This is a genomic window from Sphingomonas sp. CFBP 8765, assembly GCF_014841445.1.
Lineage (GTDB): Bacteria > Pseudomonadota > Alphaproteobacteria > Sphingomonadales > Sphingomonadaceae > Sphingomonas > Sphingomonas aerolata.
Map to the genome: position 1 here is coordinate 566,056 of NZ_JACYTY010000003.1, position 41,214 is coordinate 607,269.

A 41,214-nucleotide genomic window follows, 5' to 3' on the forward strand; every position below is an offset into this window, starting at 1 on the left:
GGGCCTGCGGACGTTCCTGAAGCTCTATGCCGCCAACTGGGGCGCGACCGGACCGCTGGTGAAGCGCGGCCTGATCGCCGCACCGCCCGCGGTCCAGGCCCGGTCGGCGGCGATCATCGCCAACGAGACGATTCTCGACCCGGCGGTACTGTCGTGATGCACTACTGGAACACGACCGCCGCCCCGAAACCGGTGGAGACGGCCTGATGTCGGCGCTCGCCCTCTTCTTCCTCGTTCTCGGGCTCGGCCTGATCGCGTGGCTGAGCGCACGAATGCGCGCCGCGCGGTTCCGGGTCGGCAACACCGCGCGGTTCAGCTCGCTGCCCGCGCATCACGGCTGGTATGTCGCGCTGTGGACCGCGATCCCGCCGCTGCTCTTCCTGGTCGGCTGGTCGATGGTCGCACCCGCACTCGTGACCGACACCGTGCTGGCCAGCCCCGCCGCGGTGCAGCTGCCCCCGCCCGGCTTCGACCGTGCCTCGATCCTGTCCGAGGCGCGCAGCCTGGCGGAGGGACGAAGCTTCGGCGCGTTCCACGAGCTCGCGCGCGTCCTGTCGCCGGTCTATGCCGCCGCGCAGTCGCGCTACGACTGGATCGCGACCGCGCTCGCGCTGTTGCTCACCTTTGCCGGCGGTGCGTTCGCGTTCCTGCGCGTGCGGCCGGGCTTCGGCGCGCGGACGCGGGTCGAGCGGATCGTGATGATCCTGCTGCTCGGCGCGTCGCTGATCGCGATCCTGACCACGGTCGGCATCGTCGCCTCGCTGCTCTACGAATCCGCGCGCTTCTTCTCGATCGTGCCGATCACCGACTTCCTGTTCGGCACGCACTGGAGCCCGCAGGTCGTCGACGCGCGCGATCCCGGCGCATCGCTCGGCGCGGTGCCGCTGTTCTGGGGGACGTTCTTCATCGGCGCGGTGATCGCGATGATCGTCGCGATCCCGTTCGGGCTGATGAGCGCGATCTACCTCACGCAATATGCCGCCCCGACCACGCGCAAATGGATGAAGCCGATCCTCGAGGTGCTCGCGGGTGTGCCGACCGTCGTCTACGGCTATTTCGCCGCGCTGACGGTGGCGCCGGCGGTGCGCGATTTCGCGGTGTGGATCGGGATCAGCTGGGCCTCGTCGGAGAGCGCGCTCGCCGCCGGGCTCGTGATGGGGATCATGATCATCCCGTTCGTGTCGTCGATGGCCGATGATTCGATCGCCGCGGTCCCCTCGTCGATGCGCGACGGCAGCCTGGCGATGGGTGCAACCTCGTCCGAGACGATCCGCCGCGTACTGCTCCCCGCCGCGCTGCCCGGCGTGGTCGGCGGCGTCCTCCTCGCGGTCAGCCGCGCGATCGGTGAGACGATGATCGTCGTGATGGCCGCGAGCGGTGTCGCGACGCTGACGCTCAACCCGTTCGCCAGCACGACGACGGTCACCAAGCAGATCGTCGACCTGCTGACCGGCGAGGCCGAGTTCGACAGCGCCAAGACGCTCGCCGCCTTCGCGCTGGGGCTGACCCTGTTCGTCGTCACCCTGCTCCTCAACATCGTCGCGCTGACGGTCGTGAAACGGTACCGCGAAGCCTATGAATAGCGTCACCCCCTTCATCGGTACGCCAGACGCTACGGCCTCGGCGAAGCCCGCCACGGCGCGCGTGCCGACCGACTGGACCACGAAGGCGATGCAGAGCCGCATCCGCCGCCGCTATGCCGCCGAGCGCCGGTTCCGCCTCGCCGGGCTGGCCGCGGTCTGGCTCTCCGCGGGCTTCCTCGCCTTCCTGCTGTCGTCGATGCTGTGGCAGGGCGCGAGCGGGTTCGTCGAGACGCGCGTCGCGCTGCCGATCGATTTCGCCACCGCCGCGCTGCCGATCGAACCCGCACGGCTGACAAGCCGCGGCGCCGATCTCGCGCTCGCCAGCGCCGGTCTCGAGGGTGCGGTCGACAGCGCGGCGACGCGCGCGTTCGGCAAGGATGGCGAAGGCCTGTTGTCGGACGGCGCGTGGGTGACGGTACGCGATGCGCTCAAGGCTGATCCCGGTCTGCTTTCGCGCAAGACGGTGATCGCGGTGCCCGTCGCCAGCCCGGTCGACATGGCCGCCAAGGGCGATGGCCCGCCCGAAGCGGAGGCGGTCGTCGCCCGGCTCAAGGCGCGCGGCGTGCTGACGCGCGGGCTGAGCATGACGTTCCTGACCACCGCCGATTCGACCGATGCGACGCGCGTCGGCATCTGGGGGGCGTTCAAGGGCTCGCTGCTGACGATGATCGTCACGCTGCTGCTCGCCTTCCCGATCGGTGTCCTGTCCGCGCTGTATCTCGAGGAATATGCCCCGAAGAACCGCTGGACCGACCTGATCGAGGTGTCGATCAACAACCTTGCCGCGGTGCCCTCGATCATCTTCGGGCTGCTCGGGCTCGCGGTGTTCCTTGGCACCTTCGGCATGCCGCGATCGGCGCCGCTGGTCGGCGGGCTGACGCTCGCGCTGATGACGATGCCGGTGATCGTGATCGCCGGGCGCAACGCGATCAAGGCGGTGCCGCCATCGATCCGCGACGCAGCGCTCGGGATCGGCGCGTCGCCGGTGCAGGTCGTGTTCCACCATGTCCTGCCGCTCGCGCTGCCCGGCATCCTCACCGGCACGATCATCGGCATGGCGCGCGCACTCGGCGAAACAGCACCGCTGCTGATGATCGGCATGCGTGCGTTCATCGCCGCGCCGCCATCGGGACTGCGCGATCCCGCGACAGTACTACCCGTCCAGATCTTCCTCTGGTCCGACCAGGTCAGCCGCGGCTTCATCGAGAAGACCTCGGCCGCGATCATCGTCCTGCTCGTCTTCCTGCTCGCGATGAACGGCGTCGCGATCTACCTCCGCAACAAATTCGAGACCCGCTGGTGATGACCAACCACAAGATGACCGCGCGCGACGTCAGCGTCTATTACGGGCAGAAACGCGCGATCGACAATGTGTCGATCGACGTCGACATGGACAATGTCACCGCGTTCATCGGCCCGTCGGGCTGCGGCAAGTCGACCTTCCTGCGCACGCTCAACCGCATGAACGACACCGTCGCCAGCGCGCGGGTCGAGGGGAAGATCGAGCTCGACGGCCACGACATCTATTCCCCCGACATGGACGTGGTCCAGCTGCGCGCACGCGTCGGCATGGTGTTCCAGAAGCCGAACCCCTTCCCCAAGTCGATCTACGAGAACGTCGCCTACGGCCCGCGCATCCACGGGCTCGCGGGTGCCAAGAGTGACCTCGACCAGATCGTCGAGAAGTCGCTGCGGCGTGCGGGTCTCTGGGACGAGGTGAAGGATCGCCTGACCGACAGCGGTACCGCCTTGTCGGGCGGACAGCAGCAGCGGCTGTGCATCGCGCGCGCCATCGCGGTCGATCCCGAGGTGATCCTGATGGACGAGCCGTGCAGCGCGCTCGATCCGATCGCGACCGCCAAGATCGAGGAGCTGATCCACGAGCTGCGCGGCCGCTATGCGATCGTGATCGTCACGCACAACATGCAGCAGGCGGCCCGCGTCAGCCAGCGCACCGCCTTCTTCCACCTCGGCACCTTGGTCGAATATGGCGACACCTCCGCCATCTTCACCAATCCGCGCGAGGAACGCACCAAGGATTACATCACCGGCCGCTACGGCTGATGGGGACGGGATCGATGAACACGCACACCGTAAAGGTCTTCGACGACGAGATCGGCCGCCTGCGCGGCCTCATCTCGCAGATGGGTGGCCTCGCCGAGGACGCGATCGCCAATGCGATGAAGGCGCTCCAGCGCAACGACGTCGCGCTCGCACGCGAGGTCCGCGCGGCGGACAAGCAGATCGACGCGATCGAGGCGGAGGTCGAGCGGCTGGCGGTGCAGATCATCGCACTGCGCGCACCGATGGCGATCGACCTGCGCGAGGTCGTCGCCGCGCTGAAGATCGCGGGCGTCGTCGAGCGGATCGGCGATTATGCCAAGAACATCGCCAAGCGCGTGCCGATGATCGAAAGCGAGCACCGGATCGACCCGATCTCGATCCTGCCCGCCATGGGCCGGATGGCGAGCGAGATGGTCCATGACGTGCTCGACGCCTTTGCCGCACGCGATTTCGAGGCGGCGATGCTCGTCGTCGAAAGCGACGCCGCGCTCGACGATTTCTACGACAGCATCTTTCGCACGCTGGTGACCTACATGGTCGAAAATCCCAAGACGATCAGCCAGGTCGCGCACCTGCTGTTCGTCGCGAAGAATCTCGAACGGATCGGCGACCACGCGACCAACGTCGCCGAGATGGTCTATTTTGCCGCGACCGGCACCCAGATGGCCGACCGCGACCGCGGCGGCATACAGGAGTAATCGACATGGCCCGTGCAAGGATGCTGCTGGTCGAGGACGACGCGGCGCTCGCCGAACTGCTGGTCTGGCATTTCAAGCGCGAGGATTTCGAGATCGCGCACACCCCCGATGGCGAAGAGGCGCTGCTCCTCGCGCGTGAGAAGGTGCCCGACATCGTCCTGCTCGACTGGATGGTCGAAGGCCTGTCGGGGATCGAGGTGTGCCGCCGCCTGCGTCGCGCGCCCGAGACGCAGAACGTGCCGATCATCATGCTGACCGCGCGTGGGGAAGAGGAAGACCGTGTCCGCGGGCTCGAGACCGGCGCCGACGATTACGTCACCAAGCCCTTCTCGCCGCGCGAGCTGGTCGCGCGCGTCGGCGCGGTGCTGCGCCGCGTCCGCCCCGCGCTTGCCGGCGAAGCGCTGAGCTATGCCGACATCGAGATGGACACGGTCGGCCACAAGGTCCGCCGCTCGGGCGAGGTTGTCGCACTCGGGCCGACCGAGTTCCGGCTGCTCAAGCATTTCCTCGAACATCCCGGCTGGGTCTTCTCGCGCGAACGGCTGCTCGATGCGGTGTGGGGCCATGATTCGGACATCGAATCGCGCACCGTCGACGTGCATATCCGGCGGCTGCGGAAAGCGATCAACACCGGCGAACGTCCCGATATTATCCGGACGGTGCGCTCGGCTGGCTATTCGCTTGATACTGGCGGGTGAAAGTCGGGGTCCCGCAAGCGGTCGCCGACCGCGTCATTAGTGCAGGACCAAGACAAGCCGGTTAGAATCGGACGCGAAACGAAGGACCCAAGCGGGTTTTAGTGCGTTCAACCGTGGCGCTAACGAATTTGCGCTCCAAGTATTCAGGAGATTCGCATGAAGTCCATTCTTCTCGCCGCTGCAGCGTTGCTCGCCTCGCCCGTGCTCGCGCAGACCGCGCCGCAGACGATGCCGCCAGCAGACCCGGCCGCCCAGACCGCGCCCGCCGATCCGGCAATGGCACCGCCAGCCGCAGATCCCGCCGCTCCCGCCGATCCGGCGATGGCAGCCGATCCTGCAGCCCCTGCCGATCCAGCGATGGCACCGCCGCCGCCCGCAGCGCCCCAGGCCCCGATGGCTGCACCCGGTGGTGCGAACATCGTCTTCGGTCAGCCGACGGTGACGCCGCCGACCCCGGCTCCTGCCGAGTATCCAACCTGCTCGCGCACCGTCAAGGATGGCTGCAAGAACCGCGGCGGTAAGTAAGCGATTCGCATCGGTGCGAGCTGTGGCTAACGCCGCGGCTTGCGCCGACTGCTTTACGTTCTAGGAAAGGCGCTCCACGATAAGAGAGGGGCGCCTTTTTCCATGTCCGACAGCTTTGGATCCTTCGGTTTTGCTGGCCGCGTTGCGATCGTCACCGGCGCAGGCGGCGGGCTCGGCCGCGAATATGCGCTCGAGCTCGCCCGGCGCGGTGCAAAGGTTGTCGTCAACGATCTGGGCGCCTCGCGCGACGGTACGGGACAGTCTGACGCAGCGCTGAAGGTCGTCGAGAAGATCGAGGGCGCGGGCGGCGAGGCAATCGCCAACGGGGGCAGCGTCACCGACTATGACCAGATGGTCGAGATGGTGGCGCGTGCGTCCGAAAAATGGGGCGGCGTCCATATCCTCATCAACAATGCCGGCGTGCTGCGCGACAAAAGCTTCGCCAAGATGGACCCCGCCGATTTCGCCTTCGTCGTCGACGTCCATCTGAACGGATCGGCCAACGCGACCAAGGCGGTCTGGGACGGGATGCGCGCGCAGAATTACGGTCGCATCCTGATGACCGCGTCGTCGACCGGACTGTACGGCAATTTCGGCCAGGCCAATTACGGCGCCGCCAAGCTCGGGCTTGCCGGCCTGACCAAGACGCTCGCGATCGAAGGGGCGAAGAACAACATCCGCGTCAACACGATCGCGCCGACCGCAGGCACGCGGATGACGCAGGACATCTTTCCCGAAGAGGCGTTCAAGGCCTTCTCCCCCGACAAGGTCGCGCCGGGCGCGGTCTTCCTGGTGTCGGAGGATGCCCCGACCAACATGATCCTCGGCGCCGGCGCGGGCGTGTTCCAAGCCGCCTATGTCACGCTGACGCCGGGCGCGTCGCTGTCGGGCGACGATCTGTCGGTCGAAGGGGTGGCCGCCAACTGGGCGGCGATCACCGACCGCAACGGCGAGATCGTTCCGCAATCGGGCGCCGACCAGGCGATGACGATCTTGGCGAAGCTCCAGCGCGGCTGACCACCGCGCCGGCGGGCTCAGCTTTCGACGAGCTTCATCAGCCGTCGTTCGACCGGGGCGAGGATCGGGCCGAGGTCATGGCCCCGCTTGATCACCGCCCCGCCTTCGCCGACCAAGGCCCACATGCCCTGGCGGTTGCGAAGCGCGGGGCGTTTCTCGATCCGGAATTCGGGGCGCTCGGCCGCGCGGCGGAAACAGGCGAACACCGCTGCCTCGCGGCCGAGATCGATTGCATAGTCCCGCCAATGCCCCGCCGCGACCATGCGTCCGTAGAGGTCGAGGATCCGCATCAGTTCGAGCCGATCGAAGCCGATCTGGGTGGGGGCGGTATTGCGGGTCGGGAAGGGCGTGACGTTGTTCATCAGGACGGATCAGGCCCGATCGCGCAGATCCTGTTCGACCGGGCCGCGGCGGAGCCCGTCGCGATCGGTCGACAGGTCCTGATCGGCGAGCAGCGAATCCAGACGCTTGCGCATCATCTCCAGCTCACAGCGCATGATCTCCATCTTCTGCGTGGCCGGGTCGAAGGCCTCGGTGCACGGCGTGCCATAGGGCACGAAGCGCGGGGCCTCGGGTGCGGCGCCGCCCTCTACCGTCGTCGCGCGCGCCGGGATGCCGACGACGGTCGTGCCCTCGGGGACGTCGCGCGTCACGACCGCATTCGCGCCGACTCGCGAGCGGCGGCCGAGCGTGATCGGCCCGAGAACCTGCGCGCCCGATCCGATGATCGCGCCGTCCGAAATGGTCGGGTGGCGCTTGCCCGCAACGCCATTGTCAGGGCTCGTCCCGCCCAGCGTCACGCATTGATAGATCGTCACGTCGTCGCCGATCAGCGAAGTCTCGCCGATCACGACGAAGCCGTGATCGATGAAAAAATTGCGCCCGATCGTCGCGCCGGGATGGATGTCGATCGCGGTCAGGAAGCGCGACAAATGATTGACGCACCGCGCGAGGAAGAAATTCTGCCCGCTATACAGCCGATGTGCGATGCGGTGCATCCCCAGCGCCCAGACGCCGGGGTAGAGCATGATCTCCGCGCGAGAATGCGGCGCCGGGTCACGCGCCCGGATCGAGTCGAGATAAGCCCCTAACCGGCTGAACATGCGCATTCCCCTTGGCGGTCCGCTCATTTAGGCGTTCACAGGGGCGATTTCCAGCGGGCGGGGGCAACACCGTGGCGGACGCCCGCGCTGACGGTCTCATTATTGACCCGGCATGGACAAACGGGGGTGCACGATCGATATGGGCGATCAATGGCTGCAACCTATCTCCCCACGCTCAAGCAACTCCAATATCTCGTCGCATTGAAGGATCATGGCCATTTCGGCCGTGCTGCCGAGGCCTGTTTCGTGACCCAGTCGACGCTGTCGGCAGGGCTGCGCGAGCTCGAGACGCTGATCGGGGTAGTACTCGTCGAGCGAACGCGCCGCGTCGTCCGCTTTACCCCGTTGGGGGATCGGATCGCGGACAAGGCGCGCCGCGTGCTGCGCGAGGCGGAGGAACTGGGCGACATGGCGCGCGCCGCCGGCCGGCCGCTGTCGGGCGACATGCGGATGAGCGTGATCCCGACGATCGCGCCGTTCATGCTCCCGCGCATCCTGCCGCGGCTGCGACGCGACTATCCCGACCTCAAGCTGTTCCTGCGCGAGGAGCCGAGCGGCGCGGCGTGCGAGGGGCTGCACAACGGCCGCACCGACTGCGTATTGCTCGCCCTGCCCTATGCCTGTGGCGAAGTCGCGTTCGAGCCCCTGTTCGACGACCGGCTGTTCGTCGCCTTCCCGACCGAGGACGTGCCCGCGGACCGGACCTCGATCCCCGCCTCCGCCATTCCCGCCTCGGCGATCGACGAGACCCGGCTGTTGCTGCTCGAGGACGGGCATTGCCTGAAGGATCATGCGCTCGCCGCGTGCAACCGCCCCGAAATTCGCGCCGAGGCGACGATGATGGGCACGTCGCTGCACACGATCGTGCAGATGGTCGACAATGGCCTGGGCATCACGATGCTGCCTGAGATGGCGCTGAACGCCGGGATCCTCGAAAATACCGGGATCACGGCGCTGCCGCTCGACGCCGAGAACGCGTTTCGCCGGATCGCGCTGGTATGGCGCAAGGCCTCGCCGCGCGAGAAGGATTTCCAGTTGCTCGCCAAGGCGCTTGCCGACGCGCGCTGACCGGCCGCGCTGGCCCGCACTGCAACAATTTCCGGGCTCAACCGTAGTTGCGGTTCGCAAGCGCCCGTTTGAGGAGACAGATTTCGATGTCGAACATGCGCCCCCTGTATATTGGCCTGGGTACCACGGGTCTCGTCGCGCTCGCGCTCGCCGCGTGCAGCAGCGGCAACAGCGACCTCGGCACGCCGACTGCGCCGCCCCCCGCCAACCCCGCACTGTCGACGCCCAACGGGCCGATCGCCGTTGCCAACCCGACCGTCGGCGGCGTGCCGATGATCGCGACGCGGACGATCGTCGACAATGCCTCCGCCGCACCCAATCTCGCGACGCTGGTCACCGCGCTGAAGGCTGCGGACCTTACCGCGACGCTGTCCGGGACCGGGCCGTTCACCGTTTTCGCACCGACCGACGCCGCGTTCGGCCGGCTCGCGCCCGGCATGGTCCAGACCTTGCTCAAGCCCGAGAATAAGGCATCGCTGGCGAAAGTGCTGACCTATCACGTCGTGCCCGGCGACATCACCGCTGCCGACCTGAAGGCGCGTGTCGCGGCGGGTGGCGGCACTGCCGCACTGACGACTGTCGAAGGTGATGCAATCACGGTGACCCTCGTCGGAGATATCATTGCACTCACCGACGTCAACGGTAACAAAAGTTATATCGAGACCGCCGATGTGCGTCAGTCGAATGGCATAGTCCATGTCGTCAACGGGGTAATCGTACCCCGCTTGTCTTGAGCGAGCTGTGATAGCGCGCTAACACTTCGTCGCGTCAACGGCGCACTTGGTCCTGTTGGCGCGACCGTAACTTGGCAAACCGCCGCGTGACTCCATACGTTCTATCGCAGAATTTATTGCACGATTGTTTCAGCCAGGAGAAATCCATGATCACCAAGACCCCTCTCGTCCTTGCCGCAGCGCTTTTCGCGGCTGCACCGGCAATCGCACAGACCGCGCCGAGCGGCACGACGCCCGCACAGACCGCGCCAACTGGCACGGCGCCCGCACAGGCCCCAATGCAGGCCCCTGCACAGGCCGGTACCGCCGCGCCGATGACCGGCGCTCCAGCAGCACCCGCCGCAGCACAGCCTGCAGCGACCGCGACGATCGCGGCAGCGCTGCCGACGCTCCCAAATCGCGCGACGCTCACCAAGCTGGTGACTGCGGCCGGCCTCGGCACGACGCTTGCGGGCCCCGGTCCCTTTACCGTTTTCGCACCGAGCGATGAGGCGTTCACGCGGCTTCCCGCCGGCGCACTCGACACGCTGATGAAGCCGGAGGCGAAGCCCACGCTGGCGACGATCCTGAAGTATCACGTCGTCGCAGGCGCCGTGACGTCGGATCAGCTGAAGGCGCAGATCACGTCGGGTGGCGGCAAGGCCGTCCTCACGACGCTGGCCGGCCAGCCGCTGACGGCATCGGTGGGTCCGAACGGCAATATCGAACTGACGGACGTTGCTGGCAGCAAGGCCTATGTCGACACGGCAGATGTCAAGGCGACCAACGGTGTCGTCCATCTCACCAACGGCATGAGCGTTCCCAAGATCGGCTAACGCCGTCTATGAGGTCCAGCGCGCGGCGGCGTCCTTGTCGGCGTCGCGCGCTTCGACCCAGCTGGTCTGTGTGCCGCGGGTCTCGCGTTTCCAGAACGGCGCATCGGTCTTCAACCGATCGATCAGATAGGCACAGGCCTCGAGCGACGCAGCGCGGTGTGCGGACGCCGCCGCCACGAAGACGATCCGTTCACCCGGATGCATCGGCCCGACCCGGTGGACGATCGTCACCGCACTCAGCCCCCAACGCTCGATGGCACCCGTCGCCACCTTGGTGAGCGCAGCCTCGGTCGCACCGGGATAATGTTCCAGTTCGAGCGTCTCGACGCCGTCATCTGCGCGCACGAGACCAGTGAACGTCGCCACCGCGCCCGCGCCGCGTTCGCCGGCAGTTTCGGCCTGAGTGATCTCCGCCTGCACATCGATCGGCGCGGTCTGGACGATGATCCGGATCATCCGCCCGTCACCGGAGGGAAGAGTGCGATCTCGCGCGCGCCGGCGATCGGGGTATCGATCGGCACGAACGCCTGATCAAGGGCGGCGCGCAGCCGGGCGGGATCGGCAAAGGCGGCGGCATGGCCCGGGCTGGACAGCGCGAGCCAGTCGACCAGTTCGGCGATCGTGGTCACCGATGCGGGCGGATCGACGCGCTCCTCGCCCGTCCCGATCCGTTCGCGGACCCACGCAAAATACACCATCGTCACCGTCATGCGCTCAATCCATATGCTTCAGGCCGACGCGCAGATAATCCCAGCCCGTCACCAGCGTCAGGACCGCAGCCCCCCAGAGCGCGGCGAGGCCGACGCCGTGCACCCATGGCATGTCGGGCAGCGCGCCCGCGAGGATCAGTCCGCCCAGCGCGACCAGCTGCAGCGTCGTCTTCCATTTCGCGAGCTGCGAGACGGGCACGGACACCTGCACCTGCGCCAGGAATTCGCGCAAGCCCGACACCGCGATCTCGCGGAGCAGGATGACGAGCGCGGCGATCACATGGACGCCCGCAATATCGCGCGTGCCGACCAGGATCAGGATGACCGCGGCGACCATGATCTTGTCCGCGATCGGATCGAGGAAGATCCCGAGGCGCGACACCGCACCGTTCGACCGCGCGAGATAGCCGTCGAAATAATCGGTGATGCCCATCAGGCAGTAGAGCGCGAAGGCGATGCCGTAGCCGGCCGCCCAGCCGGGCCACCACAGAAAGCCGACGAGAAGGGGTACCGCGACAATGCGCGACAGCGTCAGAAGGTTGGGCAGGGTCCACACCCCGCCTTCCCTACTCCGGTCATGCCCTTGGCGAAACCGGGTTTTACCGATCGGTGCCGACTAATGTGCGGCAAGCGCGGACACCGGACCGTGGCGCGAGGCCTCGTCCGGATCCCGTACGCGGACACCCGGCCGACGCGGGCGGCGCTAAACCATTGGCCTACCGCCCCCGCTGGGCTAAGGCCGCGGCAGTCTTATTGCCACGATCAGGGCCTTTTCTCGCATGCGCAACGCACTCGGGTTGCTGAAGCAACGACGCTTCCTGCCCCTGTTCACGACACAGTTTCTGGGCGCCTTCAACGACAATCTGTTCAAGACGTCGATGGTGTTGTTCGCGACCTATGCGATCTTCAACGATCCGCGGATGGAGGCGAATTTCAACGCACTCGCCACCGGAATTGCGATCATCCCCTTCTTCCTGCTCTCGGCACTCGCCGGGCAGCTTGCGGACAGCCATGACAAGGCGCGGATCATCCGGCTCGTGAAGAGCGCGGAGATCGGCATCATGGCGCTCGGCGCGGCGGGGCTGATGGTGGCGCGCAGCGGCCATTCGACGATCGGCCTTGGGCTGATGCTCGGGGCGGTACTGTGCCTGGGGGTGCATTCGACGTTCTTCGGGCCGATCAAATACGCGATCCTGCCGCAGCATCTGCCGCCATGCGACGTGCTCGGCGGCACCGGGCTGGTCGAGGCCGGTACCTATCTGGCGATCCTGATGGGGACGATCACCGCCGGGTTCATGACCGATCATATCGAACGCGCGGCGATCGCGGTGCTGGCGATCGCGGTGATCGGCTGGTTCGCGGGTCGCCAGGTGCCGCCGGCGCCACGCGAAGGCCCACCCCTGGTGCTCAACTACAACCCGTTCACCGCGTCGTGGCGGCTGATCAGCGCGACGATGCACATCCCGCGGCTGTTCCTGGCGATCTGCGCGATCAGCTTCTTCTGGACGATCGGGGCGGTGCTGATCGTGATCTTCCCGCCGCTGGTCAAGAACGTGCTGACAGCGGACGAGCGGGTCGCGAGCTTCGTGATCGCAGTGTTCTCGATCGGCGTCGCGATCGGTTCGGTGGTGATCAACACGATGCTCAAGGGCCGGATCTCGGCGCGCTACGCACCCGCCTCGGTGATCGCGATGGGCGTGTTCGTCCTTATCTTCTCGGTCCTGGTGCGGACCTGGACCCCGGCAGCGCCGGGCCATTTCTACGACTGGGCCGGATTCCTCGCACAGCCGCGCGCCTGGCCGGTGCTCGGCACGCTGATGATGATCGCGATCACCGGCGGCATGTTCGTCGTCCCGCTCTACGCGTTCCTGACGACGACGGTCGAAAAGGATCAGACCGCGCGGACGGTGGCGGCGAACAACGTTGTCAATTCGGGCGCGATGACGATCGGGTCGATCGCGGTCATCGGCATCACGATGGCGGGCGTGACACCCGAGGATCTGCTGTTCCTGGTCGCCGGCATGTGCCTGGTATCTGCCTGGATCGCGCAGAAGCTGCACCGCGCCTGTGACGACGATGCCGAAACCTGCCTGCCCGTGATCAGAAAATGAAGCTGTAGAAGCAGGTGAAGAAGGCCGCGAAGCTCAGCACGAACAGCTTGACGTCCTGATCGTCGCGCCCGCCCGGCGCTGCGATCGCGGGCGGGGGCAGCGTCCGTCGAAACGGGTGGCGCGCGGCTTCGTTGGTCAGGACTAGGCGTCGGGTCATGGCGACCGGTTAACGCGGTGTTTACCTTTTCGACCAGCGACAAAATCGTCCCATTTTAACCCGTCCGCGAATGGGACAGAATTCAGGAGTTTCGACATGCTGCGATACGCCGTCCTCGCCACCCTGCTGGGCAGCACCCCGCTTGCCGCGCAAGAGGTGCCATCAGTGCCAGCGCCTGCCATCACGCCAGCCACCGGGCCCGCAGATGCGTCGCCACCGGTGCCCGTTGCGACGCCGCGCCCCGCGACCATCGGCGTGACCCTGACCACCAGCCTCGGCCCGATCGTGCTCGAGCTCGAGAAAGAGCGCGCTCCGATCACCACCGCGAATTTCCTGCGCTATGTCGACGCGCGCAAGCTCGACGGCACGACCTTCTATCGCGCACTGCGGCTGGGGCCAGATACGGGACTGATCCAGGGCGGGATCGAGGGCGATCCCAAGCGGGCCTTCCCGCCGATCGCGCACGAGCCGACCAGCAAGACCGGCGTGCTCCACACCGACGGCACGATTTCGCTCGCACGGCTGGCGCCGGGGACCGGCCGCGCCGACGTCTTCATCACTGTCGGCGCGATCCCCTTCCTCGACGCGCATCCCGAGAAGCCGGGCGACAATACGGGCTTTGCCGCCTTTGGCCACGTTGTCCAGGGCATGGACATTGTCCGCGGGATCCTCGCCGCGCCCACCTCGCCGACCAAGGGCGAAGGCGTGATGAAGGGCCAGATGATCGCCGCACCGATCCGCATCCTGACCGCCCGGCGGACTCCGCCCGCGACACGGTAACGCCCGTCGTAAAGGGTAACGGATCGGGGTTAAGTAACGGACTTAAAACCATTTTGGGCTAGTCCGCGGTGATGCAGACGCGACATGCCGTAATCCCCCGCCCCTTGCCAGCGGTGGAAGCCGCGCCAGGCACCGGATCGATGCCCCCCGACGTCTTGCTGGCGATCGCGATGACCGCGGTCGCGGACGGCGTCGTGGTCTTCGACCCGGCGGAGCGGATCGCGCTGGTCAATCCACGCGTGGGGGCGCTGTTCCGCTTCGACCCGGACCGCGTCATGATCGGCATGGACATGGCGGACTTTCTCGGAGCCGTCGGCTGGTCCGCGGCACGGATCGCGACGGTGGTCGACAATCATCGTCGCTGGCAGGCCCGGCAGGAAAGCGTCGATATCGATCATCATTTCGACGACGGGACGATCCTGCATATCAACTTCGCCCCGCTGCCCGGGCACTGCGCGGTAATCACCTACCGCGACGTCACGGTCGAGCGACGGCTGACCGACGTCGTCGCGGCGCAAGCCGCGCAGGCGGAACGGTTCCGCAAGGAGATCGCGACCGTCGTCACCGAAACCGATGCCGCGGCGGCGGAAGGCCAAGCGATGGGCCGCGCGGGCGAAGCCGAACTCGAACTGATCGTCCGCGATTTGGGCGACGTCGTCGTCGCCGCGCAGCAATCCACCGCCGCGATGCAGGATGCCGCACAGACCTCGGCGATGATGGCGGGCATGATCGACACGGTCGTCGACCAGGTCCGCCACACCAGCAGCGCCGCCAGCGGTGCGATGGCGCATGCGCACGAGACGGTCGCCCTGTCGCAAGGGCTGTCGGACCGTGCCGGATCGATCGGCTCGATCCTCGACATCATCCGCGCGGTCGCCCGGCAGACTAGCCTCGTCGCGCTCAACGCCGCGATCGAGGCGGCGCGCAGCGGAGAGGCCGGGCGCGGCTTCGCAGTGGTCGCAGCCGAGGTGAAGACGCTTGCCACGCAGACGTCCGATGCGGTCGCGCGGATCGAGCCGCAGATCTCGGCGATGCAGATCGCGACGCGCGACGTCGTCGCGGCGAATCGCGCGATCGCGCACGACATCGCCGATATCCAGGCTCGCGCGGTCATCGTGACCGACACCGCACATAGTCAGAGCGAGCGCATTCTCGCGATCACCGCCGCGATCGACGAAACCGCGCTCACCGCGCGCGCGATGACCGACAGCGTCGAACATCTCGAAGTCCGAAACCAGCGCTTCATCAGCTTGGCCCGGCGGATCGGCCAGCAGCTCGAATCCGTACACGCACTGACCCATGGTCTCAGCGTCGCCACCGAGACCTTCCAGGCGACCTATTGACGCCCGTCACCGCACAACGGCAGTACGACCCGCTGCGGGGTATCCATCATAAATAAGGGACCGCGACCGCGTCGCGTATCAACGAGAATGGTGGAGCCGAGGGGGATCGAACCCCTGACCTTTCGCATGCCATGCGAACGCTCTCCCAGCTGAGCTACGGCCCCATTCCCGTTGGGAGGCGGCTCACTAACCGGAGCCGCCCGGGTTGGCAAGCGGCGTAAACGCCGCCTGCCAAATTTCTTTATCTCAACGCTCGTGCTCGTCCTGCGGCGTCTCGACGCCAAGGTCGTCGTCGCCGCCCAGATCGACTTCGTCGTCCGCGGACGGCTCTTCGTCCTCGCCGGTGATCGAGGCGATATCCTCTTCCTCGTCACCCTCGAGATCCGCATCGGGCTTCTTGGTGTCGGGCTTGGCGACCTCGAACGGCAGCGGCTGCTTCGACTTCAGGATCGGCTCGGGCTCCCACGCATACCCGCATTCGATGCAGGTGACGGGGTCGGCCTTTTCGAGGTCGTAGAAACGCGTCGCGCATTTCGGACACGAACGCTTCGTGCCCCATTCCGGCTTGATCATGCCGATAGAACCTTTCGAATGGATAGATTGTGGGGGATGCCCCCGCAAAGTGGGCGCGCCTTGCCATAGCGCAAGGCCACTGTCAAAAGCCCGGCCCCATGACACACCCCCTCCCCCAACCGCTGGACGTCGTCGCGCGCGGTCCGTTGACCGGTTCGATCGCGGTCCCCGGTGACAAGTCGATCAGCCACCGCGCGCTGATGTTCGCGAGCCTCGCGGTCGGGACCAGCCGGATCACCGGCCTGCTGGAGGGCGAGGACGTGCTCGCCACCGCGGCGGCGATGCGCGCGATGGGCGCGACGATCGAGCGGCAGGACGACGGCATCTGGGTCGTCGACGGCGTCGGTGTCGGCGGGCTGCTCCAGCCCGAGACCGCGCTGGAGATGGGCAATTCGGGCACCTCGACGCGGCTGCTGATGGGGCTGGTGTCGAGCCACCCGATCACCTGCACCTTCACCGGTGACGCCTCGCTGTCGGGACGACCGATGGGCCGCGTGATCGAGCCGCTGTCGCAGATGGGCGCGGACATCACCGCGTCGCCCGGCGGCAAGCTGCCGCTGATGGTGCGCGGGATCTGCCCCGCGGTGCCGATCACCTACACGTTGCCGGTCGCGTCGGCGCAGGTGAAGTCGGCGATCCTGCTGGCGGGGCTCAACACGCCCGGCATCACCACGGTGATCGAGCCGGTCGCGACGCGCGATCACAGCGAGCGGATGCTGACCGGGTTCGGCGCGCAGCTGACCGTCGAGGAAACGGACCAAGGCCGCGTGATCTCGATCACCGGCGAGGCGGAGCTGACCCCGCAGGATATCGTCGTGCCGGGCGATCCGTCGTCCTCAGCCTTCTGGCTGGTCGCGGCGTCGATCGTGCCGGGGTCGGACATCGTCGTGCGCAATGTCGGGCTGAACCCGACACGGATCGGCATCGTCACGGCGCTGCGCATGATGGGCGCGGACATCACCGAGCTCGATCCGCGGACCGTCGGCGGCGAGCCCGTCGCCGACCTGCGCGTCCGCCATGCCGCGCTGACCGCGATCGAGGTGCCGGCCGATCTCGCGCCGAGCATGATCGACGAATATCCGGTGCTGTTCGTCGCCGCGGCGTTTGCGTCCGGCACGACCGTCGCCAGGGGCGCGCACGAGCTGCGGGTGAAGGAATCGGACCGGATCACGACGATGCGGATCGCGCTCGAGGCGTGCGGCGTGACGTGCGAGGAATTCGAAGACGGCATGGCGATCACGGGTTCGGGCGGGGCGGCGATTCGCGGTGGCGCTCGGGTCGCCTCGAAACTCGATCATCGCATCGCAATGAGCATGGTGGTGGCTGGACTTGGCAGCGCCGAGCCCATCACGATCGACGACATATCGCCGGTGGCGACGAGCTATCCCGTGTTCTTCCGGTCGCTCGACGAATTAACGGGTCGGGCGACCGGCCAGGGGAATTAAGATGATCATCGCAGTCGACGGTCCGGCGGCATCGGGCAAGGGCACGATCGCGCGCGCCCTGGCGAAGCATTACGGCCTCCCCTATCTCGATACCGGCTTGCTCTACCGCGCGGTCGCGCTGAACGTGGCGCGGATGGGGCTGGACCCCGAACAGGAAGCCGATGCGGTTGCCGCATGCGACTTCGACGATGCGGTGATGACGGACCCGGCGCTGCGCGACGACGATGTCGGGGCGATGGCCTCGATCGTGTCCGCACATCCGCTGGTCCGCGCGGCGCTGATGCAGCGGCAGAAGCGGTTTGCCGCGCAGGCGGGTGGCGCAATTCTCGACGGGCGCGATATCGGCACGGTGATCGCGCCGGATGCGGATGCCAAGCTGTTCGTGAAGGCGACCCCCAATATCCGCGCGCAGCGGCGCCATGCTGAATTGCAGGCACGTGGCGGGACGGCGAGCAAGGACCGCGTGCTGGCGGACATCCGGGCGCGGGATGCGCGCGACAGCGGGCGCTCGATCGCACCGCTGGTGATGGCGCCGGACGCGGCGCTGCTCGATACGAGCTTCCTGTCGATCGAAGCGTCGGTGCAGCGCGCGGTGGCGCTGGTCGAGGCGCAGCGGGCGAAGAAGGCTGCGGGTTAAGTCTTTCGCTTCCCGCTTAGAGCAACACCACCCCGGCGTAGGCCGGGGCCCAGTTGGAAAGGTCGCAGTAACGGAGCGCTGCCCTTAGTCAGCGACGTCTCCCAACTGGGCCCCGGCCTTCGCCGGGGTGGTGGTTGGGGGAAGCTGCGGTAAACCAACAGCGTTTCCCCGCGAAGGCGGGGACCCAGACTGGGCTCCCGCCTTCGCGGGAGACCAAGGGGGCGGAGAGCCGGCACTCGTTCCGAAGCCGCCCCCCTTACAACGCCGTCGCCAGCGTGATCGCGCCCAGCACCACCCCCGGGAAGTTCGCCACCGCGATCGGCCAGTCGCGCTTCGGCTTCAGCACGCCATACGCGACCCACAGCCCGCAATTGACCATCGTCGCGAACGGCTGGACCACCGATCCCTTCTGACCGGCCAGGTTCAGCATGATCTGGTCGATATACGACAGGTACATCACGATTGCCGTCGCCGTGGCGATCCAGCCCAGCACGAGAATGCCGCGTTCGCTCAAATCTTCGCTCCTGTTGTAAGCCGCCCCTAACGCTGCAGCGGCGAACTTGCTCCGAGACGGGGTTTCCGCTACACAGGAGCGTCCGGCGAGCGATGCTCGTGGAGGAAGGCGCGGAGACCTCTGACTCTCACGCGCCGTTTTCGCATTCAGCGTCTACGTCCTCTGCGCCTCGTGCCGTCCGGATGCCGTGCCGGCGTTCGGTCGTCGCGGCAACGAAGGCCAAGACCAGCGGATCCAACCGCTTGGCCGGAAACAGACTAGGATTACTGAATTCTATGGCAACCCAGGTAATGCCGTCGCGCGACGATTTCGCCGCGATGCTGAACGAGACGCTCGGCGACGCCGACAGCTTCGAGGGCCGCGTGGTGCATGGCACCGTGACCGGCATCGAGAACGACATGGCCGTCATCGACGTCGGTCTGAAGTCGGAAGGCCGCGTGCCGCTTCGCGAATTCGCAGCGCCGGGCCAGAAGGCTGACCTGAAGGTCGGCGACGAAGTCGAAGTCTATGTCGACCGCGTCGAGAACGTCCATGGCGAAGCGATGCTCAGCCGCGACCGTGCGCGCCGCGAAGCCGCATGGGACAAGCTGGAAACCGAATTCTCGAAGACGACCCGCGTCGAGGGCGTGATCTTCGGCCGCGTGAAGGGTGGCTTCACCGTCGACCTGAACGGCGCCGTCGCGTTCCTGCCGGGCTCGCAGGTCGACATCCGCCCCGTGCGCGACGTCACCCCGCTGATGGACATCCCCCAGCCGTTCCAGATCCTGAAGATGGACCGCAAGCGCGGCAACATCGTCGTGTCGCGTCGCGCCGTTCTCGAAGAGACGCGCGCAGAGCAGCGTTCGGGCCTGATCCTCAGCCTCGCCGAGGGCCAGATCATCGACGGCGTCGTCAAGAACATCACCGATTACGGTGCGTTCGTTGACCTCGGCGGCATCGATGGCCTGCTGCACGTCACCGATCTCAGCTACAAGCGCGTCGGTCACCCGAGCGAAGTCCTGAACATCGGCGACACCGTCAAGGTGCAGATCATCCGCATCAACAAGGACACCCAGCGCATCAGCCTCGGCATGAAGCAGCTGGAGAGCGATCCCTGGGATGGCGCGATGGTCAAGTATCCGGTCGGCGCCAAGCTCACCGGCCGCGTCACGAACATCACCGAGTATGGTGCGTTCGTCGAGCTGGAAGCGGGCATCGAAGGCCTTGTCCACGTGTCGGAAATGTCCTGGACCAAGAAGAACGTCCATCCCGGCAAGATCGTGTCGACCTCGCAGGAAGTCGACGTCATGGTCCTCGAAGTCGATTCCGAGAAGCGTCGCATCTCGCTCGGCCTCAAGCAGGCTCAGGCCAATCCGTGGGAGGCCTTCGCGGCCGCGCATCCGATCGGCTCGACCGTTGAGGGCGAAGTCAAGAACGCGACCGAATTCGGTCTGTTCATCGGCCTCGACAACGACGTCGACGGCATGGTCCACATGTCCGACATCGCCTGGGGCGTTTCGGGCGAGGACGCGCTCAACCTGCATCGCAAGGGTGAGACCGTCGAGGCCGTCGTGCTCGACATCGACGCCGAGAAGGAGCGTATCTCGCTCGGCATGAAGCAGCTCGAGCGCGGCGGGCCTTCGGCCGGCGGCATCGCAGCAGCAGGCGACAAGCTGAACAAGAACGCGATCGTCACGGTCACCGTTCTCGAAGTCCGCGACGCGGGCCTCGAAGTTCAGCAGGGCGACGATGGCGCGACCGGCTTCATCAAGCGCACGGATCTGGGTCGCGATCGCGACGAGCAGCGTCCGGAGCGTTTCCAGGTCGGCCAGAAGTTCGACGCGATGGTGACGGGCTTCGATCGTTCGAAGAAGCCGACCTTCTCGATCAAGGCGATGCAGATCTCCGAAGAGAAGCAGGCTGTCGCTCAGTATGGTTCGTCGGATTCCGGCGCGACCCTCGGCAACATCCTGGGCGAGGCTCTCAAGGCCCGCACGGAAGCCGAAAAGAAGTAAGCGAATTGGGACCGGGATGCTCGATGCATTTCGGTCCCTTTTGCTTTTGGCTTGAAACTCATTTGGTGCTATCGCCCCAATTACTGACCTAAATCAGTATTATCACATATGGGCGGGGGCTCGTTACCATGATCAGATCTGAGCTTGTTCAAAAACTGACCGATGCGCATCCGGACCTGGAGCCGCGCGAGGTCGAATTGATCGTCTCGTGTTTCTTCGACGAGATCTCGAAGCGCCTGGCCGCCGACGGCCGGGTCGAACTGCGCGGCTTCGGCGCATTTTCCACGCGCGCGCGCGATGCGCGGACCGGACGCAATCCCCGGACCGGCGAAGTCGTCGCTGTCGACGCCAAGCGCGTCCCCTATTTCAAGCCCGGCAAGGAAATGCGCTCGCGTCTTAACGTCGATTGAGCGGCACCTGCGGGTCCAACATGGGTTGACCCTGCGCTCGACCTCGTCTTTCTGACTCCAGTGTGCGGACGTGGCGAAACCGGTAGACGCAGGAGACTTAAAATCTCCCTCCCCTGGAGTGCGGGTTCGAGTCCCGCCGTCCGCACCATCACGCTTGCCTGTGCCGCCGCGCTGCTCTTCGCACCGGCGGCCTGCAACCGGCGCCGCGACTCGGGCGCGGTCGTCGTCAGCGCGATCGGTGGGGTGCCCGCTGCCGCGGATGCCCGCCGAGGCCCGATCGACCTCCCCTCGCGCCTGTTGATCGATTCGACGGCGCAGGGGCTGGTCCGGTTCGATGCTGCCGGCCAGATTGAGCCCGGCCTGGCCGAACGTTGGATCGTCATCGATGATGGCATGAGCTATATTTTCCGCCTGCGCGAAGCCACGTGGAGCGACGGTAGCCGCATCACCGCGGACCAGATTGTCGCGATGCTCAAACGCCAGATCGTGCCGGCATCGCGCAATCCACTCGCCCCCTTTCTCAGCGCGGTCGACGAGATCGTCGTGATGACGCCGCAGGTGATCGAGGTCCGGCTGTCGCGGCCGCGTCCCGACCTGCTCAAGCTGTTCGCTCAGCCCGAACTTGCCCTGCTGCGTCTGCGCCCGCCCGGCGGCAGCGGCCCGTTCCGCATCGCCCAGCCCGGCGCCGCGCCGCTGCTGCGCCCGGTCTATGATCTCAACCGCGCCGACCCCGAAGACCAGCTCGAGATGCAGCCCGAACGTGACGTCCGTCTGATCGGCGAGCGCGCCGCGCGGGCGATCGCGCGGTTTGCGCATCGCGACTCGGACCTGGTCAGCGGCGGCAGCTTCGCCGACTGGCCGCTTCTCGCGACGGCCGATATCGCCCCCGCCGCGATCCGGGTCGACCCCGCGGTCGGGTTGTTCGGGCTCGCGATCGTTTCGCGGACGGGCTTCCTTGCCGAGGCGGCGAACCGCGCCGCGATCTCGCAGGCGATCGATCGCAGCGCGCTGACCGCCGCGATCGCCCCCAATTGGGAGGCGGCCGACCGCATCCTCGCCGAACCGCTCGACTCCGCCGGGCTCCCGCAGGTGCCGTCATGGACGCTGCTGAACCAAGACGAGCGCCGCGCGGGTGCCCGGTTACGGGTCGCGACGTGGCGCGAGCAGGCGCAGAGCGGGCCGATCGCGATGCGGATCGCCCTGCCCGCCGGATCGGGCGCGACCATCCTCTACGCGCATGTCGCCGCCGCCCTGCTCCGGATCGGCATCCTGCCCGAGCGCGTCGCGATCGACGCCCCCGCCGATCTGCGACTGATCGATCTGGTGGCGCCCTATGATAGCGCGCGCTGGTATCTGGCGAACGCCTGCATCGTCTGCAGCGCCCCCGCGCAGGCGGCACTCGACGCCGCGCGTGCGGCACCGACGCTTGCCGAACGCAGCCAGCGGATTGCGGCGGCCGATGCCGCACTGAACGAGGACGTGCCCTTCATTCCGCTCGCACGGCCGCTCCGCTGGTCGCTGGTCGCGACGCGGCTGCAACAATGGCAGCCGAACAGCCGCGCGTGGCACCCGTTGAACAGGCTTCGTCCCGACACCAAGTGAGTAGCATGACCAACAATGCCACTCGCATCGATCCCGCCACGCTGGCCAGCAGCTTCGCGATCGGTCAGGACCCGGCCTCGGTCCGCGCCCGGGTCGAGGCGCTGGAGCGGATTCTCGAACGCGCGTTCATGGTCCCCGGGATCAACCGCTCGATCGGGCTCGATGCGATCGTCGGGCTCATTCCCGTCGTCGGCGACCTGATCGGTGCGCTGATGGGAAGCTGGCTCGTCTGGGAGGCGCGCAACCTCGGCATGTCGAAGTTCCAGCTCGCCCGGATGATGGGCAATGTCGGGTTCGATGCGGCGCTCGGACTGGTGCCGTTCGTCGGCGACGCCGCAGATTTCATGTTCCGATCGAACACGCGCAACCTGCGGATCATTAAGCGTCACCTCGACAAGCACCACCCCTCAACTGTCACGCTGGCCGGCTGAGTACGGGTCAGCCCTCGCCGCGCCAGATCCTGATCGGCGTGCCCTGCGTAACCCCGCCTGCGTACGCGGGGCAGCGCTTGTAGCGGAAGGCGGTGTCGAGGCAGATCCATAGCTCGTCGAGCCAGCCCTGCTTGGTCGTCGTGACGCGCATCATTGCCGCGTTAAGTCCCGGATTGGCCTTCGCCATCGCCGCCGCAAACTGTCCGGCGGTCAGCGGGCTTCGCGACAGGGTGTCCATGTCGGGATAGCGCAACTTGGCGTAGAGGCTGCTCGACTGGCGGAAATAGCGTGCGGGCTGATAGCCCGGCATGCAGGTCCCGTGCTTGGCCCATTCATGCTGGATCAGCTGCGCCGACGGCGTCGTGCAGAGCTGGCGCTTGATCACTGCCTGCGGGACGATCGCGGTCGCGCGACAATATTGCGGCCAGGTCTTGCCCGCGCCGTCGGGCCACAGGCCGTGGAGCGTGAAGCCGAACCGGTTGCCCGCCCCGCACTGGAACCTGGCGCTCGGCTGGTCGCCTTTCTCGCGGCAATATTGCGGGGCCCAGGTGATGGCGAGCGTATAGCTCGCGATCGGCAGGATCCGCGCGGGTTCGCGCGCGGACGGCAGGTCGGGGCGGACGCGGTCGATGCCGCCCATGGGCGCCGAACAGCTATAGGCCTGCGCCGCGGCAATGCCCGGCGCGGACAGCCCCGCGACGATCATCATGCCCGCGAGTCGGTTCATCCGCGTCATGCCTCGATCTCCTCCTCGGCATCGTCGTCGACGCCGCGGTCCGCGACCTCGTCGAACCAGGCGCGCGCGCGCGGCCGGAACAGCAGGACGATCGGCAGGATCGTCAGCACGAGCTGCGCGATCGTCAGCATCCCGATCAGCCCTGTCGCAAGCACCCCCGTCGCGACCTGCAGCATCACCCCAGCGGCGCCGAGTACCGTCAGCGCGACGAGCAGCCACAGGGCAACCCGGCTACCCCTGCGCGTCGTAAGGATCAGCAGCAGCAGCGACAGTCCGACGCCGAACGCCGTCACCCCTGCCGCCAGTGCAAAGCCGCCCTGCGCAACCGCGGCATCCCAGGTCAGCACGCTGACCGCGATCAGCAGACCGATCGAGGCGAGATACAGCCATTCGGCCAATATAACGGATTTGGGACGCATCTTCACCCTGTTCATTTCGCGATCATGTCGTGGCGGCACGATACCGCGTCTCTACCCACGCGCCAGTCCCCGCGCGCCAATCAAAGCGTCGCGAAATCGAGCCCGATATCGGCGGCGGGCGCGGACTGGGTCAGCCGTCCGACCGAGACATAGGTGACCCCGCTCTCGGCGATCGCGCGGATCGTGTCGAGCGACACGCCGCCCGATGCTTCGGTCGGCACGCGGCCATCGACCAGCGCGACCGCACCGCGGAGAATCTCGGGTGGCATGTTGTCGAGCAGCAGATGCGTTGCCCCCGCCGCCAGCGCGGGCTCGATCTGGTCGACACGGTCGACCTCGACGATGATCTGCGCGATGCCCGCATCCCTCGCCCGACGCACCGCCTCGCCGACGTCGCCGGCGACCGCGACGTGATTGTCCTTGATCATCGCCGCATCCCACAGCCCCATGCGGTGGTTCTGCGCACCGCCCATGCGGGTCGCGTATTTTTCGAGCACGCGCAGCCCGGGGATGGTCTTGCGCGTGTCGAGCAGGATGGCGCCGGTGCCCTGCATCCGATCGACATAGGCCTGCGTCATCGTCGCCACACCCGACAGGTGCTGGACGGTGTTCAGCGCGGACCGCTCGGCGGTCAGCATCGCGCGCGCGCGGCCCTCGATCCGCATCAGCTCGGTACCCGCAGCGACCGCCTGCCCGTCCTCCACGAGATGCTCGATCCGGACCTCGGGATCGAGCGCGCGGAAGAACGCATCGGCGAGGGCGAGGCCTGCGACGGTGATCGCGTCGCGGCTGTCCATCACCCCGGCAAAGCGCGCCTCGGCGGGGATCACCGCCGCAGAGGTGATGTCGCCGATCGTGCCCAGATCCTCGGCCAGCGTCGCAGCGACGAACCTATCGATGTCGAAGCCCGCCAGCGCTGCGCTCACGAACGCGTCCCGCTGGTCTGCGCCGGGCCGAGATCGCCCATCCCGACCGTGCCCGAGGCCATCGCCAGCATCGCATCGAGGCTCTTCTTCGCCTGGAGCCGCAGCCCCTCCTCGATCTCGATCCGCGGCGACAGATCGCGCAGCGCAACGTACAGCTTCTCCATCGTGTTGAGCGCCATGTACGGGCAGATATTGCAGTTACAGTTACCGTCGGCGCCGGGCGCACCGATGAAGCGCTTGTTCGGCAACGCCTTTTCCATCTGGTGGATGATATGCGGCTCGGTCGCGACGATCAGCGTGTCGCCGGGCATCGCGATCGCATAGTCGAGGATGCCGCGCGTCGACCCGATATAATCGGCATGGTCGAGGATGATCGGCGGGCATTCGGGATGTGCGACGATCGGCGCGCCCGGATTGGCGGCCTTGAGCTTGAGCAGCTCGCTTTCGCTGAACGCCTCGTGGACGATGCACACGCCCGGCCACAACAGCATCTCGCGCCCGGTCTTGCGGACCAGATAGCCGCCGAGATTGCGGTCTGGGCCGAAGATGATCTTCTGGTCCGCGGGCAGCTGCGACAGGATCTTCTCGGCCGACGAGGACGTCACGATGATGTCGGACAGCGCCTTCACCTCGGTCGAGCAGTTGATGTACGTCAGCGCGATGTGATCGGGATGCTTGGCGCGGAACGCCGCGAACTGTTCGGGGGGACAGCTGTCCTCGAGGCTGCAGCCGGCATCCATGTCGGGCAGCACGACGATCTTGTCGGGCGACAGGATCTTGGCGGTCTCCGCCATGAACCGCACGCCGCAGAACGCGATGACATCCGCCTCTGTCGCCGCCGCCTTGCGCGACAGGTCGAGGCTGTCGCCGACGAAATCGGCAATGTCCTGCAATTCGGGCTTCTGGTAATAATGCGCGAGGATGATCGCGTTCTTCTCCTTGCGGAGCCGCTCGATCTCGCCGCGAATGTCGATGCCCGCAAAATTCTGGTGGAGTTCCATTGTCGTATCCCGGTTTAGTTGCGGTTCCCTAGCACGTCCTGCAGCGAACGCGACGTGTCCCATCGCTCGGTCGACGCCTGCGCCTCGTCGGCGAAGCGCACGCTGACGGTCGCATCCACTCCCGCCGCGCGCAGCGGCATCGCGAAGCTACGCTCGACCGCACGCCGCGTCGCGTCGCGCGCCAGCCGGATCATCGCGGGCTCGCGCGCCTGGCGGACCAGCTCGATCTGGCCCGCGCGCCGGTTGGCGGTGTCGAGCCGCTTCTCCGCATCGGTCAGCGTCGCCAGCACACCGCCCGAACCATATTCGCGCAGCGCATTGAGGTCGATTTGCGGCCCCTCCACCTCGACCGGCGGCAATCGCACCGCGAGCGTCCGCGTCGCGGCATCCCAGGCGACATCGCGCTGCGACAGCTTGCCGAGGTCGACCTCATAGCGGACCATTCCCGGCATGATCAGCGTCTTCTCGGTGGTGAAACCCAGTTGCGACTGGCGCGACGTCACCACCGCGACGAACCGCGCGGCAAAGGTCGACAGCCGGTTCTGTTCGCGCAGCCCCTCCAAGCTCGCACTCGCGATCGTCGTCGGGTCGGGCGTCAGCCGGCTCTGCACGTACCGCTGCACGCCCCACAGCGCGATCAGCGCGGCCAGCGCGAGCAGCACCAGCACCCCCGCCGCCTTGGCCAGGAACGACCCGACCCCGCCACGCCGCGCAGACTCCGTGCCGCGGCTGTCCTCGTTCACGCCATCCGCCATGCACCATCCCCTTCCGTCTCGCCGACCAGCCCGCGACCGCGCAGATCATACAGATGCGCCAGCACCGATCCCTCGGCGCCCGGCACCAGCCGCGGATCGAGCCCGACATACATGCGCTCGACCAGCGCCGCGACACCCCGCGGCGCCTCGCGCAGCAGACGGAGGATCTGCCCCTCGCGCTGCTTGCGGTGGCCGAGCATCCCGCGCACCAGCCGCTGCGGCCGCTCGATCGCCTCGCCATGCCCTGGATAATAGACACGGTCGTCGCGTCCCAGCAGCCGCTCGAGGCTCGCCATATAGTCGGTCATGTCGCCATCGGGCGGCACGACGACGCTGGTCGACCAGCCCATGACGTGATCGCCCGAGAACAGCGCCCCGCTCTCGCGCAGGGCGAAGGCGAGATGGTTCGACGTGTGGCCCGGCGTTGCGATCGCCTCGAGCGTCCAGCCCGCCGCGCCGACCGTCTCGCCGTCCGCCAGGACGCGATCGGGTGCATAGAGCGCGTCGAACGAACTATTGGCCGCGACACCGGGCGCGAACGCGGCGGCGCCGACGATCGGCGCGCCGGTCGCGGCCTGCAACGGGCGCGTTGCCGGACTATGGTCGCGGTGATGATGCGTGACAACGATCGCGGCAAGAGGGCGGCCATCGATCACGCGCAGCAAGGCATCGAGATGCGCGGGATCGTCGGGCCCGGGATCGATCACCGCCAGCGCGGTCGTCCCGACGATATGCGTCTGCGTGCCGGTGAAGGTATAGGGCGACGCGTTCGGCGCGAGCACGCGGACGACGAGCGGCTCGAGCTGGATCGGGATGCCGGTCGGATGCTCAGCCATGCCCCCGAAATGGCGGCTGGCGGCGCGCATGGCAAGACCCGAACCCAAGACCCCGCCGCCCGACCCTGTGATACCACCCCGATCCCGTCATCCGGACGAAAGTCAGAGTCCAGGGCCGCAGGCACCGCCCCCTACCCCAGAATGCCGGTCAATCCCGCTTGGCGATGTCCGCCTGGACCTCGGCCAGACCCTCGTCGATGCCGGCAAGCGCCTCGCGGCGTTGCGCAGCGGTCATGTCGGTGTTCTTCTCGATCGAGGCCCGCGCGATCTTCAGACTGGCGAGTGCGGAGGCGTAGGCGCTCGCCTCGATCTCGCGGCTATTGATCGCCGCGGTGGCGGCGTCGGCGGCGGCCTGTTCGATGCGATTGGTGCAGATGACCATCTTGCGCACGCCGCCTTCGGTCCGGTCGATCACATAGTGCTTGCCCGGCCCGTCCTTGCCATCGACGCAGGCGCGTTCGGTCACCTCGGGTACCATCCCCGACGCGACGATCGTGCTGCCCGGCTTCGCACGGATGACCCGCGTGCTGACGGTCTTGCCGTCGCGCGTGACGATCGTCGTGACCTGACGCGCGTCGGCGGGGCGTGCGGTAAGCGGCGCAGCGGGCGCGACAGGCGCCACGGGTGCGACCGGGGTCAAGACTGGCATAGATGGCAGAGGTGGCAGAGGTGGCAGGGGCGCCGCCGGGACGACCGGCGCCACGCGGTCCTCGACACCGGCACGGATCGCCGTGGCGGCCTTGGTGCCCGAAGCGGTCAGCGCGAGCCCCGTCGCGACCAGCAGGCCGACCGAGGCCGCCCCCGTCGCGATCCGGCCGCGTGAAATCCGAGAAGTCGTCAACATGCGCAATCTCCCTTTCAGATCGGTGATGGTGTGGAGGTGACACGCGGCCGACACCGCGCCGCCATGCGCCGCCTTGACGATCGCACAGGCATAGATGTGGCGGTCGACCGCGGATCGGCCGGCGAGCACGCGTGCGTCGTTGGCAAGCTCCTGGTCCGCCCGGAACCGACGAAACGCATGCCAGGCGACCGGGTTGAACCAGTGAAGCGCGAGCACGATCAACGCCACCCAGTTGGCGAACAGGTCGCCACGCTGGTGATGGCCAATCTCGTGCGCGAGCGCCAATTCGCACTCGTCCGCGTCATAGCGATCCGCGAAATCACGCGGAAACGCGACGTAGCGGCGGACGAGACCGAAGGCGAGCGGACCCGGCGCCGCCGCGGTGGCGATCACGCGCACCCCGTCGCGGTCGTCGAGCCGGTCCGCGCTGTCGAGCATCTGCCGGCAGAACCGTCGATGCTGAAGCAGATGCCAGACGAGCAGCCCAAGCGCCCCGACCGCCCATGCGGCCCCCAGCGCGCTGCCGAGCCCGCCCCCGAACAGTCCCGCAAGGACCGCGCCGAACGACGGTTCCACCACATCCGGTGTCGCCGCAGCCATCGTTGCCCCCGTCGTCGCGGCCGTTGCAGCGGGCGCGATCATGTAGACGCTGATCGTCTCGCCAGCGCGCGTAATGGGCGTCGCCGCCGCGTGCCACGTCTCGGGCATCGACGGCAGCACGAGCCGCAACACGGGCAGCGCCCAGAGCGCATAGGCGACCTGCGCCCCGAAGGCGCGGCGCACCGGGGCGCGGACCAGCAGCACGACGAGCATCAGCAGCGTCGATGCGATCAGCGCGTCGCTGGCCCATCCCGCGAGCGCGGCCGTATCGATCGACTGGAGGGCGGCGGCGGGGCCGTCTCCGATCCCCCCGGACAGGATTGGCCCCGCGCTCATGCTTTGAGATCCTTCAGCAACGCCTCGATCTCGGCAATGTCCTGCGCGGTCAGTTCGTCGCGTTCGGCGAGATGCGCGACCAGCGGCGTCAGCCTGCCGCCGAACAGCCGGTCCATCAGCCGCCGCGACTCGCCCGCCACATAGTCACCGCGCTTGACGGTGGGACGATAGAGGTAGCGCCGGCCATCTTCCTCATGCGTGATCGCCGATTTCGCGATCAGTCGCCCGAGCAACGTCTTGACCGTGTTGGCACTCCAGCCGCGCGCCGGGTCGACGCGTTCGGCGACATCCTGCGCGCTGAGCGGGGATTCGTCCCACAGCACTTCCATGACGCTGTGCTCGGCATCACTGATCCGTTCGGCCACGACTCACTCCTCACTGACTACGCTTGTAATCAGCTCGTTTACGGTCGTAGTCAATGTCAGTTTCTTACGGTTTCGCGATCGACGCCGATGACCGTCTGTGTCGGGTTTCTTTACGATCAGCGGCCGGCGCTGCGGCCGATTAACCACCGAGACCGGGGAAAGCCCGCAACTCGGGCGAACTGGCACATCGTCTGCACCGTCTCATGCGTTACCGAGCGTTCAGCGCTTATGCAGGGTGGACGGGTCGCTGTCATTCAGGTCTCGCACCGGTCCACCCTCACCCGGCACCCTTCAAGCCCCGACCGCGCGGCGGCCAGATACCCCCGCGCGATCCAGAGCCTCGTCAAATACTCAGCCTGCCGCCTTCTGCGCGTCCAGGACCTGCTTCAGTTCGCCGCTCTCGTACATCTCCATCATGATGTCCGATCCGCCGAGGAATTCGCCATCGACATAAAGCTGCGGAATGGTAGGCCAGTCCGAATAGGCCTTGATGCCCTGGCGGATGCCCTGGTCCTGCAGCACGTCGACGCTTTCGAACTCGACCTCGAGATGGTTGAGGATCGCGATCGCGCGGCTCGAAAACCCGCATTGCGGGAATAGCGGGCTGCCCTTCATGAAGAGCACCACGGGGTTGGCCTTCACCAGCGCGTCGATGCGCGCGTGCGTGTCGTCAGTCATGTCGTCGTCCTTATGCAATCACGGTGGTCAGTTGCAGCGCATGAAGAACGCCGCCCATGCGGCCTCCCAGCGCGTCGTAAACGCTCTTGTGCTGCTTCACCCGGCTCAGCCCGGCAAAACTCGCGCTGGTCACGCGCGCAGCATAGTGATCACCGTCCCCGGCCAGGTCGGTGATCTCGACCTCGGCATCGGGAATGGCGTCGCGAATCATCGTGCGGATATCGTCGGCGGTCATCGGCATCGGATTACTGGGCCTCCATTAATTGACGACGCGCCTCGATCATTTGCGTCGCCAGCGCACGGCGCACCGTCGCCTCGTCATGGTCAAGACCCGCCGCAGTCATGTCGCCGACCAGCTTGCGGACGACATCGTCGTCGCCCCCGCCTTCGAGATCGGCATGCACCAGGGCTGTCGCATAGGCGTCGCCCTCTTCGCGCGTCAGCCGCATCTCGGCCGCAGCCCATTGCCCCAGCAACCGATTGCGCCGCGCCGTGACACGGAATGCGAGTTCATCGTCACGGGCAAATTTTGCCTCGAAAGATCGCTCGCGATCGTCAAAAGTCGTCATGGCGCACGTGTTCCCTCCGGCGTGTCGAGCTTAGCAGATAGGTAGCGGTCCGCGGCTCCGCAATAATTTGGTGCGGCTCTGGAACAATGCCGGCACATCCATCATCTATAAGACAGTCACGTGACACAGGGCACGGGCATGGAGAGTAGAATGACTGGCCACCATCCAAGGAGCATTTCGCCGCCGTCCGACACCGCCGTATCGCGTCACCCCGCAGCGCCGCCGATCGGTGCCGGTGGTCATGGTCGCGGTCGCTTCCCTTCGATCGCGCATGGCATGGCACTCGGTGCGGCCGCATCCGCGATCCTGTGGATGGCGATCGTCATGACGATCTCGCGCCTGCTCTGAACCGCCACGGCGCGAGAGACATCATCAGCCGAGTTCGACGACCAGCTTCCCGATCGCGGCGCGTGCGGCCATCTTCGCGATCGCCTTGCCACCGTCCTCCAGCGCGAACCGCTCGGTCACCCGCGGCGCGATCTTGCCGTCGCGCCATAGCTCGAACAGAGTTTCGATATGCGCCTGGTTGGCCTTCGGGTCACGGGCAGCGAACGCACCCCAGAACACACCACACACGTCGCAGCTCTTGAGCAACGTCAGGTTGAGCGGCAGCCGCGGGATACCGGCGGGGAAGCCGACGACCAGATACCGTCCCTCCCAGGCGATCGAGCGCAGCGCGGGCTCGGCATAGTCCCCGCCGACCGGATCGTAAATCACGTCGGCACCCGCCTTGCCGACGGCTGCCTTGAACTGCTCGGCCAGCGCCTTGGACTGGTCCTTGTCGAACGGCGCGCGTGCATAGACGATCGTCTCGTCGGCACCCGCCGCACGCGCGGCGGCGGCCTTCTCCTCGGACGAGACCGCAGCAACGACCCGCGCACCGAACGCCTTGCCAAGCTCGATCGCCGCAAGCCCGACGCCGCCCGCCGCGCCCAGCACGAGCAACGTCTGCCCCGCTTTCAAATGCCCGCGGTCGAGCAAGGCATGGATCGTCGTGCCATAGGTGAGGATCAGCGAAGCGCCCTCGGCAAAGTCGCGCCCCTCGGGCAGGCGATAGAGCTTGGCCGGGTCGGCGACGACCTTTTCGGACAGCCCGCCATGGCCGAGCATTGCGATCGCCCGGTCGCCGACCGCCCAGCCCTCGACCCCATCACCGACCTCTGCGACGATACCCGCGATTTCGCCGCCGGGTGCAAAGGGGCGTTCGGGCTTGAACTGATATTTGTCCTCGATGATCAGCACGTCTGGAAAGTTGATCGCGCAGGCCTTGACGGCGATCACGACCTGACCCGGCGCGGCGACCGGATCGGGCAGGTCCGACAAGATCAGAGTTTCAGGTCCGCCCGACGCCTTCGACAGCAATGCCCGCATAACCGCTTTCCCTCTCCAGAAAGGGGCGATGTTCGGCCACCGCCTCCTCGAATTTCGAAATCGCGGTATCTCTTGCCAGTGTCAGCCCGACCTCGTCCAGCCCTTCGATCAGGCATTGCCGACGAAACGCGTCGAGTTCGAAGACGAAGCGGTCCTGGAACGGGGTGGTGACGGTCATCGATTCGAGGTCGATCGTCACGCTGTCGGTCCGCGCCACCTCGATCAGCCGGTCGATCGCATCCTGCGGCAGGACGACGGCGATGATGCCGTTCTTGAACGCGTTGCCCGAGAATATGTCCGAGAAGCTCGGCGCGATCACCGCGGCGATGCCCATGTCGGCGAGCGCCCAGGCAGCGTGCTCACGGCTCGACCCACAGCCGAAATTATCGCCCGCGATCAGGATCGGCGCGCCGGCATAGCGCGGATCGTCAAACACATTGTCCGGCTGAGCACGGACCGTCTCGAACGCGCCGCGCCCCAGCCCCGTCCGCGTGATCGTCTTCAGCCAGTGCGCGGGGATGATCACGTCGGTATCGACGTTCTTCGCCCCCCAGGGATAGGCGTGCCCCGAAACCGTCGAAACAGGCTTCATCGCGGGCCGGTCTCGGCGGGGGCAACACGTCCGGTACCCGGCAGCGTCCGCGCTGCCGCCATATAGGCTGCAACGCCACTCATCACCGCGCCGGCCATCAACAGCATCATCACACGCTTCATAACTCATGTCCCATCAGGTCGCGCACGTCGCTCAGCCGGCCCGTGACCGCGGCCGCGGCCGCCATCGCGGGCGAGACGAGATGCGTGCGCGCACCCGGCCCCTGCCGCCCGACGAAATTGCGGTTGCTCGTCGAGGCGCAACGCTCGCCCGGCGGCACCTTGTCGGGGTTCATCGCCAGGCACATCGAGCAGCCAGGCTCGCGCCATTCGAAGCCTGCGCCGGTGAAGATCCGGTCGAGCCCCTCGGCCTCGGCCTGACGCTTCACAAGGCCGGATCCGGGGACCACCAGCGCGCGGACACCGTCGGCGACCCGCCGACCGTTCGCGATCGCCGCAGCCGCGCGCAGATCCTCGATCCGGCTGTTCGTGCAGCTGCCGATGAAGACATGCTGAATCGCGACGTCCTGCATCGCGGTACCCGGCGTCAGCCCCATATAGTCGAGCGACTTGCGCGCCGCCGCCTGCTTGGCGGGGTCGGCAAAGCTCATCGGGTCGGGGACATGACCGGTGATCGGCACGACGTCCTCGGGACTAGTGCCCCAGGTCAGGCCCGGCGCGATATCGCTCGCCTGCAGCACGACCGTCTTGTCATAGGTCGCCGCCGCATCGCTCGGCAGCGTGCGCCACCAGGCCAGCGCACGCTCCCAGGATTCGCCGCTCGGTGCCATCGGCCGGCCCTTGATATAGGCGAACGTCGTCTCGTCCGGCGCGACGAGGCCGGCCCGCGCACCCGCCTCGATCGACATGTTCGCGACCGTCAGCCGCCCCTCGATCGACATCGCGCGGATCACGTCGCCGGTATATTCGATCACGTGACCGGTCCCGCCCGCGGCACCGAGCCGCCCGACGATCGCGAGGATCACGTCCTTGGGGCTGACGCCGAAGCCCAGCGTGCCGTCGACGCGGACCTCCATCGTCTTCGACTGGCTCAGCAACAGCGTCTGCGTGGCGAGCACATGCTCGACCTCGCTGGTGCCGATCCCGAAGGCGAGCGCGCCGAGCGCACCATGCGCCGAGGTGTGGCTGTCGCCGCAGACCAGCGTCGAGCCGGGCAGCGTGAAGCCGAGTTCCGGCCCGACGACATGCACGATCCCCTGCTGCACCGCGGTCGCGTCGATATAGTCGATCCCGAACTCGGTCGTGTTGCGACGCAGCGCGTCGAGCTGCTGCGCGCTTTCGGGATCGGCGATCGGCAGCGGCACGCCCGCGGCGTCGACGCGTGCGGTCGTCGGTAGATTGTGATCGGGCACCGCCAGCGTAAGATCGGGCCGCCGCACCCGCCGTCCGGCGACGCGCAGGCCTTCGAACGCCTGTGGGCTGGTCACCTCGTGAACAAGGTGGCGATCGATATAGATCAAGCAGGTGCCATCGTCGCGCCGTTCGACGACGTGCGATGCCCAGATCTTTTCGTAGAGGGTCTGCGGACGGGTGGCCATGCGGCCCCGTTAACCGATAATGCCTGCCGCGCAAAGGTTCGCGGCAATTTTCATGCGCCGGACCATGACCGGATCGCGTCGATGCGTGGTCCGCGTGACGAACCTCGCGGCGCTGGGATCCGTCGTTACGCGTCTGCCAGCATCTGCTCGGCAAGGCGTCGGCCGGATAGCCAGCCGCTCTCGATCCGCGGCGCCAGCAGCCAGTCGCCCGCCGCCCCGATCCCCTCGCCCGCATTCCAAAGGCAGCCGGACTCGCCCGCCGCGGCGCGGGCATAGCGCCAACGATGACCGACACGGACGATCGGCACGGGCAGCGCGTCGGCACACTGCGCGGCGAGCGCCGCCTGCAGCTGATCGACCACCGTCTCCGCCGCGTCTTCCAGATGATCGCGGGACCAGTCTGGCGTCGCCTGGACGACCCAGGCCTCCGGACCATCGCGTCCGGGTTTCGCGCTGTTGCGCGCGGCCCAGCCGATGATGCCGCGATCCTTCAGCACATCGTCGGGAATCGATAGCGGCGTCTCGAACGCGAACATCGCCGTCCAGCACGGCGCAGACCGGCTGTCCGTCGCGACGCGCGCCATCGCCGCGTCATGCGGTGCGAGGAGCGCCGCCGCCTGTTCCGCAGGGATCGCGACGACGACGCTGTCGAACAGCGCCGCGTCGCCGGGATCGAGCTGCCACCCCGCGGCCGTCTTGCGCAGCGCGGTGACCTGGGTGTTCCAGCGCACGTCCGTCTGCGCCGCAAGATGCCCGACGATCGCGTTCATCCCCGGCGTCCCGACCCAGGCATCGGGCCCCGCCGCGGGCCAGCGCGCGACGACGCCCGCCGCCGCCCAGCCCTGCATCGCCGCCACGAAATCCGGGTCGCGCATCGTCAGATATTGCGCGCCATGGTCGAACGCGATCATGCCGCCGGGCGTCTCGATCCGCCGCGTCGCCATCCGACCACCCGCCCCGCGTCCCTTGTCGAACAGTGTCACCTCGCAGCCGTCCTGCTGGAGTCGCAGCGCACAGCTCAGGCCCGCAATTCCTGCACCAATGATCGCAACCTTCATGACGTCTCCGATCGACGATCCGCGGGACGGCGCGATACCGCTCCCGGGCCTAACCGACCAGCCTGAAATCCCCCGGGGCCTATCGACCGGCGTATCGGTCAGATCGTCTCGGATCGCATCGTCCGCACCGTATAGACCTCGACCCCCTGCCATGTGTCGGACTCGAAGCGGACGCGGATTTTCGACTTGCCGCGCGTGGTTTCGGGCGGCAGCGTATAGGTCCGGACGTTGCGGGCGGCGGTGACGTCACCCGTGAGCCGCTCGCGCGCCAACGGCATACCGTCGACCGAGATCCGAAAATCCTTGTTGCGCTGTCCGCCGCCATATTCGACCTGCAGCGTCAGCGGCCCCGGCGCGACCGCCAGGTCGAATTCGAAATATCCGATGTTCACGTTGCGGCTACGGTCGGCGACATGCGACACCGCCGCAGAGTTGCCGCTGTCGGCGAACGCGTGGTCGACCTCGGGCTGCTGCTCGCCCAGTCGGATGACATCGACCGTCCGCGCGGCCAGCGCCGCCCGCTCCTGCGACGCACGCGCCCAGGCGAGCTGCGCAGTCGGCCACTCGGCGGTGCCGAACCGGCGGAAATAGACCGCGGTGCGGTTGTCATGCTGCGCAAAAAACGGTCGCAGCGTCAGGTCGCCCGGCTTGCCCTGCCCGCCCAGTCGATACCGGTGCAACCCGCCTGCCGCCGCCAGCACAGGTTCCGCCCGGTCGGTGACGAGCGCGGGGTCCGGCCCGTCGGACCGACGGTCCCCCGCGCCCATATCGGCCGCAAGGACCAGCGGGCCGCTGAGGAACGCGATCAGCCTGGGATCGTCGGGCATCGATTCGACGCGCACCGGCATGGGCAGCGACAAGGCAATCTGATCGCCCGCCTTCAGCCCGGTCAGCAGCAGATACGCGCCGTCGCGCACGCCGGCCGTTCTGCCGTTCACCTGCAACAGCGGCGCTGCGCACCAGCCGGGCACGCGGAGCGCCAGCGTCCGCGGCGCTGTCCTGACGGCGATCCGCACCGTGTCGCCGAGCGGGAATTGCGTATCGATGTCGAGCTTCGCCTCGGGGGCATCCAGCGTGGAGGCATAATAGAGGTTGATCGCAACCGCATCGCCGCGCTTCCAGTAGATGCTCTCGCCGTGCTTCGAATGGCTCTCCATGCCCGACCCGACACAGCACCAGAAATCCTCGGTCGGGCTCGAATGCACACGCCCCATGCCCGGCGCCAGCGCGGTGAAATAGGTGAACATCCCCGTGTCGGGGTGCTGCTGGCTCATGATGTGGTTGAGATGCACGCGCTCGTAAAAGTCGAAATAGCGCGCATCGCCGGTCCAGCCATAGAGATGCCGGGTCAGGCGCAGCATGTTGTAGCTGTTGCACGCCTCGCACGTCTGCTGGTCGAGCCGCTGGGCAAGCTTGCGCGGCTCGCCGAAATGCTCGTGGTCCGAATTCCCGCCGATGACATAGCTGTGGTCGCGCGTCACGATCGTCCAGAACGACCGGGCGACCCTGGCATGATCGGTATCGCCGGTCAGCTCATGCAGCCGCGCCTCCCCCACGATCTTCGGGATCTGGGTGTTGGCGTGATGCCCCGCGAGGTCGTCGCGCGCGTCCCTGAGCGGGTCGACGATCGCGTGATGCCGCAGCCGTTCGGCCAGCGTCAGCCAGCGGCGATTGCCGGTTCGCGTGTACAGCTCGGCATAGGATTCGGTCAGCCCGCCATGTTCGGTCCGCAGGATGTCCTGCACCTGGACGTCGTTCAGTCCTTCCAGGATCGTGCCGAGATAGGTCCCAAGCCTGATCGCCACGGCCAGACCCTCTGCAAGCCCGGCATGCCGGTGCGCGTCGAGCACGCCCGCCATGACCTTGTGATAGGTGTACAGCGGCACCCATCCTTCGTTCAGGCTGAACCCGGTCGACCGGATCTCCCGCTTGCGCAGTTCCTCGTACACGACCTTGCCATCGACGGTCTTGCCGTCGCGCTCGACGGTCGTCCCGCCGGCATAGCCATCGCCCTGCTTCCGCTGGATCGCCTTGAGTTCGGCGACGATATAGGCCGCGCGGTCACGGAATTGCTGGTCCCCCGTCTGCGCATAGATCAGGGACAGTGCGCTGAGATAATGACCGAGCGAATGCCCGGCGATCCCGCGTGACTCCCATCCGCCATAGACTTCGCCCTTGGTCGGCAACCCTGCCCCGGCATGGAAATTGTGCAGCAGACGGTTCGCATCGAGCGACAGCAGATAGCGCTGGTTCGCCTGCACCGACGTCAGAAAGATCGACGGCCGCAACCGCACCTGCGACAGCGGAAACGGGGTCGCCGCCGAGGGTGCACCCGCCGCCGCCAGGGCGAATGGCGGCACCGCCCCCAGCGCAATCCCTGCGCCTAGCGCACCGCGACGCGTCCAACCCATGTCACTCTCCCAGCCACGTCTTCAGACACAGGCTATCGGCTTCACTTGTCGGAGTAAATCCCGGGACTGACATGAGCTTCCGGTGTGATCGCGACCACCACTGCGCCGTGATCCAGACCCGGCCCCACCTACGCGAGGGTCTCAGTCGCGCGGCGCGCGAGCGATCACCGCCTGCGCGGCCCGGAGGCGGGCCTTCCAGATCTTCACCGACGGATGCCCGGCCGCGAGGCCGGCGAGCCGCCCCTCGATCTGGACGGCCTCGTGCTTGGCTGCGTCGAGCTCGGCGGCTGTCGGCGCAGGCTGGATATTGGCGCGCGCGTGTGCGCCGGTGCGTCCCTTGCTCTTGGTCATGGCCAAAGCGATGGCCCCGGATGCCGCGCCGCGTCAATGCGGAACGGTAGCGACACGGCCCGCTGTGGCGCGCGCAACACCCGAGCAAGGTCGCGTCAGCGCTTGACGCGTTCCGCCATCGCGGCGTTGCCCTGCCCGGCCGCGACCGAACCTGCCGATCGTCCCGCCGCGTCCTCGATCGTCCGGTCCGCACCCGCCGCCAGCAACAGGTCGACCTGTGCCCGGCGATTGAAGAGCGATGCCATCATCAGCGCGGTCTGCCCGGCATGATTGCGCGCGTTTACGTCGCACCCTGCCTTCAGCAGCCGCGCCGCGATCGCATCCTCGCCCTTGAACGCGACACCCATCTGCGCGCTGTTGCCCTGGTCGCGATCCGGACGGCAGGCGTCGGCGCCCTTGCCGATCAGCGCGTCGACCGTGGCAAGCTGTCCGTTATACGCCGCCAGGATCACGGGCGTGAAACCGCGCTCGTCATAGGCATTGATGTCGGCGCCGGCCTTGAGCAGCGGATCGATCATGTCCGTGCGGCCGAGCCGCGCCGCCTCGAACAGCAGCTGCTGGCGACGCTCGGGTGATGGCAAGGCCGCGACCGCAGGGGGCGTGCGTCGCTCGGTCGCAGCGGCCTGTGGACCGGCTGCGGCGAGCAGCGCGGCAAGATAAGTCAGCATCGTCGGTCTCGATTCCTTGAAGTCTGCCACGGCAGGAGGCGCGCGCCATGCCGCGCCTCCTGCCCCGGGATCAGCGGGCGCCCTGGCCCGGGTTGGCGGCGCGATAGTCCGCCACCGCGCGCGACACGTCGGCGATCGGCACGTTCACCGCGGTTGCCAGGCGCGTGCCGAAGTCCTTGTCGGCCTGGTAAAAGTAGCTGACCATGATCGTCTTCGTCCGCGCCGACGTCACGACATTGAGATCACCCGCCAGGTTGGTGACCAGATCCGCCTTGTCCTGCGGCTTCAGCGCCCGGTAGAATTCGCCCGCCTGGGCGAAGTTGTTGGTCTTGGCGATCGGCTTCGCATCGACGGTCGCGTCGATGCCATAGGGCGCGGCGCGGAAGCGGGCATCGGTCGACTTTGCCGCGGTCGCCGCCGGGAAATAATTCACGTCGGACGCGCGGTTGGCGTGGTCGAGCTGGCCGTCCTGGTAATTGTTGACGACGCTCGCGAGCGGACGATTGACCGGCAACTGCATCGCATTGGCGCCGATGCGATAGCGCTGCGTGTCCGAATAGGAAAACAGCCGCCCCTGCAGCATCCGGTCCGGCGACGCCTCGATCCCCGGCACGAGGTTGGCCGGTGCGAACGCCGACTGCTCGGTATAGTCGAAGAAGTTGGTCGGCACCTTGTTGAGCGTCATCTCGCCGATCTTGCGGAACGGTACGCCCAGCCATTCCTTGGTGTCGTCGAACGGATTATAGTCGAGCTTGGCGAACGCCGACGCCGACATCGTCTGCACCATCAGGTCCCAGACGGGGAAGTTGCCCTTGCCGATCTCGCCATAAAGATCGTCGGTCAGGTAGTTCCAGGTCGCGGTCGCGACCTGCGCGCCGTTCAGGTTGCGCACGCCCTGGCGGCTGATCCAGCGGAACTTGGCGAACACCGTTTCGCCCTTGGCATTCACGAGCTTGAAGGCATGGACGCCGTTGCCGTCCATCGTCCGGTAGGATGCCGGCGTACCAAGGTTCGAATAGACATGCGCGAGCATGTTGGTCGCCTCGGGCGTGGCCGAGAAGAAGTCGAAGAAGCGATTGGGGTCCTGCTTGTTCGTCAGCGGCGAGGGCTTGAGCGCGTGGATCATGTCCGGGAACTGGATCGCGTCGCGGATGAAGAAGATCGGCAGGTTGTTGCCGACCAGATCCCAATTGCCCTGATCGGTGTAGAATTTGGTCGCAAAGCCGCGCGGATCCCGCATGCCCTCGGGGCTGCCCGAGGGGTGGATCACGGTCGAGAAGCGGACGAACACCGGCGTCTGCTTGCCGGGCATGAACAGCGATGCACCGGTGATGCTCGAAATGTCCGCGGTCGCGGTGAACACGCCGTGGGCACCGGTTCCGCGGGCATGGACGACGCGCTCGGGCACGCGCTCCCGGTCGAAGCGTGCGAGCTTCTCGATCAGCGTCGTGTCCTCAAGCAGGACGGGGCCAAGGTCGCCCGCCGCCTTCGAGTGGCGGTTCTCGCCGATCGGCGCGCCATTGTCGCGGGTCATCTGCGGTGCGGCGACACTCGCTGAATCACCCTTGGCTTCGACGGTGCCGGCAACCCCGGCCTGCGCCAGCGCGGGCTTGCCGGCGCTGGACGGGGCCGCCGCGGTCGTCATGCGGGTTTCCGCCTGCGTCTCGGCCGGCGCCACCGTCTGCGCGGCGACTGGCTGAATCATGGCACCAGCCGATGTCGCAGCCAGCAGCATCGCCGTCACGGCCTGACGGCTCTTCACGTTCTTCATCTCTATCCCTTAATCCTGCATGCCATCAGCGTGGCATCCCCGCACAGAGCGTGCGGCACCGGCGCCTCCTGATCGAGGACGCGCATCGCGCCAAACGGAGCTTCTGGATCACAGCAATCGAGCAGGACGATCGAGCCGCCATCGCGCCGCTCGCCGGACGATTGCCGAACGATCCTGACCGGGATAGACCGGCGCCGCTGACCTGTTCGATCCGAGCAGGGCGGCATGATCGCGTCGGTGCCCCGAAAGGGCTTAATAGGGAACGCGGTGAGGGTGGTTCGCCACCTGAAGCCGAGGCTGTCCCTGCAACTGTAAGCGGCGAGCGCGATGCATTTCGCTTCTTCCTGCAAAGGAAGG

Annotated in this window: 49 protein-coding genes, 2 tRNA genes and 1 riboswitch (1 of these 52 only partly in view); of the genes, 22 read left to right on the plus strand and 29 right to left on the minus strand. The window is 67.0% G+C overall.

Going from position 1 to position 41,214, the window contains the following annotated elements:
• The 8 genes from IFT87_RS11195 to IFT87_RS11230 all read left to right on the plus strand — a co-directional run.
• Positions 1-157: the 3' end of a substrate-binding domain-containing protein gene (locus tag IFT87_RS11195; RefSeq protein WP_037527456.1), read on the plus strand. It extends 926 nt beyond the left edge of the window; only the last 157 of its 1,083 coding nucleotides appear in the window; its start codon lies off the left edge, out of view; the stop codon is at positions 155-157.
• Between the two features lie 49 nt (positions 158-206).
• Positions 207-1,583: a phosphate ABC transporter permease subunit PstC gene (pstC, locus tag IFT87_RS11200; RefSeq protein WP_031395857.1), complete on the plus strand. Its 1,377-nt coding sequence runs from the start codon at positions 207-209 to the stop codon at positions 1,581-1,583.
• 88 nt (positions 1,584-1,671) lie between these two features.
• Positions 1,672-2,886: a phosphate ABC transporter permease PstA gene (gene pstA, locus IFT87_RS11205; RefSeq protein ID WP_192008530.1), complete on the plus strand. Its 1,215-nt coding sequence runs from the start codon at positions 1,672-1,674 to the stop codon at positions 2,884-2,886.
• Positions 2,886-3,647, plus strand: coding sequence for a phosphate ABC transporter ATP-binding protein PstB (gene pstB, locus IFT87_RS11210; RefSeq protein WP_031395855.1), 762 nt, complete (start codon positions 2,886-2,888; stop codon positions 3,645-3,647). The genes pstA and pstB overlap by 1 nt, the downstream gene beginning before the upstream one ends.
• Before the next feature lie 14 nt (positions 3,648-3,661).
• Positions 3,662-4,345, plus strand: a complete 684-nt coding sequence (gene phoU, locus IFT87_RS11215) for a phosphate signaling complex protein PhoU (protein ID WP_031395854.1) — start codon at positions 3,662-3,664, stop codon at positions 4,343-4,345.
• Positions 4,346-4,350: 5 nt separating this feature from the next.
• Positions 4,351-5,043, plus strand: coding sequence for a phosphate regulon transcriptional regulator PhoB (gene phoB, locus IFT87_RS11220; protein WP_031395853.1), 693 nt, complete (start codon positions 4,351-4,353; stop codon positions 5,041-5,043).
• Between the two features lie 156 nt (positions 5,044-5,199).
• On the plus strand, positions 5,200-5,568 hold the full coding sequence (locus IFT87_RS11225; RefSeq protein WP_031395852.1) for a hypothetical protein: 369 nt from the start codon (positions 5,200-5,202) through the stop codon (positions 5,566-5,568).
• Positions 5,569-5,670: 102 nt separating this feature from the next.
• Entirely contained in the window at positions 5,671-6,585 is a 915-nt protein-coding gene (locus IFT87_RS11230) for an SDR family NAD(P)-dependent oxidoreductase (RefSeq protein WP_052148898.1), read from the plus strand.
• Between the two features lie 17 nt (positions 6,586-6,602).
• Here the strand turns inward: IFT87_RS11230 and IFT87_RS11235 are convergent, their stop codons facing one another.
• Complete coding sequence (locus tag IFT87_RS11235; protein ID WP_031395850.1) at positions 6,603-6,947, minus strand: DUF2794 domain-containing protein; 345 nt, start codon at positions 6,945-6,947, stop codon at positions 6,603-6,605.
• Positions 6,948-6,956: 9 nt separating this feature from the next.
• On the minus strand, positions 6,957-7,688 hold the full coding sequence (gene epsC, locus IFT87_RS11240; protein WP_037527486.1) for a serine O-acetyltransferase EpsC: 732 nt from the start codon (positions 7,686-7,688) through the stop codon (positions 6,957-6,959).
• Positions 7,689-7,838: 150 nt separating this feature from the next.
• Here epsC and IFT87_RS11245 point away from each other — a divergent pair, with 150 nt between their 5' ends.
• The 3 genes from IFT87_RS11245 (at position 7,839) to IFT87_RS11255 (ending at position 10,305) form a co-directional block, all read left to right on the plus strand.
• The gene (locus IFT87_RS11245; RefSeq protein ID WP_031441633.1) at positions 7,839-8,756 is read left to right on the plus strand and encodes a LysR substrate-binding domain-containing protein; all 918 of its coding nucleotides are present in this window, start codon (positions 7,839-7,841) and stop codon (positions 8,754-8,756) included.
• Positions 8,757-8,842: 86 nt separating this feature from the next.
• Entirely contained in the window at positions 8,843-9,490 is a 648-nt protein-coding gene (locus IFT87_RS11250; RefSeq protein ID WP_031395847.1) for a fasciclin domain-containing protein, read from the plus strand.
• A 146-nt stretch (positions 9,491-9,636) separates the two neighbouring features.
• Positions 9,637-10,305: a fasciclin domain-containing protein gene (locus tag IFT87_RS11255; protein WP_037527452.1), complete on the plus strand. Its 669-nt coding sequence runs from the start codon at positions 9,637-9,639 to the stop codon at positions 10,303-10,305.
• A 6-nt stretch (positions 10,306-10,311) separates the two neighbouring features.
• On the opposite strand, the gene IFT87_RS11260 is transcribed toward IFT87_RS11255, so the two are convergent.
• The 3 genes from IFT87_RS11260 to pgsA are packed head-to-tail and all read right to left on the minus strand — an operon-like array spanning position 10,312 to position 11,571.
• Positions 10,312-10,761, minus strand: coding sequence for a molybdenum cofactor biosynthesis protein MoaE (locus IFT87_RS11260; protein WP_037527450.1), 450 nt, complete (start codon positions 10,759-10,761; stop codon positions 10,312-10,314).
• Positions 10,758-11,015 (minus strand): molybdopterin converting factor subunit 1, encoded by a 258-nt coding sequence (gene moaD / locus IFT87_RS11265; RefSeq protein WP_031395844.1) that lies wholly within the window; start codon positions 11,013-11,015, stop codon positions 10,758-10,760. Before moaD ends, IFT87_RS11260 begins: the two co-directional genes overlap by 4 nt.
• A gap of 4 nt (positions 11,016-11,019) precedes the next feature.
• The gene (gene pgsA / locus IFT87_RS11270; protein ID WP_031395843.1) at positions 11,020-11,571 is read right to left on the minus strand and encodes a CDP-diacylglycerol--glycerol-3-phosphate 3-phosphatidyltransferase; all 552 of its coding nucleotides are present in this window, start codon (positions 11,569-11,571) and stop codon (positions 11,020-11,022) included.
• Between the two features lie 223 nt (positions 11,572-11,794).
• On the opposite strand from pgsA, the gene IFT87_RS11275 reads away from it, so the two are divergent.
• Entirely contained in the window at positions 11,795-13,126 is a 1,332-nt protein-coding gene (locus IFT87_RS11275) for an MFS transporter (RefSeq protein WP_052148897.1), read from the plus strand.
• Here IFT87_RS11275 and IFT87_RS11280 read toward each other — a convergent pair.
• Positions 13,116-13,283, minus strand: a complete 168-nt coding sequence (locus tag IFT87_RS11280) for a hypothetical protein (protein WP_192008475.1) — start codon at positions 13,281-13,283, stop codon at positions 13,116-13,118. The genes IFT87_RS11275 and IFT87_RS11280 overlap by 11 nt on opposite strands.
• Positions 13,284-13,379: 96 nt before the next feature.
• Here IFT87_RS11280 and IFT87_RS11285 point away from each other — a divergent pair, with 96 nt between their 5' ends.
• A complete protein-coding gene (locus tag IFT87_RS11285) occupies positions 13,380-14,063 on the plus strand; it encodes a peptidylprolyl isomerase (protein ID WP_037527447.1) in 684 nt (227 codons plus the stop codon).
• 140 nt (positions 14,064-14,203) lie between these two features.
• Positions 14,204-15,406, plus strand: a complete 1,203-nt coding sequence (locus tag IFT87_RS20705) for a methyl-accepting chemotaxis protein (protein ID WP_192008480.1) — start codon at positions 14,204-14,206, stop codon at positions 15,404-15,406.
• An 88-nt stretch (positions 15,407-15,494) separates the two neighbouring features.
• Here IFT87_RS20705 and IFT87_RS11295 read toward each other — a convergent pair.
• A tRNA-Ala gene (locus IFT87_RS11295) sits at positions 15,495-15,570 on the minus strand.
• Between the two features lie 82 nt (positions 15,571-15,652).
• Entirely contained in the window at positions 15,653-15,979 is a 327-nt protein-coding gene (locus IFT87_RS11300) for a TIGR02300 family protein (RefSeq protein WP_031395784.1), read from the minus strand.
• 98 nt (positions 15,980-16,077) lie between these two features.
• Here IFT87_RS11300 and aroA point away from each other — a divergent pair, with 98 nt between their 5' ends.
• Together aroA and cmk are read left to right on the plus strand one after the other, a co-directional pair.
• A complete protein-coding gene (gene aroA, locus IFT87_RS11305; RefSeq protein WP_031441627.1) occupies positions 16,078-17,424 on the plus strand; it encodes a 3-phosphoshikimate 1-carboxyvinyltransferase in 1,347 nt (448 codons plus the stop codon).
• Position 17,425: 1 nt separating this feature from the next.
• On the plus strand, positions 17,426-18,061 hold the full coding sequence (cmk, locus tag IFT87_RS11310) for a (d)CMP kinase (RefSeq protein WP_192008481.1): 636 nt from the start codon (positions 17,426-17,428) through the stop codon (positions 18,059-18,061).
• A 256-nt stretch (positions 18,062-18,317) separates the two neighbouring features.
• Here cmk and IFT87_RS11315 read toward each other — a convergent pair whose 3' ends face one another.
• Positions 18,318-18,575, minus strand: a complete 258-nt coding sequence (locus IFT87_RS11315) for a SemiSWEET family transporter (protein WP_031441625.1) — start codon at positions 18,573-18,575, stop codon at positions 18,318-18,320.
• Positions 18,576-18,850: 275 nt separating this feature from the next.
• Between IFT87_RS11315 and rpsA the strand changes: the two genes are divergently transcribed.
• The 5 genes from rpsA to IFT87_RS11340 all read left to right on the plus strand — a co-directional run bounded on the left by rpsA (position 18,851) and on the right by IFT87_RS11340 (position 23,012).
• Positions 18,851-20,569 carry a 30S ribosomal protein S1 gene (gene rpsA, locus IFT87_RS11320; RefSeq protein WP_031393081.1) on the plus strand — a complete coding sequence of 573 codons (1,719 nt, stop codon included), beginning with the start codon at positions 18,851-18,853 and terminating at the stop codon, positions 20,567-20,569.
• Positions 20,570-20,697: 128 nt separating this feature from the next.
• Positions 20,698-20,979, plus strand: a complete 282-nt coding sequence (locus IFT87_RS11325; protein WP_031393082.1) for an integration host factor subunit beta — start codon at positions 20,698-20,700, stop codon at positions 20,977-20,979.
• Between the two features lie 64 nt (positions 20,980-21,043).
• A tRNA-Leu gene (locus IFT87_RS11330) sits at positions 21,044-21,127 on the plus strand.
• A 149-nt stretch (positions 21,128-21,276) separates the two neighbouring features.
• On the plus strand, positions 21,277-22,581 hold the full coding sequence (locus tag IFT87_RS11335; protein ID WP_249403298.1) for an ABC transporter substrate-binding protein: 1,305 nt from the start codon (positions 21,277-21,279) through the stop codon (positions 22,579-22,581).
• 5 nt (positions 22,582-22,586) lie between these two features.
• Positions 22,587-23,012: a DUF4112 domain-containing protein gene (locus IFT87_RS11340; protein ID WP_037527432.1), complete on the plus strand. Its 426-nt coding sequence runs from the start codon at positions 22,587-22,589 to the stop codon at positions 23,010-23,012.
• A 7-nt stretch (positions 23,013-23,019) separates the two neighbouring features.
• On the opposite strand, the gene IFT87_RS11345 is transcribed toward IFT87_RS11340, so the two are convergent.
• From IFT87_RS11345 to IFT87_RS11395, 11 genes are all read right to left on the minus strand, one after another.
• The gene (locus IFT87_RS11345) at positions 23,020-23,739 is read right to left on the minus strand and encodes a ribonuclease T2 family protein (protein ID WP_192008532.1); all 720 of its coding nucleotides are present in this window, start codon (positions 23,737-23,739) and stop codon (positions 23,020-23,022) included.
• A gap of 5 nt (positions 23,740-23,744) precedes the next feature.
• Positions 23,745-24,173, minus strand: a complete 429-nt coding sequence (locus IFT87_RS11350; RefSeq protein ID WP_192008482.1) for a hypothetical protein — start codon at positions 24,171-24,173, stop codon at positions 23,745-23,747.
• Positions 24,174-24,247: 74 nt separating this feature from the next.
• Positions 24,248-25,093, minus strand: a complete 846-nt coding sequence (nadC, locus tag IFT87_RS11355) for a carboxylating nicotinate-nucleotide diphosphorylase (protein WP_031441621.1) — start codon at positions 25,091-25,093, stop codon at positions 24,248-24,250.
• A complete protein-coding gene (gene nadA, locus IFT87_RS11360) occupies positions 25,090-26,094 on the minus strand; it encodes a quinolinate synthase NadA (protein ID WP_037527429.1) in 1,005 nt (334 codons plus the stop codon). The genes nadC and nadA overlap by 4 nt, the downstream gene beginning before the upstream one ends.
• A gap of 14 nt (positions 26,095-26,108) precedes the next feature.
• Complete coding sequence (locus IFT87_RS11365) at positions 26,109-26,849, minus strand: DUF4230 domain-containing protein (RefSeq protein ID WP_042467614.1); 741 nt, start codon at positions 26,847-26,849, stop codon at positions 26,109-26,111.
• Positions 26,834-27,685 (minus strand): MBL fold metallo-hydrolase, encoded by an 852-nt coding sequence (locus IFT87_RS11370; protein ID WP_031441618.1) that lies wholly within the window; start codon positions 27,683-27,685, stop codon positions 26,834-26,836. Before IFT87_RS11370 ends, IFT87_RS11365 begins: the two co-directional genes overlap by 16 nt.
• 148 nt (positions 27,686-27,833) lie before the next feature.
• Positions 27,834-29,465 carry a M56 family metallopeptidase gene (locus tag IFT87_RS20710; protein ID WP_192008483.1) on the minus strand — a complete coding sequence of 544 codons (1,632 nt, stop codon included), beginning with the start codon at positions 29,463-29,465 and terminating at the stop codon, positions 27,834-27,836.
• A complete protein-coding gene (locus IFT87_RS11380) occupies positions 29,462-29,830 on the minus strand; it encodes a BlaI/MecI/CopY family transcriptional regulator (protein WP_037527427.1) in 369 nt (122 codons plus the stop codon). Before IFT87_RS11380 ends, IFT87_RS20710 begins: the two co-directional genes overlap by 4 nt.
• A gap of 351 nt (positions 29,831-30,181) precedes the next feature.
• Positions 30,182-30,508 (minus strand): Grx4 family monothiol glutaredoxin, encoded by a 327-nt coding sequence (gene grxD, locus IFT87_RS11385; protein WP_031395260.1) that lies wholly within the window; start codon positions 30,506-30,508, stop codon positions 30,182-30,184.
• A gap of 10 nt (positions 30,509-30,518) precedes the next feature.
• Positions 30,519-30,749: a BolA family protein gene (locus IFT87_RS11390; RefSeq protein WP_031395261.1), complete on the minus strand. Its 231-nt coding sequence runs from the start codon at positions 30,747-30,749 to the stop codon at positions 30,519-30,521.
• Positions 30,750-30,753: 4 nt separating this feature from the next.
• A complete protein-coding gene (locus IFT87_RS11395) occupies positions 30,754-31,077 on the minus strand; it encodes a DUF1476 domain-containing protein (RefSeq protein ID WP_031395262.1) in 324 nt (107 codons plus the stop codon).
• A gap of 150 nt (positions 31,078-31,227) precedes the next feature.
• Between IFT87_RS11395 and IFT87_RS11400 the strand changes: the two genes are divergently transcribed.
• Positions 31,228-31,425, plus strand: coding sequence for a hypothetical protein (locus IFT87_RS11400; protein WP_037527422.1), 198 nt, complete (start codon positions 31,228-31,230; stop codon positions 31,423-31,425).
• 24 nt (positions 31,426-31,449) lie between these two features.
• Here IFT87_RS11400 and IFT87_RS11405 read toward each other — a convergent pair whose 3' ends face one another.
• From IFT87_RS11405 to IFT87_RS11440, 9 genes are all read right to left on the minus strand, one after another.
• Entirely contained in the window at positions 31,450-32,448 is a 999-nt protein-coding gene (locus IFT87_RS11405; protein WP_192008485.1) for an NADPH:quinone oxidoreductase family protein, read from the minus strand.
• Positions 32,411-33,040, minus strand: coding sequence for a 3-isopropylmalate dehydratase small subunit (gene leuD / locus IFT87_RS11410; RefSeq protein WP_037527420.1), 630 nt, complete (start codon positions 33,038-33,040; stop codon positions 32,411-32,413). The genes IFT87_RS11405 and leuD overlap by 38 nt, the downstream gene beginning before the upstream one ends.
• The gene (locus IFT87_RS20715) at positions 33,037-33,162 is read right to left on the minus strand and encodes a hypothetical protein (RefSeq protein ID WP_261362615.1); all 126 of its coding nucleotides are present in this window, start codon (positions 33,160-33,162) and stop codon (positions 33,037-33,039) included. Before IFT87_RS20715 ends, leuD begins: the two co-directional genes overlap by 4 nt.
• Positions 33,159-34,598 (minus strand): 3-isopropylmalate dehydratase large subunit, encoded by a 1,440-nt coding sequence (gene leuC, locus IFT87_RS11415; RefSeq protein WP_037527419.1) that lies wholly within the window; start codon positions 34,596-34,598, stop codon positions 33,159-33,161. Before leuC ends, IFT87_RS20715 begins: the two co-directional genes overlap by 4 nt.
• A 125-nt stretch (positions 34,599-34,723) precedes the next feature.
• Positions 34,724-35,656 (minus strand): NAD(P)/FAD-dependent oxidoreductase, encoded by a 933-nt coding sequence (locus IFT87_RS11420; protein ID WP_037527418.1) that lies wholly within the window; start codon positions 35,654-35,656, stop codon positions 34,724-34,726.
• A 98-nt stretch (positions 35,657-35,754) separates the two neighbouring features.
• Positions 35,755-38,067 carry a glycoside hydrolase family 127 protein gene (locus IFT87_RS11425; protein WP_192008487.1) on the minus strand — a complete coding sequence of 771 codons (2,313 nt, stop codon included), beginning with the start codon at positions 38,065-38,067 and terminating at the stop codon, positions 35,755-35,757.
• 141 nt (positions 38,068-38,208) lie between these two features.
• Positions 38,209-38,418, minus strand: coding sequence for a hypothetical protein (locus IFT87_RS11430; RefSeq protein ID WP_037527415.1), 210 nt, complete (start codon positions 38,416-38,418; stop codon positions 38,209-38,211).
• 95 nt (positions 38,419-38,513) lie between these two features.
• Positions 38,514-39,086 (minus strand): ankyrin repeat domain-containing protein, encoded by a 573-nt coding sequence (locus IFT87_RS11435; protein ID WP_192008489.1) that lies wholly within the window; start codon positions 39,084-39,086, stop codon positions 38,514-38,516.
• A gap of 70 nt (positions 39,087-39,156) precedes the next feature.
• Positions 39,157-40,857, minus strand: a complete 1,701-nt coding sequence (locus IFT87_RS11440; protein WP_274602535.1) for a catalase — start codon at positions 40,855-40,857, stop codon at positions 39,157-39,159.
• Positions 40,858-41,075: 218 nt separating this feature from the next.
• Positions 41,076-41,214: riboswitch (cobalamin riboswitch) on the plus strand. This riboswitch is flagged as partial in the annotation.

What these genes read in the sequence shown, in the direction of transcription:
- pstC (WP_031395857.1), top strand. Translation starts at nt 207, where the DNA reads ATGTCGGCGCTCGCCCTCTTCTTCCTCGTTCTCGGGCTCGGCCTGATC.
- pstA (WP_192008530.1), top strand. Translation starts at nt 1,672, where the DNA reads ATGCAGAGCCGCATCCGCCGCCGCTATGCCGCCGAGCGCCGGTTCCGC.
- pstB (WP_031395855.1), top strand. Translation starts at nt 2,886, where the DNA reads ATGACCAACCACAAGATGACCGCGCGCGACGTCAGCGTCTATTACGGG.
- phoU (WP_031395854.1), top strand. Translation starts at nt 3,662, where the DNA reads ATGAACACGCACACCGTAAAGGTCTTCGACGACGAGATCGGCCGCCTG.
- phoB (WP_031395853.1), top strand. Translation starts at nt 4,351, where the DNA reads ATGGCCCGTGCAAGGATGCTGCTGGTCGAGGACGACGCGGCGCTCGCC.
- IFT87_RS11225 (WP_031395852.1), top strand. Translation starts at nt 5,200, where the DNA reads ATGAAGTCCATTCTTCTCGCCGCTGCAGCGTTGCTCGCCTCGCCCGTG.
- IFT87_RS11230 (WP_052148898.1), top strand. Translation starts at nt 5,671, where the DNA reads ATGTCCGACAGCTTTGGATCCTTCGGTTTTGCTGGCCGCGTTGCGATC.
- IFT87_RS11235 (WP_031395850.1), bottom strand. Translation starts at nt 6,947, where the DNA reads ATGAACAACGTCACGCCCTTCCCGACCCGCAATACCGCCCCCACCCAG.
- epsC (WP_037527486.1), bottom strand. Translation starts at nt 7,688, where the DNA reads ATGTTCAGCCGGTTAGGGGCTTATCTCGACTCGATCCGGGCGCGTGAC.
- IFT87_RS11245 (WP_031441633.1), top strand. Translation starts at nt 7,839, where the DNA reads ATGGCTGCAACCTATCTCCCCACGCTCAAGCAACTCCAATATCTCGTC.
- IFT87_RS11250 (WP_031395847.1), top strand. Translation starts at nt 8,843, where the DNA reads ATGTCGAACATGCGCCCCCTGTATATTGGCCTGGGTACCACGGGTCTC.
- IFT87_RS11255 (WP_037527452.1), top strand. Translation starts at nt 9,637, where the DNA reads ATGATCACCAAGACCCCTCTCGTCCTTGCCGCAGCGCTTTTCGCGGCT.
- IFT87_RS11260 (WP_037527450.1), bottom strand. Translation starts at nt 10,761, where the DNA reads ATGATCCGGATCATCGTCCAGACCGCGCCGATCGATGTGCAGGCGGAG.
- moaD (WP_031395844.1), bottom strand. Translation starts at nt 11,015, where the DNA reads ATGACGGTGACGATGGTGTATTTTGCGTGGGTCCGCGAACGGATCGGG.
- IFT87_RS11275 (WP_052148897.1), top strand. Translation starts at nt 11,795, where the DNA reads ATGCGCAACGCACTCGGGTTGCTGAAGCAACGACGCTTCCTGCCCCTG.
- IFT87_RS11280 (WP_192008475.1), bottom strand. Translation starts at nt 13,283, where the DNA reads ATGACCCGACGCCTAGTCCTGACCAACGAAGCCGCGCGCCACCCGTTT.
- IFT87_RS11285 (WP_037527447.1), top strand. Translation starts at nt 13,380, where the DNA reads ATGCTGCGATACGCCGTCCTCGCCACCCTGCTGGGCAGCACCCCGCTT.
- IFT87_RS20705 (WP_192008480.1), top strand. Translation starts at nt 14,204, where the DNA reads ATGCCCCCCGACGTCTTGCTGGCGATCGCGATGACCGCGGTCGCGGAC.
- IFT87_RS11300 (WP_031395784.1), bottom strand. Translation starts at nt 15,979, where the DNA reads ATGATCAAGCCGGAATGGGGCACGAAGCGTTCGTGTCCGAAATGCGCG.
- aroA (WP_031441627.1), top strand. Translation starts at nt 16,078, where the DNA reads ATGACACACCCCCTCCCCCAACCGCTGGACGTCGTCGCGCGCGGTCCG.
- cmk (WP_192008481.1), top strand. Translation starts at nt 17,426, where the DNA reads ATGATCATCGCAGTCGACGGTCCGGCGGCATCGGGCAAGGGCACGATC.
- rpsA (WP_031393081.1), top strand. Translation starts at nt 18,851, where the DNA reads ATGGCAACCCAGGTAATGCCGTCGCGCGACGATTTCGCCGCGATGCTG.
- IFT87_RS11325 (WP_031393082.1), top strand. Translation starts at nt 20,698, where the DNA reads ATGATCAGATCTGAGCTTGTTCAAAAACTGACCGATGCGCATCCGGAC.
- IFT87_RS11340 (WP_037527432.1), top strand. Translation starts at nt 22,587, where the DNA reads ATGACCAACAATGCCACTCGCATCGATCCCGCCACGCTGGCCAGCAGC.
- IFT87_RS11345 (WP_192008532.1), bottom strand. Translation starts at nt 23,739, where the DNA reads ATGAACCGACTCGCGGGCATGATGATCGTCGCGGGGCTGTCCGCGCCG.
- nadA (WP_037527429.1), bottom strand. Translation starts at nt 26,094, where the DNA reads ATGGAACTCCACCAGAATTTTGCGGGCATCGACATTCGCGGCGAGATC.
- IFT87_RS11365 (WP_042467614.1), bottom strand. Translation starts at nt 26,849, where the DNA reads ATGGCGGATGGCGTGAACGAGGACAGCCGCGGCACGGAGTCTGCGCGG.
- IFT87_RS11370 (WP_031441618.1), bottom strand. Translation starts at nt 27,685, where the DNA reads ATGGCTGAGCATCCGACCGGCATCCCGATCCAGCTCGAGCCGCTCGTC.
- IFT87_RS20710 (WP_192008483.1), bottom strand. Translation starts at nt 29,465, where the DNA reads ATGAGCGCGGGGCCAATCCTGTCCGGGGGGATCGGAGACGGCCCCGCC.
- grxD (WP_031395260.1), bottom strand. Translation starts at nt 30,508, where the DNA reads ATGACTGACGACACGCACGCGCGCATCGACGCGCTGGTGAAGGCCAAC.
- IFT87_RS11390 (WP_031395261.1), bottom strand. Translation starts at nt 30,749, where the DNA reads ATGCCGATGACCGCCGACGATATCCGCACGATGATTCGCGACGCCATT.
- IFT87_RS11395 (WP_031395262.1), bottom strand. Translation starts at nt 31,077, where the DNA reads ATGACGACTTTTGACGATCGCGAGCGATCTTTCGAGGCAAAATTTGCC.
- IFT87_RS11400 (WP_037527422.1), top strand. Translation starts at nt 31,228, where the DNA reads ATGACTGGCCACCATCCAAGGAGCATTTCGCCGCCGTCCGACACCGCC.
- IFT87_RS11405 (WP_192008485.1), bottom strand. Translation starts at nt 32,448, where the DNA reads ATGCGGGCATTGCTGTCGAAGGCGTCGGGCGGACCTGAAACTCTGATC.
- leuD (WP_037527420.1), bottom strand. Translation starts at nt 33,040, where the DNA reads ATGAAGCCTGTTTCGACGGTTTCGGGGCACGCCTATCCCTGGGGGGCG.
- IFT87_RS20715 (WP_261362615.1), bottom strand. Translation starts at nt 33,162, where the DNA reads ATGAAGCGTGTGATGATGCTGTTGATGGCCGGCGCGGTGATGAGTGGC.
- leuC (WP_037527419.1), bottom strand. Translation starts at nt 34,598, where the DNA reads ATGGCCACCCGTCCGCAGACCCTCTACGAAAAGATCTGGGCATCGCAC.
- IFT87_RS11420 (WP_037527418.1), bottom strand. Translation starts at nt 35,656, where the DNA reads ATGAAGGTTGCGATCATTGGTGCAGGAATTGCGGGCCTGAGCTGTGCG.
- IFT87_RS11425 (WP_192008487.1), bottom strand. Translation starts at nt 38,067, where the DNA reads ATGGGTTGGACGCGTCGCGGTGCGCTAGGCGCAGGGATTGCGCTGGGG.
- IFT87_RS11430 (WP_037527415.1), bottom strand. Translation starts at nt 38,418, where the DNA reads ATGACCAAGAGCAAGGGACGCACCGGCGCACACGCGCGCGCCAATATC.
- IFT87_RS11435 (WP_192008489.1), bottom strand. Translation starts at nt 39,086, where the DNA reads ATGCTGACTTATCTTGCCGCGCTGCTCGCCGCAGCCGGTCCACAGGCC.
- IFT87_RS11440 (WP_274602535.1), bottom strand. Translation starts at nt 40,857, where the DNA reads ATGAAGAACGTGAAGAGCCGTCAGGCCGTGACGGCGATGCTGCTGGCT.